The organism is Halorubellus sp. JP-L1, assembly GCF_011440375.1.
Taxonomy (GTDB): Archaea; Halobacteriota; Halobacteria; order Halobacteriales; family Natrialbaceae; genus Halorubellus.
Genome location: NZ_JAAOIR010000003.1, coordinates 170,074 through 226,257 on the forward strand (window position 1 = coordinate 170,074; position 56,184 = coordinate 226,257).

General features: G+C 67.1%; 56 protein-coding genes (1 of these 56 only partly in view). 26 read left to right on the top strand and 30 right to left on the bottom strand.

The window, feature by feature from the left end; translation table 11 throughout:
- The first annotated feature begins 186 nt into the window (after positions 1-186).
- The 3 genes from G9C85_RS14590 to G9C85_RS14600 all read left to right on the top strand — a co-directional run bounded on the left by G9C85_RS14590 (position 187) and on the right by G9C85_RS14600 (position 3,713).
- Positions 187-1,521 (top strand): ABC transporter substrate-binding protein, encoded by a 1,335-nt coding sequence (locus G9C85_RS14590; protein ID WP_166041288.1) that lies wholly within the window; start codon positions 187-189, stop codon positions 1,519-1,521.
- Positions 1,522-1,698: 177 nt separating this feature from the next.
- The gene (locus G9C85_RS14595; protein ID WP_166041290.1) at positions 1,699-2,646 is read left to right on the top strand and encodes a branched-chain amino acid ABC transporter permease; all 948 of its coding nucleotides are present in this window, start codon (positions 1,699-1,701) and stop codon (positions 2,644-2,646) included.
- Positions 2,643-3,713 (top strand): branched-chain amino acid ABC transporter permease, encoded by a 1,071-nt coding sequence (locus G9C85_RS14600; protein ID WP_166041292.1) that lies wholly within the window; start codon positions 2,643-2,645, stop codon positions 3,711-3,713. The genes G9C85_RS14595 and G9C85_RS14600 overlap by 4 nt, the downstream gene beginning before the upstream one ends.
- A 42-nt stretch (positions 3,714-3,755) precedes the next feature.
- Here the strand turns inward: G9C85_RS14600 and G9C85_RS14605 are convergent, their stop codons facing one another.
- Complete coding sequence (locus G9C85_RS14605) at positions 3,756-5,114, bottom strand: MmgE/PrpD family protein (protein WP_166041294.1); 1,359 nt, start codon at positions 5,112-5,114, stop codon at positions 3,756-3,758.
- 102 nt (positions 5,115-5,216) lie between these two features.
- Here G9C85_RS14605 and G9C85_RS14610 point away from each other — a divergent pair, with 102 nt between their 5' ends.
- Both G9C85_RS14610 and G9C85_RS14615 read left to right on the top strand, forming a co-directional pair.
- Positions 5,217-6,380: an acyl-CoA dehydrogenase family protein gene (locus G9C85_RS14610; protein WP_166041296.1), complete on the top strand. Its 1,164-nt coding sequence runs from the start codon at positions 5,217-5,219 to the stop codon at positions 6,378-6,380.
- A 2-nt stretch (positions 6,381-6,382) separates the two neighbouring features.
- Positions 6,383-7,618 (top strand): CaiB/BaiF CoA-transferase family protein, encoded by a 1,236-nt coding sequence (locus tag G9C85_RS14615; protein ID WP_166041298.1) that lies wholly within the window; start codon positions 6,383-6,385, stop codon positions 7,616-7,618.
- A 774-nt stretch (positions 7,619-8,392) separates the two neighbouring features.
- Here G9C85_RS14615 and G9C85_RS14620 read toward each other — a convergent pair.
- On the bottom strand, positions 8,393-8,710 hold the full coding sequence (locus tag G9C85_RS14620) for a CGCGG family rSAM-modified RiPP protein (RefSeq protein ID WP_166041300.1): 318 nt from the start codon (positions 8,708-8,710) through the stop codon (positions 8,393-8,395).
- A gap of 187 nt (positions 8,711-8,897) precedes the next feature.
- On the opposite strand from G9C85_RS14620, the gene G9C85_RS14625 reads away from it, so the two are divergent.
- Together G9C85_RS14625 and G9C85_RS14630 are read left to right on the top strand one after the other, a co-directional pair.
- Positions 8,898-10,478 (top strand): acetolactate synthase large subunit, encoded by a 1,581-nt coding sequence (locus tag G9C85_RS14625; protein ID WP_166041302.1) that lies wholly within the window; start codon positions 8,898-8,900, stop codon positions 10,476-10,478.
- Between the two features lie 93 nt (positions 10,479-10,571).
- Positions 10,572-13,238 (top strand): acetate--CoA ligase family protein, encoded by a 2,667-nt coding sequence (locus G9C85_RS14630; protein ID WP_166041304.1) that lies wholly within the window; start codon positions 10,572-10,574, stop codon positions 13,236-13,238.
- A 53-nt stretch (positions 13,239-13,291) separates the two neighbouring features.
- Here G9C85_RS14630 and G9C85_RS14635 read toward each other — a convergent pair whose 3' ends face one another.
- Complete coding sequence (locus G9C85_RS14635; protein WP_166041306.1) at positions 13,292-13,732, bottom strand: CopD family protein; 441 nt, start codon at positions 13,730-13,732, stop codon at positions 13,292-13,294.
- A gap of 369 nt (positions 13,733-14,101) precedes the next feature.
- Here G9C85_RS14635 and G9C85_RS14640 point away from each other — a divergent pair, with 369 nt between their 5' ends.
- Positions 14,102-14,554, top strand: coding sequence for a helix-turn-helix domain-containing protein (locus G9C85_RS14640; RefSeq protein ID WP_166041308.1), 453 nt, complete (start codon positions 14,102-14,104; stop codon positions 14,552-14,554).
- Positions 14,551-14,829: a hypothetical protein gene (locus G9C85_RS14645; protein ID WP_166041310.1), complete on the top strand. Its 279-nt coding sequence runs from the start codon at positions 14,551-14,553 to the stop codon at positions 14,827-14,829. Before G9C85_RS14640 ends, G9C85_RS14645 begins: the two co-directional genes overlap by 4 nt.
- Before the next feature lie 43 nt (positions 14,830-14,872).
- Here G9C85_RS14645 and G9C85_RS14650 read toward each other — a convergent pair whose 3' ends face one another.
- The 12 genes from G9C85_RS14650 to G9C85_RS14705 all read right to left on the bottom strand — a co-directional run bounded on the left by G9C85_RS14650 (position 14,873) and on the right by G9C85_RS14705 (position 24,595).
- A complete protein-coding gene (locus G9C85_RS14650) occupies positions 14,873-15,358 on the bottom strand; it encodes a hypothetical protein (protein WP_166041312.1) in 486 nt (161 codons plus the stop codon).
- A complete protein-coding gene (locus G9C85_RS14655) occupies positions 15,351-16,028 on the bottom strand; it encodes a nucleotidyltransferase domain-containing protein (RefSeq protein ID WP_166041640.1) in 678 nt (225 codons plus the stop codon). The genes G9C85_RS14650 and G9C85_RS14655 overlap by 8 nt, the downstream gene beginning before the upstream one ends.
- Before the next feature lie 164 nt (positions 16,029-16,192).
- Positions 16,193-17,218 (bottom strand): NAD(P)/FAD-dependent oxidoreductase, encoded by a 1,026-nt coding sequence (locus G9C85_RS14660; protein ID WP_166041314.1) that lies wholly within the window; start codon positions 17,216-17,218, stop codon positions 16,193-16,195.
- Positions 17,219-17,578, bottom strand: coding sequence for a thioredoxin (trxA, locus tag G9C85_RS14665; RefSeq protein ID WP_166041642.1), 360 nt, complete (start codon positions 17,576-17,578; stop codon positions 17,219-17,221).
- A gap of 177 nt (positions 17,579-17,755) precedes the next feature.
- Entirely contained in the window at positions 17,756-18,160 is a 405-nt protein-coding gene (locus G9C85_RS14670; protein WP_166041316.1) for a helix-turn-helix domain-containing protein, read from the bottom strand.
- Positions 18,161-18,272: 112 nt separating this feature from the next.
- Positions 18,273-19,343, bottom strand: coding sequence for a sulfite exporter TauE/SafE family protein (locus tag G9C85_RS14675; RefSeq protein WP_166041318.1), 1,071 nt, complete (start codon positions 19,341-19,343; stop codon positions 18,273-18,275).
- Positions 19,333-19,497, bottom strand: coding sequence for a hypothetical protein (locus G9C85_RS14680; RefSeq protein WP_166041320.1), 165 nt, complete (start codon positions 19,495-19,497; stop codon positions 19,333-19,335). Before G9C85_RS14680 ends, G9C85_RS14675 begins: the two co-directional genes overlap by 11 nt.
- Before the next feature lie 371 nt (positions 19,498-19,868).
- Positions 19,869-21,158, bottom strand: coding sequence for an MFS transporter (locus G9C85_RS14685; RefSeq protein WP_166041322.1), 1,290 nt, complete (start codon positions 21,156-21,158; stop codon positions 19,869-19,871).
- Between the two features lie 31 nt (positions 21,159-21,189).
- A complete protein-coding gene (locus G9C85_RS14690; protein ID WP_166041324.1) occupies positions 21,190-22,365 on the bottom strand; it encodes an inorganic phosphate transporter in 1,176 nt (391 codons plus the stop codon).
- 11 nt (positions 22,366-22,376) lie between these two features.
- Entirely contained in the window at positions 22,377-22,835 is a 459-nt protein-coding gene (locus G9C85_RS14695; protein ID WP_166041326.1) for a YeeE/YedE family protein, read from the bottom strand.
- Positions 22,836-23,393, bottom strand: a complete 558-nt coding sequence (locus G9C85_RS14700; protein WP_166041328.1) for a YeeE/YedE family protein — start codon at positions 23,391-23,393, stop codon at positions 22,836-22,838.
- A gap of 8 nt (positions 23,394-23,401) precedes the next feature.
- The gene (locus tag G9C85_RS14705) at positions 23,402-24,595 is read right to left on the bottom strand and encodes an MBL fold metallo-hydrolase (protein ID WP_166041330.1); all 1,194 of its coding nucleotides are present in this window, start codon (positions 24,593-24,595) and stop codon (positions 23,402-23,404) included.
- A gap of 247 nt (positions 24,596-24,842) precedes the next feature.
- Here G9C85_RS14705 and G9C85_RS14710 point away from each other — a divergent pair, with 247 nt between their 5' ends.
- Genes G9C85_RS14710 through G9C85_RS14720 form a run of 3 tightly spaced genes read left to right on the top strand, consistent with a single transcriptional unit; the run spans position 24,843 to position 25,907 of the window.
- The gene (locus G9C85_RS14710; protein WP_166041332.1) at positions 24,843-25,088 is read left to right on the top strand and encodes a sulfurtransferase TusA family protein; all 246 of its coding nucleotides are present in this window, start codon (positions 24,843-24,845) and stop codon (positions 25,086-25,088) included.
- Positions 25,089-25,090: 2 nt separating this feature from the next.
- Positions 25,091-25,678: a DsrE/DsrF/DrsH-like family protein gene (locus G9C85_RS14715; protein ID WP_166041334.1), complete on the top strand. Its 588-nt coding sequence runs from the start codon at positions 25,091-25,093 to the stop codon at positions 25,676-25,678.
- Between the two features lie 7 nt (positions 25,679-25,685).
- Positions 25,686-25,907, top strand: a complete 222-nt coding sequence (locus G9C85_RS14720) for a HalOD1 output domain-containing protein (protein ID WP_166041336.1) — start codon at positions 25,686-25,688, stop codon at positions 25,905-25,907.
- 104 nt (positions 25,908-26,011) lie between these two features.
- Here G9C85_RS14720 and G9C85_RS14725 read toward each other — a convergent pair whose 3' ends face one another.
- The 9 genes from G9C85_RS14725 to G9C85_RS14765 form a co-directional block, all read right to left on the bottom strand.
- Positions 26,012-26,332 carry a monooxygenase family protein gene (locus tag G9C85_RS14725; RefSeq protein ID WP_166041338.1) on the bottom strand — a complete coding sequence of 107 codons (321 nt, stop codon included), beginning with the start codon at positions 26,330-26,332 and terminating at the stop codon, positions 26,012-26,014.
- Positions 26,333-26,496: 164 nt separating this feature from the next.
- Positions 26,497-27,768, bottom strand: coding sequence for a M20 family metallopeptidase (locus G9C85_RS14730; RefSeq protein WP_166041340.1), 1,272 nt, complete (start codon positions 27,766-27,768; stop codon positions 26,497-26,499).
- Positions 27,765-29,111, bottom strand: coding sequence for an FAD-dependent oxidoreductase (locus G9C85_RS14735; protein ID WP_166041342.1), 1,347 nt, complete (start codon positions 29,109-29,111; stop codon positions 27,765-27,767). The genes G9C85_RS14730 and G9C85_RS14735 overlap by 4 nt, the downstream gene beginning before the upstream one ends.
- Before the next feature lie 110 nt (positions 29,112-29,221).
- Positions 29,222-29,635, bottom strand: a complete 414-nt coding sequence (locus G9C85_RS14740) for a hypothetical protein (RefSeq protein ID WP_166041344.1) — start codon at positions 29,633-29,635, stop codon at positions 29,222-29,224.
- Entirely contained in the window at positions 29,632-30,183 is a 552-nt protein-coding gene (locus tag G9C85_RS14745; protein ID WP_166041346.1) for a hypothetical protein, read from the bottom strand. Before G9C85_RS14745 ends, G9C85_RS14740 begins: the two co-directional genes overlap by 4 nt.
- A complete protein-coding gene (locus G9C85_RS14750) occupies positions 30,180-30,917 on the bottom strand; it encodes a thioredoxin domain-containing protein (RefSeq protein ID WP_166041348.1) in 738 nt (245 codons plus the stop codon). Before G9C85_RS14750 ends, G9C85_RS14745 begins: the two co-directional genes overlap by 4 nt.
- Before the next feature lie 68 nt (positions 30,918-30,985).
- The gene (gene trxA, locus G9C85_RS14755; protein WP_166041350.1) at positions 30,986-31,399 is read right to left on the bottom strand and encodes a thioredoxin; all 414 of its coding nucleotides are present in this window, start codon (positions 31,397-31,399) and stop codon (positions 30,986-30,988) included.
- Between the two features lie 200 nt (positions 31,400-31,599).
- Positions 31,600-32,466 (bottom strand): bile acid:sodium symporter family protein, encoded by an 867-nt coding sequence (locus G9C85_RS14760; protein WP_166041352.1) that lies wholly within the window; start codon positions 32,464-32,466, stop codon positions 31,600-31,602.
- Positions 32,467-33,443: 977 nt separating this feature from the next.
- A complete protein-coding gene (locus G9C85_RS14765; protein WP_166041355.1) occupies positions 33,444-34,217 on the bottom strand; it encodes an enoyl-CoA hydratase/isomerase family protein in 774 nt (257 codons plus the stop codon).
- Between the two features lie 309 nt (positions 34,218-34,526).
- Here G9C85_RS14765 and G9C85_RS14770 point away from each other — a divergent pair, with 309 nt between their 5' ends.
- The 5 genes from G9C85_RS14770 (at position 34,527) to G9C85_RS14790 (ending at position 39,860) form a co-directional block, all read left to right on the top strand.
- On the top strand, positions 34,527-35,282 hold the full coding sequence (locus G9C85_RS14770) for an IclR family transcriptional regulator (RefSeq protein ID WP_166041358.1): 756 nt from the start codon (positions 34,527-34,529) through the stop codon (positions 35,280-35,282).
- Between the two features lie 102 nt (positions 35,283-35,384).
- The gene (locus tag G9C85_RS14775) at positions 35,385-36,152 is read left to right on the top strand and encodes an SDR family NAD(P)-dependent oxidoreductase (protein ID WP_166041360.1); all 768 of its coding nucleotides are present in this window, start codon (positions 35,385-35,387) and stop codon (positions 36,150-36,152) included.
- A gap of 78 nt (positions 36,153-36,230) precedes the next feature.
- Positions 36,231-36,638: a RidA family protein gene (locus tag G9C85_RS14780; RefSeq protein ID WP_166041362.1), complete on the top strand. Its 408-nt coding sequence runs from the start codon at positions 36,231-36,233 to the stop codon at positions 36,636-36,638.
- Positions 36,639-36,838: 200 nt separating this feature from the next.
- Complete coding sequence (locus G9C85_RS14785) at positions 36,839-37,672, top strand: LLM class flavin-dependent oxidoreductase (RefSeq protein ID WP_205254377.1); 834 nt, start codon at positions 36,839-36,841, stop codon at positions 37,670-37,672.
- A gap of 22 nt (positions 37,673-37,694) precedes the next feature.
- Positions 37,695-39,860: an FAD-dependent monooxygenase gene (locus G9C85_RS14790; protein ID WP_166041367.1), complete on the top strand. Its 2,166-nt coding sequence runs from the start codon at positions 37,695-37,697 to the stop codon at positions 39,858-39,860.
- A gap of 91 nt (positions 39,861-39,951) precedes the next feature.
- On the opposite strand, the gene G9C85_RS14795 is transcribed toward G9C85_RS14790, so the two are convergent.
- Positions 39,952-41,079, bottom strand: a complete 1,128-nt coding sequence (locus tag G9C85_RS14795) for a thiolase family protein (protein ID WP_166041369.1) — start codon at positions 41,077-41,079, stop codon at positions 39,952-39,954.
- A 150-nt stretch (positions 41,080-41,229) separates the two neighbouring features.
- Here G9C85_RS14795 and G9C85_RS14800 point away from each other — a divergent pair, with 150 nt between their 5' ends.
- The gene (locus G9C85_RS14800; RefSeq protein WP_166041371.1) at positions 41,230-42,366 is read left to right on the top strand and encodes an acyl-CoA dehydrogenase family protein; all 1,137 of its coding nucleotides are present in this window, start codon (positions 41,230-41,232) and stop codon (positions 42,364-42,366) included.
- Positions 42,367-42,561: 195 nt separating this feature from the next.
- The gene (locus G9C85_RS14805; protein ID WP_166041644.1) at positions 42,562-43,794 is read left to right on the top strand and encodes an MFS transporter; all 1,233 of its coding nucleotides are present in this window, start codon (positions 42,562-42,564) and stop codon (positions 43,792-43,794) included.
- A 116-nt stretch (positions 43,795-43,910) separates the two neighbouring features.
- On the opposite strand, the gene G9C85_RS14810 is transcribed toward G9C85_RS14805, so the two are convergent.
- Entirely contained in the window at positions 43,911-44,900 is a 990-nt protein-coding gene (locus tag G9C85_RS14810) for an alpha-ketoacid dehydrogenase subunit beta (RefSeq protein WP_166041373.1), read from the bottom strand.
- Between the two features lie 7 nt (positions 44,901-44,907).
- A complete protein-coding gene (locus G9C85_RS14815; RefSeq protein ID WP_205254378.1) occupies positions 44,908-46,074 on the bottom strand; it encodes a thiamine pyrophosphate-dependent enzyme in 1,167 nt (388 codons plus the stop codon).
- A gap of 176 nt (positions 46,075-46,250) precedes the next feature.
- On the opposite strand from G9C85_RS14815, the gene G9C85_RS14820 reads away from it, so the two are divergent.
- From G9C85_RS14820 to G9C85_RS14830, 3 genes are all read left to right on the top strand, one after another.
- Positions 46,251-46,691: a MaoC family dehydratase gene (locus tag G9C85_RS14820; RefSeq protein ID WP_166041375.1), complete on the top strand. Its 441-nt coding sequence runs from the start codon at positions 46,251-46,253 to the stop codon at positions 46,689-46,691.
- A 152-nt stretch (positions 46,692-46,843) separates the two neighbouring features.
- A complete protein-coding gene (locus G9C85_RS14825; RefSeq protein WP_166041377.1) occupies positions 46,844-48,322 on the top strand; it encodes an APC family permease in 1,479 nt (492 codons plus the stop codon).
- A 33-nt stretch (positions 48,323-48,355) separates the two neighbouring features.
- Entirely contained in the window at positions 48,356-49,567 is a 1,212-nt protein-coding gene (locus tag G9C85_RS14830; RefSeq protein ID WP_166041379.1) for a pyridoxal-phosphate dependent enzyme, read from the top strand.
- Between the two features lie 79 nt (positions 49,568-49,646).
- On the opposite strand, the gene G9C85_RS14835 is transcribed toward G9C85_RS14830, so the two are convergent.
- Entirely contained in the window at positions 49,647-50,810 is a 1,164-nt protein-coding gene (locus G9C85_RS14835) for a pyridoxal phosphate-dependent aminotransferase (RefSeq protein ID WP_166041381.1), read from the bottom strand.
- Between the two features lie 87 nt (positions 50,811-50,897).
- Here G9C85_RS14835 and G9C85_RS14840 point away from each other — a divergent pair, with 87 nt between their 5' ends.
- Positions 50,898-51,893: a dihydrodipicolinate synthase family protein gene (locus G9C85_RS14840; RefSeq protein WP_166041383.1), complete on the top strand. Its 996-nt coding sequence runs from the start codon at positions 50,898-50,900 to the stop codon at positions 51,891-51,893.
- 29 nt (positions 51,894-51,922) lie between these two features.
- On the opposite strand, the gene G9C85_RS14845 is transcribed toward G9C85_RS14840, so the two are convergent.
- Positions 51,923-53,410 carry an aldehyde dehydrogenase gene (locus G9C85_RS14845; protein WP_166041384.1) on the bottom strand — a complete coding sequence of 496 codons (1,488 nt, stop codon included), beginning with the start codon at positions 53,408-53,410 and terminating at the stop codon, positions 51,923-51,925.
- A gap of 112 nt (positions 53,411-53,522) precedes the next feature.
- Here G9C85_RS14845 and G9C85_RS14850 point away from each other — a divergent pair, with 112 nt between their 5' ends.
- From G9C85_RS14850 to G9C85_RS14860, 3 genes are all read left to right on the top strand, one after another.
- Positions 53,523-54,671, top strand: coding sequence for an aminotransferase class V-fold PLP-dependent enzyme (locus tag G9C85_RS14850; RefSeq protein ID WP_166041386.1), 1,149 nt, complete (start codon positions 53,523-53,525; stop codon positions 54,669-54,671).
- Between the two features lie 208 nt (positions 54,672-54,879).
- Positions 54,880-55,350 (top strand): peroxiredoxin, encoded by a 471-nt coding sequence (locus G9C85_RS14855; protein ID WP_166041388.1) that lies wholly within the window; start codon positions 54,880-54,882, stop codon positions 55,348-55,350.
- 73 nt (positions 55,351-55,423) lie between these two features.
- Complete coding sequence (locus G9C85_RS14860; RefSeq protein WP_166041390.1) at positions 55,424-55,987, top strand: cupin domain-containing protein; 564 nt, start codon at positions 55,424-55,426, stop codon at positions 55,985-55,987.
- A gap of 86 nt (positions 55,988-56,073) precedes the next feature.
- Here G9C85_RS14860 and G9C85_RS14865 read toward each other — a convergent pair whose 3' ends face one another.
- Positions 56,074-56,184: the 3' end of an ABC transporter permease gene (locus G9C85_RS14865; RefSeq protein ID WP_166041392.1), read on the bottom strand. Its footprint extends 690 nt past the window's final position; the window shows 111 of its 801 coding nt (coding positions 691-801); the start codon falls outside the window, past its right edge; it ends in the stop codon at positions 56,074-56,076.

A 56,184-nucleotide genomic window follows, 5' to 3' on the forward strand; every position in this document is an offset into this window, starting at 1 on the left:
CATAACACTAGTGGGAAGGTCGGGTCCGTTACCCGGGTTCATGGGCTGGTGGCGATACCCGAGTGGGTGCCAGGAGGCACGTACTGGCGGTCGTATCCGTTGACCGTCTGCCAACGTTCCCTCGACGGTGTTCCTCTAGCAACAACTTTATACTCACTCGACCGAAACCACACGGTATCGCCTAGCATGAGTGACGATAACAACACTAGCAGACGAAACTACATCAAGACCGCCGGGGCGGGCGTCGCCGCGGTAGGAATCGCTGGCTGTACCGGGAACGATGGCGGCGGTGACGGCGACGGCGGCGACGGCGGCGACGGCGGCGACGGCGGTGACACCGACACCACGTCCGGATCGAACGGCGGATCGGCGCCCGACGAAATCCTCATCGGCGGGAATCATCCGCTGTCCGGCTCCCTCTCACGTGCAGGGGTCGCGATGGCGAACGGTGGCCGTCTCGCCGTCAAGCACATCAACGACGGCGGCGTCGTCCCCGGATTCGAGGACGGCGGCATCCCGGCACTCGACGGCGCCGAACTCGCATTCGAGGCGAGGGACAACAAGGGCGAACAGGAACTCGGCGGCGAAGTCGAACAGGAGCTCATCGACGCCGGCGCGAAAGTCCTCACCGGCTGTTACAGTTCGCCCGTGACCCTGGCCGCGACGCAGGTCGCGGAGCGCTCGCAGATTCCCCACGTCGTCGACGTCTCCGTCGCCGACGGCATCCTCCAGGGCCGAGACGCCGAGTACACGTGGCGGGTCTCACCGAACGCGAACCGGTTCGCGGAGAACTACGCCGAGTTCATGCCGAACCTCGCCCGCGCGAACGACAAGACCTACGACACCGCGTCTATCGTCTACCTCAACACCGCCTTCGGGCAGGCGATCCGCCAGCACCTGAACACCTACCTCCCGGAGAACGACGTCGAGGTCGTGATGGAGGACGCCTACGAGTTCGGCCAGTCCAGCATGGACACCGAGGCGACGAAGGTCAAGCAGACCGACGCCGACGCGTTCGTCTTCGTCGGCTACGCCGGCGGCGGTATCCGGATGATGAACTCGTTCCAGAACGTGAACTACCGGCCGTCCCTCATGACCGGCTGTTCGACGCCGACGTACACGTCGGTCGACGCCGTCACGGAGATCGGGAGGTACGCGAACGGCGGCTTCGGGAACAACTACGACTTCAACTACAACCTCGACTGGACCGACAAGATCTTCGCAGACTACCGGACCGAGTTCGGTGAGCCCCTCGAAGTCATCCACGCGGCGATGACCTACACCACGGTCGTCACCGTCGCGAACGCCATCGAGGAAGCCGGGTCCGCGAACGTCGACGACATCAACAGCGCACTCGGGAACGTGTCCGTGTCCGACCATCCCGCGGCGATGGGGCCGGTCACCTTCCGCGACGACCACGAGAACGAGAACGGGATGGCGCCGATGCTCAACGTCAAGAACATCGACCCCCAGGTCGTCTGGCCCGAGGAGTACGCCGAGACCGAGCCGGTGTTCGAGTAACGCCAGAATCCCCAACCACCTCACGTTCGCGCGGTCCGCACACGCAATCCCCAGCGTCTCCGATGGCGCAGGCCCACGTTTGGCCATCCGATCAGCAAGTGCCATCCGAATCGACGGCCGGAACCGTGCTACGGACAGGGGCAACCATTAAATAGAGAATCTCCGAAACACCATATCATGCTACCGCTGGTCACTGGCAGCCAGATACTCGAGCCGTTCCGCAACTTCTGGACGGACCTATCGGCGCTCGACCCTGTTCTCTTGCAGCTGGCGGCGTTCGCCGTCCTCCTCGGGGGCGTGTACGCGCTCGCCGCGCTCGGGTTGACGATGATCTTCGGCGTCATGGACGTCATCAACTTCGCGCACGGGATGTTCCTCGTCGTCGGCATGTACACGGCGTGGCTCGTCTCCTCGAACCTCGGCTTCCCGGACTACGTCGGGCTCCCGATAGCGATCATCGCCGCGACGGCGTTGATGTTCGCCGTCGGTTGGATACTGAGCGTCCTCACCATCGAACCGATCATCGAAGCACCCGAGGAGAACCAGTTCATCGTCACCCTCGGGATCTCGTTCATCCTCCTCGCGGCGCTCCGCCTCCGCTTCTCGACCCAGTCCCGCCAGATCAACCTCCAGTTCGGCGAGCTACAGATCGGGGGCACGTTCATCCCGTGGGCCCAGCTGGCCGCCGTCGGCATCGCCGTCGCCGCGATCGTCGCCGTCTACCTGTTCCTCCAGTACACCAAGCGGGGGCGAGCCATCCGCGCCACCGCCGACAACCGCGACGGCGCCTGGTACATGGGTATCGACGTCCCGCGCGTCGACCACCTGACCTTCGGGCTGGGAGCCGCACTCGCCGGGCTGGCGGGCGCTTCCATCGCGCTGTTCTCGCCGTTCAGCCCCTCCGCTGGCGACGTCTACCTCGTCCGGGCGTTCATCATCGTCGTCCTCGGCGGACTGGGGTCGTTCCCGGGCGCCCTCGTCGGCGGGCTCGTCATCGGGTTCATCGAGGTGTTCGGCGGCTACTACCTCCCCGGCACGTTCGGTGACGTCGTCGTGTTCGCGCTGTTCGTCGGTCTCCTCTACGTCAAACCCACCGGGCTGTTCGGCACGGAGGCAGAGCGATGAGTGCGGAGTCCACGCCCCTCGAGGGCGTCAGCGACGCGTACTCGCGATTCGACGAGCACCGGTACAGTTCACTCGCGAAGGGCGTGCTGGGGTTCGCGTTGCTCGCCGCGCTCCCGTTCCTCTCGAAGAACACGCCTCTCGGTGGGTTCCTCTCCGTCAACGTCCTCGTCGTCACCCTCGTGTTCGCGTACACCAGTCAGGCGTGGAACATCGTCAGCGGGTTCACCGGGTACTTCTCGTTCGGGCACGCGGCGTTCTTCGGCCTCGGCGCGTACATCGCGACGAAGCTCGTCGTCGCGTATAGCGTCAACCCCTGGATCGGGCTGCTCGTCGCGGCCGTCGTTGCGGCCGTCGTCGGACTGGTCGTCGGTTACCTGAACTTCCGGTACCGACTGAGTGGGCACTACTTCGCGCTCGCCACGTTCGCGTTCGCGATGCTCCTCCAGGTGACGTTCCGGAATCTGGGGGAGTTCGGCGGTGCCGTCGGCATCTACCGGCCGTTCCCGCGGGACTACATGACCAACCCCGAGTACGGTCTCGTCGCCATGCAGTTCCGTAGCCCCGAACCCTACTACTACGTCATCCTCGCGTTCCTCGTCATCGTCACGGTGGCGGCGTGGCTCATCAAGAACAGCCAGATGGGGCTGTACCTGTTCGCCATCCGCGAGAACGAGGACGCCGCGGCCAGTATCGGCATCTCGACGTACCGCTACAAGATGGCCGCTACCGGCATCAGCGCGTTCTTCACGGCGTGGGCGGGGACGTTCTGGGCGTTCTACCTGGAGCTCATCCGGCCGGAGACCGTGTTCGGCCTTTTCAAGAACGTCCAGATCCTCCTGCCCGCAGTCGTCGGAGGGCTCGGTACCATCGCCGGGTCGATCGTCGGGGCGTTCGTCATCTTCCCCCTCAGCGAGTTCCTCCGCCTCAACTTCGGGGACCTCGCGGGCGCCGACGACATCGTCTACGGGCTCTCGCTCGTCCTCATCGCGCTCCTCCTGCCGAACGGCGTCCTCTCGCTCCCTGCTCGAATACGGTCGCTGCTCGGTGGAGACGACGACGAAGACTGAACGACGGCCATTCACGCCGGGTTTCCCGGTGCTCTCGCCCGGTCAGGGCCGGAGTGCTGTTCCGACGTCGCGCACCGACCTGTTCCTGATATCCAGCACTGCCTCCAGTGCCACGTCCGGGTCGTCGACGCCGTGTTCGAACAGATCGCCGAAAAGCGCGTGCAGGTCGGCCTCGTCCGGTGCGCGTCGGAAGTCGCCGGGCGGGTCGACGCACTCAGCGTCGACGGTCCGGCCGTCATCGTGGGTGACCTCGACGCGGGCGCTCCAGTGCTCGGGGAACGTCTGCTCGTAGGTCGGGTCGTGGTGGAGGTGGACGCGTTCGGCGAGCGCGAGCGTGTCTGGGTCCGAGAGGGCGTCGCCGTGGAAGTCCTCCAGCCAGAGGTCGCCCGACGCGAGGTATCGCGCGAGGACGAACGGGATGGAGAACTTCGCGCTCGTGTACGTCGAGACGTCGTGGTAGTCGAGGTCGCACGCGTTCCGGTACGTGTAGACGTCGATGGACTCGACCGCGTCGACGTCGACGTCATCGACGATCTCCTGGAGCGCGCCCAGCGGCGGGTGCGTGTATCGGCACGAGGGCGTGAACTTGAAGTATGACTCCCGGACGTTCCAGTGGTCGCCGAGCGTCCGGAACCAGCGGTCGAAGCCGCCGTCGGTCAGGTCGTCGAGGGGCCCGTAGACCTCCCCCATCGCTGCCTTCGAGCCTTGGAGGCCCGCGGCGGCGGTAAGTGCGGCGTCGACGCCCGCCTGCGCGGAGAACCCGGCGGTGAAACTCCGCGACGTCGGCCCTTCTTCGTAGGCGTCGTGCATGGAGACGACGGCGAGGTTCGCCGCGATGCGGAACGCGTTCCGCAACTGGTCGTCGTCGAGGTCCATGCAGAGCGCGCCGGTGAGCGCGGGGCCGACGGTCGTCCACGTCGAGTGCGGGTTGCGGACCAGCCACGGGAGTGCGTCGTTCATCCGGTCCTTCATCGCGAAGATCCCACGTTCGAGTCGCGTGCATATCTCGTAGGCCTTCACCGCCGCCTCGACGAACGCCTCGCCGTCGGCGTCGGCGTGCTCGGCGAGCGCGAACCCGCCACCGACGATGCTCGCGCCTACGTGCCCGCCCGTGTTGTGCCCCTCCTCTATCTCCTGGACGATGGCGGCGGACGTGTTCGCGAGGGCCGCTTGCCCGGGTGCAGCACTGCGGTCGGTGCCGAGGACGGTCGCCGTGCCGTCCGCGAAGTCCGCGCCGTTCGCGACCTCGTTGACGTCCGCCAGGTTCGCGCCGGCCGTCGCCGCCGCGAGGACGTCCGCCACGACGAGGGCGCCCCGGTCGAGGACGTCGTCGGGGACTGGCTCCTCGAGGAACTCGTACGTTTGCTGCTCCCATACCGGCAGGTCTGCGGTCGCTGTCATGTGTGAGACAGGGACACGCCCCGGCATAACTCTTGGCGTCCTCCGGGGACAGTCGGCACCATCACCCGCACAACTATTACCCTGAGAGCCCCACGCAAGGGTATGCTGGATTACGTCTCGCTGGAGAGCGATCTTGGCGACGAAGAGCGCATGATACGCGACACCGCCCGCGAGTTCGTCGACGAGAAGGTCCGCCCCGACATCGGCCAGCACTTCGAGGACGGCACCTTCCCCACGGAACTCATCCCAGAGATGGGCGAACTCGGCTTCTACGCCCCCAACCTCGAAGGGTATGGGTCGCCGAACGTCTCCGAGAAGGCCTACGGCCTCCTCATGCAGGAACTCGAAGCGTGTGACTCCGGACTGCGTTCGATGGCGAGCGTGCAGGGCGCGCTCGTCATGTACCCCATCCACGCGTTCGGTAGCGAGGAACAGAAGGAACGATGGTTGCCCGACATGGGCATGGGCGAGAAGGTGGGCTGCTTCGGGCTGACCGAGCCCGAACACGGCTCGAACCCCACGGCGATGGAGACCAGCGCCGAACGCGACGGCGACGAGTACGTCCTGAACGGCTCGAAGACGTGGATCACGAACTCGCCGATCGCGGACGTCGCCGTCGTGTGGGCGAGGGACCGCTCCGAGGACGACGACCCCGTCCGTGGGTTCCTCGTCGAAACTGACCGAGACGGTGTCACTACCAACAAGATCACGGAGAAGCTCTCGCTCCGGGCCTCCATCACCGGCGAGATCAGTCTCCAGAACGCACGCATCCCCAGAGAGAACCGTCTCCCGCACGTCGAGGGGATGAAGGGCCCGCTGTCGTGTCTCACGCAGGCGCGCTACGGCATCGCGTGGGGCGCCGTCGGCGCCGCCCGCGACGCCTTCGAGACCGCTCGCCAGTACGCGCTCGACCGCGACCAGTTCGGCGGCCCCATTGCCAGGTTCCAGCTCCAGCAGCAGAAGCTCGCGGAGATGGCTACGCAGATCACGCTGGGCCAACTGCTCGCGCACCGGCTCGCGGACCTCAAGGAACGAGGCGACCTCCGCCCGCAGCACGTCTCCATGGCGAAGCGCAACAACGTCGCCATGGCGCGCGAACAGTCGAAGGTTGCCCGCGAGATGCTCGGTGGGAACGGCATCACGACCGACTACTCGCCGATGCGGCACATGGCGAACCTCGAGACCGTCTACACGTACGAGGGCACGCACGACATCCACACGCTCATCCTCGGCGAGGACCTCACCGGCATCGCCGCCTTCGAGTGACGATGGTCGGCGAAGCGAAGGAGCCAGACGAGGACGAAGGGCCGCTTTCCGGCGTGACGGTACTGGACGCGTCGCGGGTGCTCGCGGCACCGTTCTGCGGGATGCAGCTTGGGGACCTCGGTGCGGACGTCATCAAGGTCGAACGCCCCGGCGTGGGCGACCAGACCCGCGGCTGGTACCCGCCCACGTACGGGGACGACGCGGACGGCGAGAGCGCGTACTACCTCAGTATCAACCGCAACAAGCGCTCCATCACGCTGAATCTCGCGAGCGAGGACGGCCGCGAGGTGTTCCGCGACCTGGCGAGCGAGGCGGACGTCCTCCTGGAGAACTTCCGCGTCGGCAAGATGGACGAGTGGGGTCTCGGTTACGAGGATCTCAAGGCCGAGAACCCTGGTCTGGTGTACGCCCACATCACGGGCTACGGCGAGTGGGGGCCGGACGCCGAACGTGCTGCCTACGATATCATGATGCAGGCCCGGGGCGGGATGATGAGTATCACCGGCGAGGAGGGCGGCGCCCCGGTCCGGGTAGGTGTCGCGATCGCCGACCTTGGCGCGGGCATGTACGCCACGCAGGCCATCCTCGCTGCGCTCTTCCGGCGGGAGTTCGCGGGCGACGGCGAAGGACAGAAGGTGGACGTCAGCCTCTACGACGGCCAGGTGGCGTGGATGACTTACATGGCGTCGTACTACTTCGCGTCCGGCGACCCGCCGGGGCGGATGGGGAGCAAGCACCCGACCATCGCGCCCTACCAGGCGTTCGAGACCCGTGACGACTACATCGTGGTCGCCGTCTCCAGTGAGAACATGTGGCCGCGGTTCTGTCGCGCCATCGACCGCGAGGACCTGATCGACGACCCCCGGTTCGCGGAGAACGCCGACCGCGTACGGAACCGGGACGAACTGGACGCCATCCTCGACGCTGAACTCGCCGACTACCGAACGGTCGAGATCGCCGATCAGCTGGACGAACACGGCGTCCCCGCGAGTTCCGTCAAGGACATGGCCGATGTCTTCGACGACCCCCAAGTGGACGCACGACGCATGCACCAGCACGTCGAGCACCCCACAATCGGCGACGTCGAGATGCCTGGGAGTCCGATGCATCTCTCGAAGACCTCCACCAGCATCCGCCGTCACCCGCCGCTTCTCGGTGAACACACTGACGAGGTCCTCCAGGAGTTCGGGTACACTGACGAAGACCTCGAACGGCTGAAACGAAACGACGCCATCTAGGATCGGCTGGTCCGGCCGTCCCCCGGTGGCGATCCACGACCGCAATATCTCGGTGAAGGTGACGCAGCGTCGAACGTGCCACGCTCCCGAATTATGACAGATATGAATTTATATAAAAATACTGGTGGTAACGGAGTCTCGGATGGTCATTCTGACCGCGAAGCAACACTAGCTTCCACCGGTTTCCCGAGCCGTCGGGCGAAGACGGATTACGTTCGTCGAATTCGGAACTCGGGACACGTTCGATGGGCCGCCCGCGGATCGAGGTCGGGCGACTCGTCGACGAACGAGGCTTCGAGGGTTTCGTTCTCAACTGATGCGGCTCTATACGACCTACAACGGCCGCTAGAAGAAGCTGAGCGATCTCCTCTCGTTCGACCGTCGCGTACGGGCGGAGGAGACCGACCATGTTGGGATGCAGTAGCTCGACGACGACTACGAGACCGTCTCCGGGATGGCGGGGACCGATGTCGGATCCGTGTGGTCGATTATACTCGCACGGCCCTGGATAGAAACGGAACCGACCCTCTCACGAAACACATAACGACGAACTTACAAGTTTCGATATACATAACTTTCTATATGTATGTGGTGGGCGGGTGGAACGACGGGGCGTGACGAGGAGCTCCGGGGAGCACACGAGCCGGTCCACGAACTGCACACCGAAGCGTCCGAACTATGTCCGGAAGGACAGCGGAAGGTGTGGGGGAGCGAACGCAGCTGTCGGGGGTTCGTCGCCGTCGACTACCCCGGCCTACAGTGGATTGCGGCGGTTCACGTGTGGACGCGGACGACGTGGCCGCCGCACCCGCACTGCTCGACGTACTCCCAGTCGACGTCGTCGTCGAACGCGTCCTCGAGCGCCGAGAAGAGGTACTCGGATGGATGGCCGTGGTTCGCGTGCGTCACGAGGTTCACGTGGTTGCCGTCGGCGGTGTGTTCGACGGCCTCGATCGCCTGCCGGACGACGATTTCGCGGTCGTCGCCGTGCTCGGGCTTCTCGAGGTTCGCCGACCAGGAGTTGTCGTGCACGCGGTCGGTGACCGGTTCGGCGTCGTGGTCGTGCTCGTGGTCGTGGGGCGTACTGGACATCGTCGATAGGTACGGGCCGTGAGATGGAGATGGTTTCGGTCGCGGAAGCCGTGCGACGAGCGACTGGGACACCGTGCCGGTTACCGCGGCGTCGACCGGTCGGGAGTATTCGCCTGAACGTTCTTCCGTTCGTATCGCGACGTACTAGACGTATGTGCCTCAACCGCATCGCGGACCGGGTCGAGTCATGAAGGCGTCGGACCTGCTGGTCGCGTGCCTGGAACGCGAGGGCGTCGATCACGTGTTCGGTGTCCCCGGCGAGGAACTCGAGGACCTGCTGTTCTCGATCCGGGACTCGACGGTGACGTTCGTCCCGGTGCGTCACGAGCAGGGCGCGGCGTTCATGGCGGACGTCCACGGCCGACTGACCGGCGACGCGGGCGTCTGCCTCGGCACGCTCGGGCCCGGGGCGACGAACCTCCTCACGGGCGTCGCCGACGCCCATCTGGACAAGAGCCCGCTGGTCGCGATCACGGGCCAGGGCGGGCTCGAGCGCCTCCACCAGGAGAGCCATCAGGCGATCGACGTGCTGCGGATGTTCGGGCCCGTGACGAAGTGGAACACGCAACTCGACAGTCCGGACATCGTCCACGAGGCCGTCCGGAAGGCGTTCAAGGTCGCGGAGTACGAGAAACCCGGCGCGACGCACCTGGAGCTCCCCGAGGACGTCGCCGCCGAGGCGACCGACGCGCGGCCGCTCGAACGCCGGGAGCGAGTTCCGTTCGCCGCACCCAATCCGGAGACGCTCGCTCGCGTCGAGGAGCGCTTGCGGGCGGCGGACCGACCGATCGTGATCGCGGGGAACGGTGCCGTCCGCACGCACGCCGCGACGCAACTCCGCGAGTTCGTCGAGGAGACCGGCATCCCGGTCGTGTCGACGTACATGGGGAAGGGAGCGGTGTCCGACGCCGACGAGCGCTCGCTGATGACGCTCGGGTCGGGGAGCGACGGCGAGGCGACGGCCGCTATCTCGCGATCGGACCTCGTCCTCACCGTCGGCTACGACATCGCCGAGCACGACCCGGCGGACTGGAACGACGGCACCGCGGTCCTCGTCCACGTCGACAGCGAACCCGCGGAGGTGTACGAGGCCTACGACCCCGAGGTCGAGGTGATCGCGGACAGCGGTCGAACCCTCCAGGCGCTCACTGACTGGGCGCGGTCGGCCGAGCCGTCCTTCGAGACGGAGTGGTTCCAGGACTACCGGGCGCGGATCGTCGCGGACGTCGAGCGGACGCCGAGCGAGACGGCGCCGTTCACGGTCGCAGGCGTCCTCCCGATGTTGCGCGACGTGATGGCGCCCGAAGACGTGCTCGTCTCGGACGTCGGCAACCACAAGATGGAGATCGCGCAGCGCTTCCCGACGTACGAGCCGAACACGTGCATCATCTCGAACGGGCTCGCCTCGATGGGGATCGCGGTCCCCGGCGGGCTGGCGGGCGACCTGGCGGTCGACGCGAACGTCGTCGCGGCGACCGGCGACGGCGGCTTCCTGATGAACGCCGCGGAGATCGAGACGGCGACCCGGACCGGCTGTGGCTACACGATCGTCGTGTTCAACGACGACGACTACGGCCTCATCTCGAAGAAACAGCGCGACCACACGGGCGAGTCGTTCGGCACCGGACTGACGAACCCGGACCTCGTCGCGTTCGCGGAGAGCTTCGGCATCGACGGGTACCGGCCGGAATCGAGCGCGGAGCTGCGGGACGCTCTCGAGTCCGCCGTCGGCGGCGACATGGCGCTCGTCGAGGTCCCCGTCGAGTGACGACCCGTGGCCGCAGACTGCCGGTGGCCACTCGAGACGCGAACGTGTTCGAACGCAGTTCCTTGGCGGCGGCGACCGTAGCATTCCATACTAATGGCGGACGGCACCGAGTGTCCAGTCTGGAATCCGGAGTCGTGCGAGGGAACGTCGTCGTGTCCGCCCCGGTGTCCGCGGTACGTCGCGCCCGACGGCACCGCGTACACGATCTATCGACTCGCTGACTGTCCGGTCCGTCGCACGGACGAGGTGGCGGCTGTCACCGGACTCGACCCGGCCGTCGACGACGGGCTGGTCGCGTTCCGTGCGGACGCCGTCGACGCTTGGGTGGAGCGACTCGACGGAGCGACGGGACGGAGTTCGAGCGAGGAGGGGCGACGCTGGGAGGCGACCGTGCACGTGGACGACGGAGCCTCCCCCGTCGTCGGCGTGGAGCTCGTCAGGCAGCTCGTCGCCGAGGCCGTCGACCGAGAGGCGGACTCGCTCTGCGTCCACGCACCGGCAGCCGTCGCCGACGCGGCCGTGCGGGACCTCGACGGTGCGAACCACGCGACTGACGACCAGAGAAGCGACCTGACGCACTCCGAGGGCGCTGACTCCATCGTCGTCGACCTGGATTCGGACGGGGCGCGGCGGACGACCCGGACGCCGGCGAACCGCGGCGACGTTCGCGTCTCCCGGGACCTGGACGCGCTGTTCGCGCCGGAGACGGTCGCCGTCGTCGGTGCGACCGACCGTGAGGGCGCCATCGGCCGCGCGGTCGTCGAGAACCTGGCGTCGTCGTTCGCGGGCGAGGTCGTCCCCGTGAGTCGGTCGACCCAGAGCGTCCTCGGACGGGAGGCGGTGAAAGACGTGAGCGAAGCCGACGCGGACCTGGCCGTCGTCGTGCTGCCGGCGGACGCGACCGTCGACGCCGTCCGCGACGCCGGGCAGGCCGGCGTCGACGCCGTCGCCGTGCTCTCCGCGGGCTTCGGCGAGAGCGACGACGAGGACGGCGCCAGCCGCGAGCGAGCGCTCCGCGAGATCGCCGCGGAGCACGACCTCGTGCTCGTCGGCCCGAACGCGCTCGGCGTCCTGAGCACGCGCCGGTCGATGAACGCGAGCTTCGGGCCGTCGCTCCCCGACCCCGGCGGCGTCTCCGTCTTGAGTCACTCCGGCGCGGTGGTGACGGCGACGCTCGACTGGGCGGCCTCGAACGACGTCGGCGTGCGCGACGTCGTCTCCCTCGGGAACGGCACGGGAATCGACGAGGCGGACGTCCTCCGGTACTGGGGCGCGGACCCGGACACCGACGTCGTGTTCGCGTACCTGGAGGACGTCCAAGACGGCGACCGGTTCGTCGAGGCGGCCCGCGAGGTGTCGCGCACGACGCCCGTCGTCGGGCTGAAGTCCGGTCGGTCCGAGGCGGGTGCGTCGGCCGCGGCGTCCCACACGGGCGCGCTCGTCGGCGACGACGCCGGGTTCGACGCCGCGTTCGACGCGGCTGGCGTGGTGCGTGCGGCGAGCCAACAGGCCGCGTACGACCTCGTCGGCGCGTTCGCACGCCAGCCCCTGCAGCGCGGCGACCGCGTCGCCGTGGTGACGAACGCCGGCGGCCCGGGCGTCCTCGCGACCGATGCGGTCTCGGACGCCGACCTGTCGCTCGCCTCCCTCTCGGCGGAGACGCGAACCCGCCTCGCCGAGTCGCTGCCAGACGCCGCGAGCGTCACCAACCCGCTGGACGTCCTCGGCGACGCGACCGTCGACCGGTTCGTGAACGCGCTCGAGGTCGTGCTCGCCGACGACGGCGTGGACGCGGCGATCGTCGCCTCGACGCCGCACCCGCTCGTCGACGGTCCGGAACTCGTCGCCGGGATCGGCGACGCGAGCAGGCGGTACGGGAAGCCGGTCGCGACCTGCTTCTCGGGCGGTCCACCGACCGCGGAGACGACCGCCGCGCTCGCGGACGCCAGCATCGTGAACTATCCCGACGCGGACCGGGCGGCGAACGCGCTCGCAGCGCTAGCGACCCAGGCCGAACGTCGGCGACACCCCAGGCACGCCCCCCAGCCAGTCGACGCCGACCGAACGCGAGTCGCCGACGTGCTGGACCGCGCCGCGTCCGAAGGCCGCGACACGCTCGGCGTCAACGCGATGGCGGTCCTCGACGCCTACGGCGTGTCGACGCCGGCGGGCGAACTCGTGACGTCCCCGGCGGACGCGGCGCGGTTCGCGACCGCCGCGGACGGCCCGTTCGCGATCAAGGTGGCGAGCCCGGATCTGGTCCACAAGTCCGACGTCGGTGGCGTCCGCGTCGGCGTCCCCGCCAGCGACGTCGAGGACGCGGTCGCCGAAGTGCTCGAGACGGTCCACGAGCACGCTCCGACCGCGGACGTGACGGGCGTGCTCGTCCAGGAGCTCGCCCCCGACGGCGTCGAGTGCGTCGCCGGCGTCACCCGCCACGCCCGCTTCGGGCCGATGGTGACGTTCGGCCTCGGCGGCGTCCTCGTCGAACACCTCGACGACGTCGTGCACGGCCTCGCACCGCTCTCGCAAGACGACGCCCGCCAACTCGTCGAGTCCGTCGACGCCGCCGAAATCCTCGACGGCGCACGCGGCTCGGACCCGGTCGACCTCGACGCCCTCGCGGCCGCCCTCGTCCGACTCTCCTGGCTCGCAGTCGACCACCCCGAACTGGTCGAACTCGAGGTCAACCCGTTCGTCGCGACGCCGGACGGGGCGGTCGCCGTCGACTTCCACGCCGAACTCCAGAACGACAAGTAGGACTGCAGGGCTGGGAGCGTTCGCCGACTATTCGAAGTCGCCGCTTGCGTCTCTCACAGTAAGCCTGCCACGACGAGGAGGGCGATCGCGACCACGCTCGCAGCGAGGAACCAGGGTCGCGCTGCCGTCGCTGCAGTCGCCATCGATTGGTTCGGCGAGATATCGCGTAGCTTTCGGAAGCCGCCGTAGAGCGCTATCGGGAGGACGAGCCACAGGCCGACCATCGTCAGGACGAGGTGCCCACGCCCCGTCGACTGGAGGCTCTCGAACGTGTAGAGCGTCCCTGCGAGGTGGCCGCCGGTGAACAGCAGTCCCAGTACCGACGCGATCGTGAGGTACGAGAACCGACGCCCGATGAGCGCCAGCGCCTCCTCGCCGAGCAGTTCTCTACGGGCCGCAGGGAGCACGCCGCCTGCGACCACGAGCGTTCCGCCGGTCCACAGCGCCGCGAAGACGGTGTGAATCGTCATCACGACGTCGAGCATCGACACCATCACTGCCCCTCCACGGTCGAACGGGCTGCTCGCCCCGAATTCGGGGTCTCGTCAGTCGATTCGCGAACCTCTAGCGAGGTGCGTACGTTCCGTTCGCTCCGACGGTGAAGACCGGCGTGCATCGTTCGCCCGAATCTGGGACGGCAATAGGTAAACAACGATGGAAGCATCCCAGAGTGTGGGAGTGGGGCGTGGCCGGCGGCGTCCAGCGACGGCATCGTCGACTGCCGACCATCGGCGTCTCGGAACACCTGCAACTCCCACGTCCTGGGACGACCCGATAGCTCTAAACGACCATCGTCACAAGATGGATGTAACTGGCGGCGCACTCGGCTCCGAGTCGAGGCGCCTCGAGAACACTATATTCGAATGACCGAGGAATACGTCGACCGTACGCGGCTTTCGCTCGTCCCCTCGCGGTCGAACGAGACGCGGACAGCGACCGACGTGGACCGAGAATCCTCGACGGACGACGACGACCCGCCCGTGTCGGCAGTCCTCCGATCGCTCGACGACGACAAGTGCAGGGCGATACTCGCGACGCTGGACGAACCGAAGTCCGCGACCGAACTCTGCGACGAGTGCGACCTCTCGAGTTCGACGGTGTACCGGAAACTCGAGCGACTCCGGGACGCGGCACTCGTCAAGGAGTACACCGAGGTCCGCAGCGACGGACCGAACGCCACCCTCTACGAGCGGCACTTCACGGACGTCTCGATCAGTATCGACGGCGACGAGTTCGCGGTCTCCATCGACCGACCAGCGGAGGACCCGGAGGAACGGTTGGCGACCTTCTGGTCGGAGATGCGGCGAGAGTCATGACGGACGCCATCGTCGTCGTCCTCGGCCTCGTCAAGGTCGCCGCGCTCATACTCGGGGGCGTCGTCTCCCTGTTGGCGTATCGCGCGTATCAGCGAACGCGGATCGAGGGCCTCCAGTACTTCGCAGTGGGTCTCGTGGTCATCACGATCGGGACGTTCCTGGTCGGTGTCCTCCACCACGTCTTCGCCATCCCGAGCGTTCAGGGGATGCTCTTCGAGAGTCTCGTCGCCTGCGCCGGCTTTCTCGTCATGATCTACGGCCTCTACGGCCACTGAACGGTTCGGGGGCGACGACGCGTCCTCGACCTCGATGTCCTCACTAGCAAATGCATTCGTGGCCCTGGCCAGACTGCCCGACGATGTAGGCGTGCAGTTCCTCGGCGAGCGCGTACATTTTCTCGGCACGGTCGGCAGCGGCGAGCCCATCCCGATAGTACGTCTTCGCCCGATGGTCCCGCCAGAGTTCCGCGAGCTCGTTCGCAGTCGTCTCGGAAAATGTGCCAATCCGAGCGGCTTCCCCGTAGACGCCGGGATGAGTGCCGGGGAGTTCGTCGGGGTCAGTAGTACCTCGCTCGAGGAGTCGAAATTCGACTGTTCGTTCGATAGCGACGAACGACGCTTCGATCACGAGCGTGTAGAATTCCTCGTCGCGGAGTGCGTCTGCGCCTGCCAGGAGGCGGCATGCTTTCCGGAGTTGCAAGAGCGCTGGGCTACTGACGTCGAGACCGGGTTCCACGTGGGTCGGTCGTCGGTCGAACGCAGCTTGCGCATCGGCGATGAGTTGTTCGATGCGAGTGCTACTCATCGGCAAACACCTCGGTTCGGAGTGCGGTCAGCTCTCCGCTCCCGTGGACTGCGATGCCTTCCTCGAAGATTTCCCGGAGTTTCGATCTTGCTCGAGTTGCGCTCTCAGTGGTCTCGACGTAGGGCTCGAACTCGAAGCGCTCGCCATCGAACCGTTCTGCTTCCAGATCGGTCACGACCTCGGTGACGGTTCGTCTGGCGGTTGTCCGGTCGCCACGAACGACGACGAACAGATCGATGTCGCTGCGCCGGTCAGCCTCACCGCGAGCGACGCTCCCGAAGACGAGGACTCCCACGAGATCTTCGACCTCGTCGGTCGTTTCGAGGGCGTTTGTTACGCGGTCGACGAATTCTCGTGTCGGCGGGCGGAACTCCGGTTGCTCGATGGCGAAGACGGGGTCGTCCTTCTGGAGGCGTTCCGGGTGTATCGAGACGTAGTTCCGCTGTGGCGTCTCGCGAACTCGGACTGCGCTGATGCTCTCGAGTAACTCGACGGCTCGCCACACGGTCGATCTGGACACGTCGGTCGCGTCGACAAGTTCGGGAATGGTGAACTCCGACTCGTGCGCATCGGCAAGAACTCGAAGAATCTCATCGGCCGCTTCTATCCGGAAGACTGTGCCATCGCTCGGCGAGGGCACGTCCACGCAGATACTTATACCTCGTCCCATGAAATCGGACACTATCCGATACTGTGCAACGACATATAAATATGGTGCCAAGGGGAAACTCGCTGTTCACCCTCTCCTCGTGAAGGGTGAGCGATACCGCCACGGCGCATCGTCCTCCAGAGCAGTTCTGAAGGGGGACGTGACCTCTGAGGAGATCGTGACCGTCAGGCGGTCGGCGTCGCCGTCGCTTCGGCAGCGTCGCGGTGCGTTTCGAGGTATTCCTCGGCGTCGAGTGCGGCCATGCTGCCGGTTCCGGCGGACGTGATCGCCTGTCGGTACCGGGGGTCGGCGACGTCGCCGGCGGCGAACACGCCGTCGGCGTCCGTCCGCGCTGTCGGCCGACCAGTGTCCTCGGTCTGCGTGAAGACGTAGCCGCTCTCGTCCCGTTCGACGGCAGTCCCTTCGAGGAATCCCGTGTTCGGCGTGTGGCCGACGGCGTAGAACACGCCGCCGACGTCGACCGTCTCTCGTGCGACGTCGACGCCGGACGCGGCCCTCTCCCTGGGGTAGCCCTCGGGATGGGAGACGAGCGTGACGCCGGTGACGCCATCGTCCCGCGAGCCGTGGATGGCGTCGAGTTCCGTGTTCCAGCGGAACTGGACCGACTCGTGCTCGCGAGCGCGGTCGGCCATGATCTCGGATGCGCGAAGTTCCTCGCGACGGTGGACGACCGTCACGGTGTCGGCGAACTTCGCGAGGAAGAGCGCTTCCTCCATCGCGCTGTCGCCGCCGCCGACGACGAGGACGTCGTCGCCGCGGTGGAACGCGCCGTCGCACGTCGCGCACGTCGAGAGTCCGTGCCCCATCAATTCGTCCTCGTTCTCGGCGCCGACCCAGCGTGCGCTCGCGCCGGTCGCGACGATCAGCGCTCGCGTGCGGATCGAGTCGCCGTTCGACAGCGAGAGCGCTATCGGGTCGTCGTCGAGGACGGCATCGTCGATGCGGCCGTGCTGGAACTCGGCGCCGAACTTCTCGGCTTGCTCTTTTCCCCGTTGGACGAGGTCCATGCCGCCGACGCCGTCGGGGAACCCGAGGTAGTTCTCGACGTCGGTCGTCAGCGTGAGCTGGCCGCCGGGCTCGTCGCCCTCGAGCACGAGCGGGTCGAGGTCGGCGCGCGCGGCGTACACAGCGGCCGAGAGGCCAGCGATCCCCGACCCGGCGACGACGAGGTCGCGAACGTCCCCGGTCATCTACTGGCTGTAGGATTCGACGAGCGTTCGAAGTTCCTCCTCGCTCTGGAGGCCGACGAGTTCCTCGACCTGGTCGCCGTCGGCGAACAGGACGAGCGTCGGGACGCCACGGACGCCGTAGGCCTGCGCGAGTGGCTGGTTGGCGTCGACGTCGACCTTGGCGACGGTCGCGTCGGTGTCCGCGGCGAGCGTCTCGACGACGGGTTCGAGCATCTGGCAGGGGCCACACCAGTCGGCGTAGAAGTCCACGAGGACGACGTCGTTCTCGGCGACGAGGACGTCGAGTTGTGACTCGCCGTCGACGTGGCGGGGTTCGTTCGCGGTGGCGGTGCCGGCGTCGGCTGCAGTATCAGTCGTCATCATCAGTTCCTACGAACCGGCACCAATTAAGAGTTTTGGAGAATATTCACAATACCGCACAACCGAGTTCTGTGACCAGGAACGCGGTCTTCCCACTCGGCCCCCAGGGTCGTGTCTCACCGACCGGAAGTCTTGTAGGGTGCGCACAGATGAGTAGAGAAGAGAGAGAAGACGGCGTTAGCCTTCGACGGGAGGAGCCGAGGCCTCGGACTGCTCGTACTTGTCCTCGAACTCCTGGATGAGCTGGCCCATCTTCGCGTACCAGTCGTTGAGCAGTCGCTGCATCTCGTCCGCGATCTGGGACGGGTCCGTCGGCGAGTAGACGTGGTAGTAACCGCCCTGGTCGTAGTTGATCTGGTCCTTCTCGATGAAGCCGGTCTGGAGCAGGCGCTGGACGGCTCGGTACGCGGTGGAGCGTTCGCGGTCGACTGCCTCGGCGATCTCGTCGACGGTCAGCCGTTCGTCCGCCTCGACGAGTGCCTGGAAGCACTCCTTGTCGAGCTCCTTGAGGCCGTGGAAACACTCGAGCAGACCCTCGCAGGCCATGTCTCGACGGAGCTGTTCGGACATCGAATCGGGCATGGTTATCGTCGGTATATTGGCTCCGGGCCATTAAAAGACTTTTGCACAGTCTGCACAATTTCGCGGTTGGCGGTAACGGTTTGACTGACAGGCGGTTTGGAGCGACGACGGCCTAGTCCGCAGCGGACGCCTGCCGGCGACGCGTCACGCGGAGCGAGGCGATCGTCGTGTAGAGGATCGCGACGGCGACGACGACTGCCGCGCCGACGACGAGGACCAGACCGAGCGTCTCCAGGGTGGGGCTGCCGACGAAGCTGCCGACCTCGCCGATGCCGACCGCGATGGCGCCGACCAGTAGCATGCCGCCGAAGTAGCCCTTGATGCCGTCGGAGTCGACGACAGCGGTCGCCGCGGAGCCGACCCGGGCGCCGAGTGCGCTCCCGAACAGCAGCGGCGCGACGATGCCGAGGTCGACGCCGCCGCCCTGGCCGTAGAGGTAGCTCCCGAGGCCGCCGGAGAAGACGATCTCGAAGAGGTCCGTCCCGACGGCGACGGGGACCGGGACGCCGATCGCGTACAGCATTGCGGGCATCCGGATGAAGCCGCCACCGACGCCGAGGAAGCCCGAAAGCAGGCCGGTTGCGAAGGCGACGCTAGTGATGACCCACACGGAGACGCGGACGTCGCCGCGGAGCGTCACCATCGGCGGAATCCGAACCGTCCGCTGGATCTTCTTCGCGATCTCGGGGATCTCGTACTCGCTGAGGTCCCTGTCGGCTGCCTCGTGGTCCATCCCACCGCCGCCGCCGTCACCGTCGCCGCCTTTCAGGGCGTCGCGGGTGACCATCGCGCCGACGCCGCCCAGGAGGACGACGTAGGCGACGCTGATGATCCCGCCCGCGAGTCCCAGCGACTGGAGGTAGTAGACGCTGGCGCGCCCGGCCTCGATGCCGATGGTGGTCCCGGTGATCATGATCACGCCGAGCTTGTAGTCGACCTGCCCGAGGTCGTGGTGTTTGAGGGTCGCGATGACGGCCGTCCCGAAGACGAACGCCATCCCGCTCCCGACCGCGACGGGTGCCGGATAGTCGAGCATCAACAGGGCGGGCGTCACGAGGAACGAGCCGCCCATGCCGAAGAACCCGAAGAGGATGCCGACGACGAGGCCGAATCCGACGAACAGCGCCAGCATCTCGGGGCTCGTCCCAAGGACGTCGAGCACGTTGGGGAGGTTATCGAGCATCCGATTCACCTCCGATCAGGAACTTCATGAGGTGGGGTCCGAAGAGTCGTTCGAGACCGCCGTAGCCCACGTACAGCACGATGGCCTCCAGGAGGATCGTGCCGATGAGCAAGGCCGTCTCCGGGTCCCACGTCGGTACCGCTAGTCCTGCCATCGATTCTCACTCCGATCTTCGAACGCGGAAATTCGCTGTTGGCACATTTCTGCTCGGTTCCTCCTATCCCTCTCATGCCTATAACGGTTTTGGGATTACTACACAATACTATATTCGGGTAACCCCCGCGGGACCACCGATAACCCACTGATAACGTATGGAGCCTGCTCGGCCTCCGACCACCTGTAGTGCGAGTCGAATCCGCCGAGCGCACGCGTCGGGGGACGACTCCCGAACGAGAGCACGCTCGCGCGCCCAGATCACCACCGAAATCGATCCAGACGTACCAACCGTTCCGGCGAAGTCCACTCATCACCGCGGGGAGTGACCTGTCGGGAGAAGAAGTCCGCGACGAACGCCGCGGGGGCTCGTCAGTCGTCCGGTGCGACCGTTCCAGGCCCGGACGTCGCGGGCGCAGGCGGCTCGTGCGTCCCGAACTCGGGATGGGTCTCCTCCATCCAGCCGTACACCACGAGCCCGGAGACGAACATCAGGCCAGCGGTCACGTAGAATGCGGCTTCGGCGTTCACGAACTCCATCGAGAGGCCGATCACGACCGCTCCGACCGCGTATCCGGAGTCGCGCCACATCCGATAGACGCCCATGCCGGCCGAGCGCCACGTCGGGTGCGCCGCGTCGCTGGGGACCGTCATCAGGTTCGGGTACAGGAGCGCCATCCCGAGCCCGGACGTGCCAGCGAGGACGACCCACGGGAGGTAGCTATCGACGAGCACCATCCCGAGGACGCCGGCTCCCGCCAGGAACATCCCGAGGACGACCGGCGGACGGCGACCGATCCGGTCCGCGAGACCGCCAGTCGCGATCTGGAGGAAATACATCGCACTGTGGACGCCGACGACGACGCCGACCGCCGCGATGTCCAGGTCCTGGCTGAGTAGATACAGGGGGACGGCGATCCAGAACAGCGTGTCGACGAAGTTCTCGACGTGCCCCGCTTGCGCAGCGGCGAACAGCGTCCGGTCCCCGTACGTCGCGCGCTTCAGCACTTCGACGAACGGGAGGTTCGCGTCGTGGTGGTCGTCGTCGCCCTCTGCCTGCGCGTACTGGACGGTCTCCTTGATCAGGAAGACCGAGACGAGCAAGGCCAGCACGACGACGACGGCGAGGAAGTAGAACGGCTCCGGCCGGAGGCTCCACCGGCTCGCGATGACGCCCGTGATCCAGGCGCCGACGGCGACGCCGGTGTAGCCGAAGGACTCGTCGATGCCGACCGCGAGCCCGCGCTGATCGGGACCTGCGAGGTCGATTTTCGCGTTGATTGCCATACTCCAGGTCAGCGCCTGGTTGATCCCCAATAGAACGTTCCCGACCGTGATCCAGCCCCAGCTCGGCGCGAAGACGAGGATGATCGGGAGGGGGAGCGCCGTCGCCCACCCGGCGACGAGCACGGGTTTGCGGCCGTACGTCTCGCCCCACTTGCCGGCGTAGAGGTTGAGGACCGACTTCACGACCCCGAACGAAACGACGAACGACCCGATGACGAGGAACGACTCCACGCCGAGGACGTCCTCCCCCAGCGCGGGGACGACGGTGCGTTCGGACCCGATGGTCAGCCCGGTCGCGAACACGAGCAGGACGTGCAGCGAGAACTGCCCGACGTGTTCGCGAATTCCCTGTTCGAGTTCAGTTGTCGTACTCATTGGTATCGTAGTTCAGTGGTTCATTTGTCGGTTACAGGAGGACGAACGCGGCGGCGTACGCGAGCGCGAACGACAGGAGGAACGACCCCGCCCACGCCCCCACTGTCACGAGAATCTTTCTGGCATCTATCGCCGCCCGGCCGCCGACCGCGGCGCCGCTCCCGATGATGGCGCTGACGACGATCTCGTTGAACGACACGGGGACCCCTAGCAGGACGGCCAGTTGCGCGATCAGGAACGACGGGACGAGCGCCGAGATGGAGCGCCGCGGGCCGAGCGACGAGTAGTCCTGCGCGAGCGACTTGATCATCCGGGGCGCGCCCGTCCACGAGCCCGCGAGCATCCCGAAGCCACCCCCGACGAGCACGGCGAACGCCGAAACCATCCCCACCTCGTCGAGCAGGGGGAGCAGCGGCCCGACGGCGAGGCCGACCTGGCTGCCGCCCGCGGAGAACGCCACGAGCGAGCCGAGCGCGAGCAGTACGCGCCGCAGGCCGCCGCGTTCGTCACGGCTCACGTCCCACCAGACGACCGCCGCGACGGCCAGCGCCGCGAGGCCAGTGACGACGACCGCCGACGCGAGTCCGTCGACCGCCAGCGTCCGCTGCGCGAGACCGCGGACGGTTCCCGCCGCGCGCCCCGCGCCGAGAAAGCCGAACTCGACGTTCACGAGGACGGCACCGACGAGACCGGCGAGTCCCGGGATACTGTAGCGTTCGGGGACGTCGGACCGCGGAAGGACGCTGGCGATGGCGAACGCGATGCCGCCGCCGACGAACGGCGTCAGCACCCAGACGGCGGCGATCTGCTGGTACTTCGCCCAGACCGGCGTCCCGCCGAGGGCGAGGCCGACCCCGACGACCGCGCCCGTGACGGTGAACGCGGTCGCGATCGGATAGCCGGTCGTGATGCCGACTGCCATCAGTCCCGCGCCCAACACGAGCACGAGGATGACGCCGGCGACGGGCAGGCTGATGCCGCCGACGAGGCCGCTCCCGACGGCTTCCGAGACGTTGCTGCCCTGCGTGACGGCGCCAGCGAACCCGAAGATACCGACGAGGAAGGCGGCCCGCATCGTTCCGATGGCGTTCGCGCCGACGGCGGGAGCGAACGGCGTCGCGCCGCTCGACCCGGCGCCGATCACCCACGCCATGAACAGGCTGGCGAGCGCTGCACCGACGAAGAGGGCGAGGAGGGCGGGGTCCATGGGAACTGAGGTCAGTCTGCGCCCGTCGGGGTAGCGTCAGTCGTCTGTGTGCGGCTCCGCCAGTAGCCCTGGGCGTACGCGCCGAGGAACATCCCGGCGAGCGCCCAGAGGATGGTGACGTTACCGACGCCGAGGCTCGCGTACGCGGCACCGGGGCAGATCCCGGAGAGCCCCCAGCCGACGCCGAAGACGGCGCCGCCGACGAGGACGTTCCGGTCGAACGGCTTCAGGCGCCGCTCGTAGGGGTCGCCCGTGAGGGGTGCGGCATCACGGATCCGGGGCAACAGTGCGAACGCGATCCCGGAGACGATCGCGGCGCCGAACATGACGAACGGAAGTCCGAGGTCGTCGAACTGGAGGAAGTTCAGCACGACCTCCGGCCGCGCCATGTGGCTGAACCCGAGCCCGAACCCGAACACTAGGCCGCCGACGAAGATCAGCGGCTTGAACAGCGGGTGGCGGTCAGCCATCTAGGGGCTCACCCCGAGTGCGGCGACGACCTGCGCGGTCCCGATGGCTACGGTCAGGAACGTCACGACGCCGACGAGCGACGTCTTCGACGCCGAGCCGACGCCGCAGACGCCGTGCCCGGACGTACAACCCTTCCCGATGCGGGTCCCGATGCCGACCAGGATGCCGCCGAGGAACAGCCGCCAGGGCTGGACGTCGGTCGTCCACAGCGTCACGCCGGCGACGTCGTACAGCTGCCCGGTCGTCCCGGGTTCGTACAGCGAACTCGTGACTAGGCCGGACTGGAACGTGGCCGCGAACGCGAGCCCGCCCAGGACGATGCCGGCCGTGAACACGAGTCGCCAGTCGCGCGAGGCGACGTACTTCTGGAACCGCGACTGGTCGGAGACGTACGACAGCGTCGACTCCAGGAACGTGCTCGCGCCGGCTGGAATCCCCGTCCCGACGTAGATGATGACGGTGCCGAGCCCGACGAGCAAGCCACCGATGGCGTAGCGACTGATCCCGTTCGGGAACAGCTCGGCGGCCATCTGGATCGGTGCTGGATCGAGTACCATCGGCGGTCTCAGTCACCCGCGAGCGAGTCCTGGCTGGCTGCGCAGTTGTTCGGCCCGAGTTCGAGCGTGAACGCCTCGTCGTCGTCGACGGCGCTCTGGCCGAGGTTCGTCGCGATGATCTCCTCGTAGTTCGCCGGTCGCGGCGGCATGTCCGAGAGGATCAGTTCGACGAAGTCCTCCTCGTCCATCGTGAGCGCGTCCATCTCGTCGACGAGCTGGCCGATGGGCGCCGTGAAGGTGCCGTCGTCGGCGGGCTCGGCGGCGTCGCTGAAGTGCGCGCCACCGATCAGGGTGTCGTCGGGGAGCGCGAGCACGCGTTCCTGGAGGGATTCGTAGAGCATGCTGGCGGCGTCGGGTGCGCCGTCGTCGCCCTCTTCGAGGTCGGGGCGGGCGACGCTCTCGACGAACAGTCCGTCGCCCGTCGCGAGCAGGCTGTCGTCGACGAGGTACGAGGTCATCCCGGTCGTGTGCCCGGGCGTGTAGACGGCCTCGATGGTCGCATCGCCGACTTCGAAGGTGTCGCCGTCCGCAGCCGTGGTCAGTTCGTCGGCGTACGTGACGCCGCGGTCGACGGCCGCCTCGGGAATCACGCCCTCGACGCCTTCCGCGTCGAGGCCGCGCACGCCCGAGATGTGGTCCGCGTGAACGTGCGTGTCGAGCGCGTACTCGATGTCGACGCCGAGGTCGTCGGCGTCCTCGAGGTAGCGGTCGGTGAACGCACGCAGCGGGTCGACGATCGCGGCTTCCCCGTCGTCGTAGAGGAGGTAGCCGAGGCAGCCCGAGGACGGGCGCTGGTACTGGAGGAGCGTGCCGGCGCCGTCGTAGCGCTCGACTTCGACGGCCTCGTAGATGCTCGCCCAGCCGTTCATGCCGTCCTCGAGGTGGTTCACGTCGTATCCGCGTTCCGCGAGCGTGCCCGCGACGTACTCGCTGGCGCCGCCCTTCGCACACAGGACGGTCACTTTGCGGTCGTCGGGGATCTGTTCGAGGACGTCGTCGTCGATCTCGTCCTCGAGGAACTCGAAGTACGGGACGTTGGTGGACGTGACGTTCTCGCCGTCGATGCGCCATTCATCGTAGTCTGACTGCATGCGTGCGTCGAGGAGCGTGACGTCCTCGCCGGCGTCGATGCTGTCTTTGAGCGATTCCGGGTCGACGGTTTCCACGTCGACGTCCGGGGTCGGGAAGTCGTCGGCGTTCATGTTGTGCAGTCGCTTCTATCGGTCGGACGTACAAAAGGGTTTGCATAGAAGTTCCAATCATAAACAATACTGTAGTCCGTTTCTCGCTCGCATCCTCGAATACCGGACGCCAAGTTACTGCGGCCTATCTCTGTAAGAACGCTCTGTAGGGCAGTTGTTTGTAGTATCTACAAGAACCGACAATCTTTTAATCGGGGAGGGGGTATTGTGCGATAGCTCCAATACAGACTCACGGAGCAGCCAACCAATGAGTTCGAAATACGACATCGCGGAGACGCTCGACGTGAAGGGTGCATCGTGTCCCATGCCAGTGGTGAAGACGAAGACCGCCATCGACGACCTCGGCGCCGGCGAGGTCCTCGAAGTGCTCGCCACCGACTCGGGGAGCATGAGCGACATCGACGGCTGGGCGTCGGGGACCGACGGCGTCGAACTCCTCGACCAGGAGGAAGGGGACGACGTCTACAAGCACTACGTCCGGAAGACGGAGTAACGATGAGTACGGATACATCCGACGCCCCGTCCGACGAGGCACCGTCCGACGACGCGCCCTCGCGTGCGGAGCTGGCCGCGCGCGTCGACGAACTCGAGGACGCGCTCGCCGACGCTACCAACGAGGACGGCACGAAGAAGATGAGCATCATCGCGACCAAGGGCACCCTCGACATGGCGTACCCGCCGCTCATCCTCGCCAGCACCGCGGCCGCGTTCGGCTACGACGTCACCGTCTTCCACACGTTCTGGGGGCTGGAAATCCTCCACGAGGAACGCTCGAAGAACCTCAAACTGAGCTCCGTCGGCAACCCCAACATGCCCGTGCCGAACGCCGTCGCGGCGCTCCCAGGCATGGACCGCGTGACGACGAAGATGATGGAGAAGAAGATCGAGGACAACGACACCGCCTCCATCGAGGAACTGCTCGAGACGAGCCTCGACATGGGCGTCGAGTTCCAGGCCTGCCAGATGACCATCGACCTCATGGACTACGACGAGAGCGACTTCTACGACGGCGTCACCACCGGCGTCGGCGCGGCGACCGCCCTCGAGGACATGGCGGACGCCGACATCCAACTCCTCGTCTAACCTATCGATGAGCGAACTCGAGAATCCGGTCCCTCGGATCGTCGACGCCGTCGCCGAGGCCGAAGACGTCGATGCGCTCGCACTCGAGCCGCCGCTGGCGGACGTCGTCGATCCGGACGCGCTCGAATCGCTGCTCGAGGAGACGAGCACGTCGACCCTCGAGATCCAGTTCAGGTACCAGGGCCACGACGTCCTCGTCGACGCGAACGGTCTCGTGCAGGTCGACTGAGCGAGACTGCTCGGACCGCCTGGAACTCCGAAGGCGGTGAGTCGCTCCACCGATACTGCCGAACACGGCACGTCTTCTTCCGACCCGGACGCGGCCGTGGGTTCCTACGCGGGTGGGTCTGCGTCGTCGCCGAACCCGCTCCCGTACGACTCGCGGACTTCCGTGACGGTGACCTCGTAGGCGTCGTACCACTCCGTCCACCGTCGCTTCGCTCGCTCGTGGGTCGCATCCGCGCCGAACGACTCGAGACCGTCCAGTGACTCCCAGTAGTACACGACGAGCACCTCCTCGCTCTCAGCGGCGTGCCACGTCCGCTTGCCCAGGTAACCGTCCGTGTCCTCGGCAACGACCTGGATCGCGTCGTTTAACTCGTGGAACTCCTCGTCGTACTCGCCCGGATCGAGACGGAACGTGACCAGATACATCGATACCGATGCCTGTGCTCTCGCGGTCAAAAAGACTCCCATCAGAGAACGCGAGATGCATCGCGGACACCTGCCTCAGACAGATCCGTGCGCCTACTGAACGGCAGTTTGCTCCGTCTCGGGCCGGACCACACGCATCCGCTACGCTGCGGCGATCGTCGACCTCAGCGAGCGCTGTCGCCACGGGCTTCCGTGAACGCACTGGGCAGACCGACGTACACCAGCGCGTTGTCGACGAGAGCGTCGACGGGAACGTACTCGTCGACGGCGTGGACGGTGTCGGTCCCGAACGCGAACTCGACCGTCGGAATCCCGGCGTTCCTGAGCCGCTTCGCGTCGCCGCCGCCGGTCGCACTGCGCCGATATATTCGCCCGCCGGCGACGGACTCCGCGCTGGAGGCAACGGCCTCGACGAACGGGTCGTCGATCGCCTCCGCGGTGCCGACGCTCCACGACGCGTCAGCGATCGCGATGCCCTCGCAGTCCGCGACGCAGCGGCGGATGTCCGAGAGGACGTCGGACGTCTGGACGCCTGCGGTCGCCCTGATGTCTATCTCCGCCCGGGCCGACTGCGGGACGCTGTTGATGGCGTCACCGCCCGCGATCGTCCCGAGGTTGATCGACGGGGACGCGAACAGTTCGCGGGCCGCCTCGGCACCCATCGTCGGGGCGTAGTACTCGACGGAATCCTCGATGATCGGCTCCAGCTCGCGGGGGACCTCGAGGGCGCGCGTCCCGAATCGCTCGCGGAGCGTCCGGACGGCCTCGTAGAGTCGGTCGATGGCGTTCTCACCGAGCATCGGTCGGGAGCCGTGGGCGGACGCGCCGCTGGCCGCGAGCGTGAGCCAGATGCTCCCGCGGTCGGCGACCGTCACCGAGTGCCGGCCTGCCTCACAGGTCGGCTCCCCGATGACGCAGGCGTCAGCTTCGAGCAGGTCGTCGTCGACGAGCGCTGGTAGCCCGGCGTCGCCGCCCACCTCCTCGTCGCTGACGAACGCGAACAGCAGGTCGGTCGCCGGGGTCGTCTCGGTTTCGACGAACGCCGTAATCGCGAACAGCATCGCCGCGAGCGGGCCCTTCATGTCCGTCGCGCCGCGGCCGTACAATCGGTCGTCGACGCGCTCCCCGAGCGGATCGTGCGACCAGGCCGCCGCGTCGTACGGCACCGTGTCGGTGTGGCCGTTGTACAGGATCGTCTCGTTGCGCTCGCCAGGGAGTCGCACCAGGAGGTTGGGTTTGGCCGGATCGACCGCGACCCGTTCGATTGCGGCGGGGTACGGGTCGAGGTACTGCTCGATCAGGTCGACGATCTCGCGCGTGTCCCCCGGCGGGTTCGCGGTATCGACTGCCAACAGCGACAGCGTGAGGTCGGCGAGTTCGTCCCGGTGGGTCTCGACGTAAGCCGCCGGCGTCTCGCTTTCGGTTGGCGTCGTCATTCGAGGCGCCCTTCGAGGACCTTCGCCGCGGTGAGAACCGGGTCCCACACGGGACTGAACGGCGGCGCGTAGGCCAGATCGGCGTTCCGTAGTTCGGGCACCGTCATCCCCGCCGTGAGCGCCGTCGCGACCGTATCGATCCGCTTTGCGCCCTCGCGACCGACGACAGTCCCGCCCAGCAACCGCCCGGTATCGTGGTCGGCCATCAGCGTGACGGTGAGTTCGTCGCCACCGGGGTAGTAGTGGGCCCGCGAGGGGGCCGAAATCGTGACCGAGACGGGGTCGAAGTCGGCCTCCCGTGCCTGCTCCTCGTCGACGAGTCCGGTTCGGGCGGCGCCGAGGCCGAACGCCTTGACGATCGCGGTCCCGGCGATGCCGCCGACCGGTTCCGGGTCGCCGGCGACGGTCTGGCCGATCGCACGGCCGGCGCGGTTGGCCGTCAGCGCCAGTGGTACGTGGTCGGGCTCGCCGGTCACGACGTGTCGCGCCTCTGCGCAGTCGCCCGCGGCGTAGACGTTCCCGTGGTTCGTCCGGCCGTACTCGTCGGTCGCGATGGCGCCGGTCTCGCCGAGTTCGATGCCGGCGTCCGCTGCGAGGTCGGCGTTCGGTTCGACGCCGACGCCGACGATCGCGACGTCGGCGGGCCTGGACTGGTCGTCGAAGGCGACGCGCTCGACGCGCTCCGCACCGTCGAAGCCCGAGACGGCGGTGTCGAGGTGCAACTGGACGCCCTGCTCGCGGAGGTGGTCCTCGACGACTTCCGCTACCGCGTCGCCGAACGGCTGGAGGACGTGCGGGAGCATCTCGTAGAGGTGGACGTCGACGCCGCGAGCAGACAGCGCCTCGGCCAGCTCGATCCCGACGTATCCGCCGCCGACGATCGCCGCGGAGTCGGGCGAGCGCTCGGTGACGTAGTTTTCGATGGCGTCGGCTTCGTCCATGTCGTGGATGGTGAACACGCCGTCGAGGTCGAGGCCGTCGAACGGTGGTTCGATCGCGGTCGCCCCGGTCGCGACGAGGAGGTGGTCGTAGGACTGTTCGAACGTCTCGCCGTCGCCCTCGACGGTGACGGTTCCGGTCTCGGGGTCGATCCCGACGACCTCGTGGCCGGTTCGCAGGTCGACGTCGCGCTCCTCGCGGAACTCCTCGGGCGTTACGGCGACCAGGTCGTCCAGGTCCTCGACCTCGCCCTTGACGTAGTAGGGCATCCCACAGGCGGCGTAGGACACCCACTCGCCCTTCTCGAAGACGATCACGTCCATCTCCGGGTTCGCACGCTTGGCCTTGCTCGCGGCGCTCATCCCCGCCGCGTCCCCGCCGACGACCACGAACGTCTCATTCATATCTCGAAATTAGCGGAGTGGCGCAAAAAGTATTTCGCGGATTCCACAATACTGGGTGGCTTCTGTCAGTGGGTCGTGCGGAGCTCACTCCCCGGCCGATGGTCGCACTGTCAACACGCCTCGCACCGCCGACGCTGGTAGATCAGGACCCCGGCGAAGAAGACGACGCTCACCGCACCGAGCACCGGCCGTAACGGCTCGACGTACGTCATGAGCGCCGACGAACTGAACAGCGCCAGCAGCACGGCGTTGCAGATCGGACAGCCGAACGCCAGGACCCCGCCGACGATGCCACCGGCGGCGAACCGGTCGCCGATCGATTCGCTGGCCAGCGAGCGCTGGTAGACGAACGCGCCGGCGAAGGCGGCGGTCGCGACGAGGAACAGGTAGTCCGCCGGCGTCCGGGCGACCATCCGGACGTAGACCGGGTTCGGGAGCAGGCCGGTCACTGCACCGAACAGGACGAAGACCGCGGCGCTCACGCCGAGACTCCGAAGCAGCCGAGTGAACGGGAGCGACGTCACGTCGCGCCTCCGTCGATCGTACACGTTCGCGGGTCGCCCGCTCGGCCGAGGAACAACAGGAGCAGGGCGATGCCACCGACTCTGAGGAGGTTGCCGTCGAACGGGAGTGCCGCCATCGCGCCGACGAACCCGAGTGCTCCGAGCACGCCCGCGCCACAGCTCGCGCAGCCGGCGGCGAACACGCCGGGGAGGACGCCGACGATCGTCGACGCACCGCGACGCCACGCGCGACGGACGAGCGCGATCGCGTTGGTCACCGCGACACCCGTCAGGACGGCGTACGCGGCGACGAGGACGAGACCGAGTCGACCGGTGCTTAGAGCCACCTCGCGCGTGAGTGCTGTCACCGCGTAGCCGACGTCGGTCGGGTCGTTCGCGAGCACCTGGATCGAGAACTGCGGGAACGAACTCAACACCAGGACGACGTACGTGAGGACCGTCCCGACGGCGGCCGAAAGCAACCGGGCGTCGGACGTGAGCGGGTACGCGAGCGCGCCGCGGAGGTCGCGCGCCCAGTCTCGACCGGCGACGACGCGGCTCCCGGTCACGACTGTGACACCTGGTCGATCGCGTCGGCGAAGTTCTCGTAGGGATGGGCACCGACGAGTTTTCCAGCTGCGCCGGACTCGCGGTTGTAGACGACGAACCCGGGGGTCCCCCGAATCCCTGCCTCCTGGGCCACGCCGAGATTCGGGTCCATGCTCTCCCGGATCGAGTCGGCGCGATCCTCGCGACAACTTTCGACCGCAGCGACGTCCACGCCGTCGGTCCGTTCGGTGACCGCCGCGAACGTCTCGTCGTCGGCCCAGTCCTTGCCGGACTCGGGCTGTTCGTCGTAGACAGCCGAGTGCCAGTTCCAGAACGCAGCGGGATCGCTCTCGGCCACCTGCGACCACACGCACCGCCCCCAGACCGCCGCCGGCATCGAGTACTGGCCGATGTTCGGATATGAAAGCGCGACCAGGCGAACGTCGCCGGTGTCGATGTACTCCCGACCGATCTCGGGGAGCGTCTCCGTCTCGAACTCCTTGCAGAACGGGCACAGGTAGTCGGTCCAGTAGTAGAGGTCCACCTTCGCGTCGCGTTCGCCCGCGATCGGGCGTCCGGCGAGCTCGATACCGAACCCACCCGTCTCGTCGCTGCTGTGGGAGGTCTCCGGAACGTAGTGCTGCTCGTTCGAGCCAGACTGCGACGCGACGTACGCGACGCCACCACCGAACGCGAGCAGACCGCCGCCGGCGAGCAGTGCTCTCCGACGGGTGATATTGTCCCTAGCGTCCATCGTTATACAATATCGGGGGGTGTCGTCTGTTAGGCGTTGCGGTCTGGAGGAGGGGCGGTCCGGTCGACTCAGCCGTGTCGTTCGATTAGCGACCGAAGGCGCGCCTCCTCCTGCATGCCGACGAGTCGCTCGACCGGCTGTCCGTCGGCGAACAGGAGTAGCGTCGGGACGCCCCGGACGCTGTACTCGGCGGCGAGTGACTGGTTCGCGTCGATGTCGACCTTCGCCACGGCCGCGTCGGTCTCGGCGGCGACCGTCTCGACGACGGGTTCGAGCATCTGGCACGGGCCGCACCAGTCGGCGTAGAAGTCCACGAGGACGACGTCGTGTTCGGCGACGGTCTCGCTCAACTCGGCGTCTCCGTCGACCGGGACCGGTTCGGTCGGACTCCGCGGTTCTGACGCGTTGGCACTCCCCCGTTCGTCTCGGCTCCGGAGTTCTTCGAGCTTTTGCCGACGGATCTCCTCGATCTCTTCGGTCATCGATCGTCCGTACGAACCAGCGGAACTTATGTATTTTGCATAAACTACACAATACTATCCGGCACGCAGGGGGCGGCTCAGTTCAGTAGTAGTCCCTGGTCTCGGAGGCCAAGTCATCGACGATCCAGCCCGAGCCAACTCGACTCGCGACCCTCGAGTCGTCCGCGAGAGAGACGACGTTCACGGCGCCGGAGTGGCCGCTAGCCGTTGGCCGAGACCGACTCGACTGGTCGACGTCGCCAGACGCTCGCGAGCAGTCCGGACCCGACGACGCCGATGAACGAGAACGCGAGGACGGTCGTGAGGACGTTCGGGTCCGAGAACGCGGTCGTCGCGATGAACAGCGCGATCGCCGCGTTCCGGGCGGCGGTCGTCGTCGCCAGCACTTCCCGGGTCGCTCGGGCTGGCCCGCCAAGGCCGTACCCGAGGACCAACGACGCGACCACGGCGACCGTCGACAGCCCGAGCGTTCCCGTACCGACGAGCGCCAGCATGCTGTCGCTGTAGACGACGACCAACAGCACGATCAGTCCGACGAACGTGTAGTCCGAGAGTCGCTGAACTGGCGGGTGGAGGCGAGCTGCGAGCGAGGGGCGGGCGAACGACGTTCCGAGCCCGACGAGGAGCGGGACGAGCTGGATGCCCAGGACCATCCGGCCGATGGCGAGGGGGTCGACGGCGACGTCGCCGGGGAGCAACCACAGCAGGGAGACGGGGATGGTTACGACGGAGAGCAGACAGAGGATCGCCATCAGGCCGCTCGCGAACGCGACGTCGCTCTCCGAGATCTCCGCGAGCTTCGGGCCGAACGGGGCGCCGGGCGAGACCGCGAGCAGCACGATCCCGGCCGCGAACCCGGTCTCCACCGACACCGTCCGAACGAGGAGGGACGCGATCAGCGGTACCGCGACGAGATTCACCGCCAGTGACCTCGACAGCAACCGCCACTCCCGGAGTGCGTCGACGAGCTGGCTCGCTGACAGCTGCACGCCCATCGAGAACATCGTCGAGAGCACGAACACCGTCGTCACCAACTCCACGACCGCCGCACCGAACGTCGTTCCCATCACTTGTGGTCCTTGTACGTGATACGATTTCGGCCCATTTTCCTGCTTGGATTCAGGTAATCGTCTCGAACGAGGACCGCTGCAGCGATTGCATCGTCGCCGGACTGCACGCTATCGGATTCGGCGAGTGAATTCCAGACTGTCACGAATCCAGTCGTCGACGAGTTCGACGACGGACAGGGACCTCGTCTTCGAAGCGTAATCCTCGACGATCGGACTGCTTCGACTCACGGAACTCTCCTCTGTGACTGTCCGCGAGTCGCCCACTCTGCCGGATTCTATCAGTTTAAGTTATAAACATTATTCTTGATATTTTGGTCTGGTGCTGTCTTCACAGTCGGCGACTACCGGATCGTTCGACGGCTGAACTTGGACGGCTGAAACGACCGCGCCCGGTGTCGGTGTCGACGAGTTTTACATCTGACCGACGATTGCGTTGCGTGCCCACCACGCCCATCCGTGTCAGTCGAATACGCCGGATGGCGTCGCGTACGGCGGTGGATTCCGTATTCCCGACGAGATCTTCCACGGCCCTGGTCTTTGGCGGGCCCTTCGAAGGGTCTGCGCTACTCGAGCCGTTCTCTCTTGCGATGGAGCGTCCTACCTGGATTGCTCACTCGTCGACGGGACCGCGTTCGCAGTGCGTGGTGCTTGCACGACGATACCACGCATATAAATATTAAGCAACATAATTGGAGTAAGGACAAATATATTATTTATTGTTCTGCGAGTTAGTTCGATCGTCTTCCTCGACGTCGCCAACCGACGAGCCACGATAACGCTCGTCGATGATTGGGCGGTACCGTTACACTTCTACTTCTGTAACATGCCCTCCGTGGTGGCTACCGACGAGACGGCCTGCCAAACTTTCGTTCAGCATGGGTGAACACACGTACACGTTGGCAATATCACAGTTCAGGGAAGGCGCAGGCGGTGTCGAGGTACCCGACGAGTCGAACGTATCGTCGGCGACGCCGTCAGTCGACGTACCACTCGGGGTCGCGGTCTTCGAGGTGTGCGTCGACGCCCTCTCGATAGTCGGGGTCGTTCCGGGCGGCTTCCAGCGAGACCGTCTCCAGGTGGACCTTCGCGGCGTCCGGGGACATGTTCGTGCTCGCGTAGATGCCCTCCTTGAGCTTCTTCAGGACGCGCGGGCTCTTGTTCACGAGCGTCTCCACCAGCTCGTCGACCTCGTCGTCGAGGCGGTCGGCGGGAACGCTACGCGTGACGAGCCCGATCTCCGCCGCCTCGCTCCCTGAGATCGTCTCGCCCGTCATCATCAACTCCAACGTCTTCCGGACGCCGACCTGCTGGAGCAGCATCGGCGGCGAGAAGTGGTTCACGATCCCGAGGTCGACCTCCGGCTGGCCGATGCGGGCGTCGTCGGCGGCGACGACGAAGTCCGTGTGGAGCATGAGGTCGAACCCGCCGCCGAGCGTGATGCCGTCGACCTTCGCGATCGTGGGCATCCCGAGGTCGCGCATCTTCGAGAACAGCGCCTCCCAGGTCTCCGTGAAGTACGAGAGCGAGTAGTCGACGTCCGGGATCTCCTGGACGTCGCCGCCGGCCGAGAAGGCGCGGTCGCCGGCGCTCTGGAGGACGACCGCCCGGACGTCGTCGTCCTCCCGGTACTCGTCGAGCTTCTCGATGATCGCCTGCTTGGTCTCCGAGTCGACCGCGTTGAGCTTCTCCTCGCGCTCGATCGTGACGTACGCGGCGTGGTTCTCGCGTTCGAACGAGGCGTTTACCATACTGGCGCGTTCGAGCGTATCTCTATAAATGTGGCCCTCTGAGGGTCGAGAACGAGGCGCAGCGAGCACCCTGGGGTCCTCCAGCGGACGATGCCCCGACTGATGGCGGGCATCGTCTCGGCGGACGGGGGGCCTTCGACGGCGACTCGTCGTCCCCTTCTGTCCGCCCGTAGCGTCTCCAGACCCCCCGAACGACTGTTCAGTGATGGTGAACGATATTACAACGTCTCGATAGGAGGTATCATTACACAATGACTAAATGGACGCGGATGGTCGTCTGCAATAACACGCCATGGAGGTCGAAAACGGATGAATTACGAGGTCAAGGCCGGAACGAAGCTGTTCAGCATCGTCGAAACGGTACAGAAGCTGGACGAGCCGACACTCACCGACATCGCGAGCCACCTGGACTACCCGAAGAGCACCACCCACAATCACCTGGAGACGCTCAAGGAGAACGGGTACCTCAAAGTCGAGGACGACGTGTACGAACTGACGCTGAAGTTCCTGGATCACGGGATCTACGCGAAACAGCAGCTCCGGATCGCGCGACTCTCGAAGGGCATCCTCGACCAGCTCGCCGCGGACACGAACGAGGCCGCCTGGCTCATGGTCGAAGAGCAAGGGTACGTCGTCGGCGTGGAGAAGGCACTCGGCGAGCGGGCCGTCCAGACGTCCGGCCGAATCGGTCGTCACACCCGGTTCCACTACCACGCACCGGGGAAGGCGATCCTCGCGAACGTCGACGACGACCGCGTGGACGAGATCCTCGAACAGCAGGGCCTCCCGCGGAAGACCGAGCACACGATCACGGACCGCGACGCCCTCGCCGAGGAACTCGATGAGGTCCGCGAGCGCGGCGTCGCGTTCGACGTCGGCGAGGCAATCGACGGGATCAGGAGCGTCGCCGCGCCCGTCGTCCGCGACGACGTCGTCGAAGGCGCCGTCGGCGTGGTCGGGCCGGCGAACCGACTGCGCGGCGACCGCTTCCGCGAGGAGATCCCGGACCTGGTCTCCGGCGCGGCGAACGAACTGGAGCTCCGCCTCCGCTACGACACGACCTGACAGCTGCGGGTGTCACTTCGGACCGGACCGGAGCGGCGTCGTATCCGTCAGTCGATAGAAATTCATTAGGCGGCACGCGACGGTTGCTCTGGTAGCACGCCAATGAGCACGGAAATCGACCTCTCTGATACGACCGCGGTAGTTACCGGCGGGACGCGAGGTATCGGGCGAGCGATCGCCGAGACGCTCGCGGACGCGGGCGCGGACGTCGTTCCGACGTCGCGAACCCAGAGCGACGTCGAGGCGGCCGCGGACGCGATCCGGGAGCACGGCGTCGAGTCGCTCGCGATCGCGACGGACGTGACCGACGGCGCGGAAGTAGCGGCGCTGTTCGAGCGGACCGCGGACGAACTCGGCGGCGTGGACGTCGTCGTGAACAACGCGGGGATCAATCCCGTCTCGGGGATGGGGACGCCGGAGCACGTCGACCCCGACGAGTTCGCGGCGACGGTCGACGTGAACCTCCAGGGCGCGTTCACGTGCACGCACGAGGCCGGCGAGTACCTCCAATCGAGCGGCGGCGGAAGCGTCGTCAACGTCGCCTCGATCTCCGGGCTGGTCGGGACGAAGCGACAGCACGGCTACGTCGCCTCGAAGCACGGCCTCGTCGGACTGACGAAGAGCGTCGCGCTCGACTGGGCGCCGGACGTGCGCGTGAACGCCATCGCGCCCGGGTACGTGTCGACGGACCTGACGGCGCCCATCGAGGACGACGACGACCTCCACCAGTCGCTGCTCGACGACATCCCGGTCGACCGGTTCGCGGACCCGCAGGAGGTCGCGAACGCGGCGCTGTTCCTCGCGAGCGACATGGCCTCCTACGTCACCGGCGAGTGCCTCGTCGTCGACGGCGGCTGGACCGCGAAGTGACCGATTGCGACCCCGACCGTCGGTAGGCTTAATAGCGTCTCCTCGGTACGTTCTCGCCACCCGACGTCGGTGACTGCAATGGAGAAGGAAATCCTCAACCCTGACGGTCTCGCACCGCCTCGCGGCTTCAACCACGGCATCAAGGTCTCCGGCGGCGACCTCCTGTTCCTCGCCGGCCAGGACGGCGCCGACGAGACGGAGACGATCGTCGACCCGGACGACGTGGTCGCGCAGTTCGAGCAGGTGCTCGAGAACCTCCAGACGGTCGTCCAGGAGGCCGGCGGGACGATGAACGACATCGTGAAGCTCAACGTGTTCGTCGCGGACCGCGACGAGTACGTCGACGCGCTCGACGACCTCGGCGAGGTGTTCTCGGGGTACTTCGACGACTACCCGACGATGGCGCTCTTCGAGGTCTCGGGGTTCTTCAAGGAGGACGCTCGGATCGAACTGGAGGGCATGGCGGTCGTCGACGACTCGAGCTAGGGCGACCCTCCGCCGAGACAGCGGGATGGCGGTCGCTGCCGTTCTCTCTCCGACTGGCCCGTGGGCTTCCAGCGGTGGTGTTCCGTCGTCCAGAGTTCGGTGCCGTCGGTCCGTTCCTCCGTTTGAGGCGTCGAAACTACTAAATGCGGACGCTCGTATTGGCTACTATAATGCAGGTAGGCGTAGGTCTCCCAAACACCTTGGAAGGTGCCGATGCGGAACTAACTCGAGAGTGGGCTCGGCGCGCCGAGGCTGGCCCGTTCACGAGCCTCGGCGTGTTCGACCGGCTCGTGTACGACAGCCTCGACCCGATGTCCACGCTCGCCGTCTGTGCCGGCGAGACCGAGGACATCAGGCTCGCGACGTCGATCGTCGCGGGGCCGCTCCGGAGCACGGGCCTGCTGGCGAAGAAGGCCGCGACGCTCGACGTCCTGTCGGACGGCCGGTTGACGCTCGGCCTGGCGCTCGGGGCGCGCAAGGACGACTACGAGGCGGCCGACTCGGACTTCGGGAGCCGCGGCGCGCGATTCACGAAGCAGCTGGACGAACTCCGCGAGATCTGGCAAGGCGACGAGATCGGCCCCGACCCCGTCCAGGAGGGCGGGCCGGAGCTCCTCATCGGCGGGTCCAGCGACCCGAGCTACAAGCGCGTCGCGCACTACGGCGACGGCTACATCCACGGCGGCGGTCCACCGAAGATCTTCGCGCGCGAGGCCGAGAAGGCCGAGGCGGCGTGGGCAGAGGAGGGTCGGCCGGGCGACCCCGCGATCTGGGGGCACGGGTACTTCGCGCTCGGCGACGAGGACGCGGCCGAGGCCGGCCGCGAGTACCTGCTCGACTACTACGAGTTCACCGGGCCGTTCGCGGAGACGATCGCCGAGGGCCTGCTGACGACGCCCCAGGAGGTCGTCCAGTTCATCCGCGGGTACGAGGAACGCGGCTGCGACGAACTCCTGCTGTTCCCGACGGTCGCGGACGAGGAGCAGTACGAGCGCCTCGAGGAAGTCGTGGAGAACGAATGGTCGGACGCGTGAACCCCCGTAGCGAGGACAACTCATGGATATAAACGTCATCGGCGGCGGACCCGGCGGACTGTACGCGAGCCTCCTGTTGAAGAAGGAGCACCCGGACTGGGACATCACGGTCTACGAGCGCGACCCCGCGGACAACACGTACGGATGGGGGATCGTGTTCTCGGACAGCACGCTCGGGTCGCTCCGCGAGGCGGACTACAAGACCCACGAACAGATCACGGACAAGTTCGCGATCTGGAACCCGATCGACGTCCACTACGGCGGGAAGCGCATCCGCTGTGGCGGACACACGTTCTCCGGACTGATGCGTTCGGACCTGAAGGACATCCTCCGGGAGCGCTGCGCGGAACTCGGCGTCGAGATGCACTGGGAGCATAACGTCGAGAACCCCGAGGAGTACGCCGAGGACGCGGACCTCCTCATCGGCGCTGACGGCCTCAACAGCACCGTCCGCGAGACCTACGAAGACCAGTTCAAGCCCCGCGTCAGGATGGGCGACGCGAAGTTCGCGTGGTTCGGGACGGACAAGCCGTTCGACGTGTTCACGTTCATCTTCCGGGAGAACGAACACGGCCTCTGGCGCATCCACGCGTATCCGGGTCGGAAGAGCACGTTCATCGTCGAGGCGACGGAGGAGACCTGGCAGAACGCGGGCCTGGACGAGAAGGGCAAGGAGGAGGGGCTGGCGTACTTCGAGGACCTGTTCTCGGATCACCTCGACGGGTACGAGCTCGAGTCGAAGCTCTACAGCTGGCGGAACTTCCCGATCGTGCAGAACAGGACGTGGTCGCACGACAACGTGGTGCTGATCGGGGACGCCGCGCACACCGCGCACTTCTCGGTCGGTGCGGGGACGAAGATGGCGATGGAGGACGCGATCGCGCTCTACGAGGGCTTCGAGGAGTACGGTCCGGACGACGTCGGGGCGTCGGTGCGCTGGTTCGAGAAGGAGCGACGGCCGCGCGTCGAGGGCATCCAAGACGCGGCGACGCAGAGTCGGCGGTACTTCGAGAACACGGAGCGGTACATGGACTTGGAGCCCGAGCAGTTCGCGTTCAACCTCCTCACCCGGAGCGGGAAGATATCCTACGACGAGCTGAAGATCCGCGATTCTGCGTACACTGACGACTACGACCGCTGGTACGCCCAGTACGCGCAGGGCGGGAACGAGAAGCGGGCGGTGGCGACGCCACCGATGTTCCAGCCGTTCACGATCGGTGACGTGACGGTCCCGAACCGTGCGGTGCTGTCGTCGAGTCCGAGTTCGGTCGGGTCGAGCGGACGGCCCGCGAGCGGCCAGACGGCGCGGTTCGCCGAACTCGGGAAGCAGGGACCGGGGCTCGTGCTGACCGAGCCCGTTGCGGTGTCGGCGCGCGGCCGCCTGCATCCGGGCTCGCCCGGTCTCTACGAGGACGGGCACGCCGACGCGTGGGCGGAGGCCGTCGCCGAAGTGAACGAGGCGAGCGACGCGAAGACCGGCATCGAGCTGTTCCACGCCGGGCAGCGCGCGGCGACCAGGCCCCGCGAGTACGGCCTCGACCGGCCGCTCGCCGACGAGGACTCCTGGGACATCGTTTCGGCGTCGGCGACGCAGTACACGCGCCGGAGCCAGACGCCATCGGCGATGGACGCCGACGACCTGGACGCGGTCCGCGAGCGGTTCGTCGCCGCGGCCGAGCGCGCCGACGAAGCTGGCTTCGACGTCCTGCAACTGAACCTCGCGCACGGCTACCTGCTGTCGAGCTTCCTCTCGCCGCTCACGAACGAGCGCGACGACGAGTACGGCGGCGAGGACATCGAGTCCCGGCTCGCGTACCCGCTCGAGGTACTCGACGCCGTCCAGTCAGTGTGGCCGGACGAGAAGGCGATCACGACGAAGATGCCCGCCACCGACTGGCGTCCCGGCGGGAACAACCTCGGCGACGGGTTCGCCATCGGCAGTCACCTCTCACGGAACGGGAGCGACCTGCTGACGGTCGTCGCCGGCCAGACGACGTCGAACGACCGCCCGAAGTTCGACACGGACGTCCTCGCGCGCTACAGCGAGCAGATCCGGAACGAGCTGGACGTGCCGACGATGACGACGAACTACGTCACGTCCACGGACGACGTCAACACGCAGGTCGGTGCGGGCACTGGCGACCTCTGCCAGTGGTACCCGCCGAACGTCGACGGCGACCTCCTGTAGTCGCTCTTCGACGCGCAGCCCGCGGCCGCGGTTCGGTTTCTTCGATCGGTCGCCGTCGAAGCGCGTGCTTCGCGGCGTGTCGAGGCAGTGGTCAGTCGGCGAGGAACTCGATGGCGGCGCCCTGGCCGTAGCCGACGCACTCGGTCGCGAGCCCGCGGTCGACGCCGCGGCGGTTCATCTCGTGCAGTAGCGTCACCGGGAGTCGTGCGCCCGACGCGCCTAGCGGGTGGCCGATGGCGATGGCGCCGCCGTTGACGTTGAAGCGGTCGTCGTCGACGCCGAGTTCGCGCTGGCAGTACAGCGTCTGGCTCGCGAACGCCTCGTTCAACTCGACGAGCCCGTAGTCGTCGACGCTGGTGCCAGCCCGGTCCACGAGGCCACGGACGGCCGGGACGGGCCCGATGCCCATGATCTCGGGGTCGACGCCGACGACCTCGTGCGCGCCGACAGCGCCGAGGACGTCGAGACCGTGGTCGTCGGCGAACGCGCGGCTCGTCACCATCACGGCGGCCGCACCGTCGCTGATCTGCGAGGCGTTCCCCGGCGTCACCGTCCCGTCCTCGGCGAACACGGTCGGGAGCTCCGCGAGTTTCTCGGCGGTCGTCCCCGGACGCAGTCCCTCGTCTTCCGTGACGGTCTCCTCGCCCGTATCGATGGGAACGATCTCGTCCTCGAACCGGCCCTCCCTGGTCGCGTCGACGGCTCGCTGCTGGCTGCGCGCCGCGTACTCGTCCTGGGCCTCGCGCGAGACGTCGAAGCGTTCGGCGACGGCCTCGGCGGTGTTCCCCATGCGGAACGACTCGACGTCGTACCGCTCGACGAGCGCGGGGATCTCGCTCACGTCGTTCGCGCGCTCGACGCGCGTCATGCTCTCCACGCCACCGGCGATCACGCACTCGCGCTGGCCGGCGCGAACGGCGTCGGCGGCACTCATGATCGCTTGCGCCGAGGACGCGCACTGCCGGTCGATGGTCGACGCCGGAACCGTCTCGCCGAGGTCGCTCGTCAGCGCGACGATGCGCGCGAGGTTGTTCCCCTGCTCGCCTTCCTGCTTCACGCACCCCCAGAGGAGGTCGTCGACGTGCTCGCCCGTGAGGCCCGTCTCGGCGAGCATCGCGTCGACGAGCTGCCTCGAGAGCTCCTCGCTCCGGACGTCCGCGTACACGCCGCCCTCTTTGCCCTGCGGGGTCCGAACCGCTTGCACGACTACTGGTTCCATAACTCACGTCAGGTGCGTCATGGACGTAAACGCCGGGGGTCGCGGCGGGGGATGCGGTCGATGGCTCGACACCGTCGCGGTCGACGCCGCTACCCGCTCGGGCGCAGTCGCGGGAGCAATCGTTAAGTCCGCAGTATCCGACGTTCGACTGTGATAACCGAATTCGAGCTGACGGCCGAACACCAGGCCCAGCGCGAGGCCGTGCGCGAGTTCGTCGAGTCGACGGTCGAACCGGTCGTCGACGAGCACGAGACGGCGGGCGAGTTCCCGGAAGCGCTCGTCCGGCAACTCGGCGACGAGGGGTATAGCGGCGTGCCGTACCCCGAGGAGTACGGCGGCGCCGGCCTCGACTACCGTTCGTTCGCGATCACGAACGAGGAGCTCTCGCGGGGCTGGAAGCTGCTGGCGGGCGCGGTGAACGTCATCGCGTCGCTCGTCGGTTACCCGATCTACACGGAGGGCGACGAGTGGCAGCGCGAGCAGTGGCTCCAGAAGGCCTGCACGGGCGAGTGGATCGTCTCGCTCGGGATGACCGAACCGGACGCGGGGAGCGACGCCGCCTCCATCTCGACGACCGCCGAACGCGACGGCGACGACCTCCTCATCAATGGGCACAAGGTCTGGATGACGAACGGGCACGTCGCGGACTTCATGCTCCTCGTCACGAAGACCGAGGACGGCCTGACGCTCGTCGGCGTTCCCGAGCCCCGCGAGCGCGACGGCGTCGAGTACGTCAGGAACATCCCGTGCATGGAGGGCGACGCCGCCATCGAGAGCGAGGTGAAGTTCCACGACGTCAGGGTCCCCGCGGAGAACGTCGTCGGAACTTCGGGCAAGGGACTACGGTACGTCCTCGAGGGCCTGGACATCGGCCGCATCGGGACGGCGGCGCAGGGCGTCGGCGTCGCGCAGGCGTCGCTCGACGCGAGCAAGGAGTTCGCGGACGAACGCGAGCAGTTCGGGCAACCCATCCGCGAGTTCCAGGGCGTCGGGTTCAAGCTCGCGGACATGGCGATGGACGTCGAGGCGTCCCGGCTCCTCACGCTGTCGGCGGCCGACCAACGCGACCGCGGCGAACGCGTCACGCAGGAGGCGGCGATGGCGAAGGCGTACGCGACCGACGCCGCGATGGAGATCGCGACCGAGGCCGTCCAGATCCACGGCTCCCGTGGGTACTCGACGGACTACCCCGTCGAGCGACACATGCGGGTCGCGAAGGGGATGCAGATCTACGAGGGCACGAACGAGATCAACCGCCTCGTCGTCAGCCAGCGCCTTTACGAGTGACGGACTCGTGGGTTCCTCGCAGGAGGACTGGGACGCCGAGGTCGAACGCCGCGCTCGTCAGAGCCGACGCGGTGCACGAGGCGTGCCCGTGACCGGCCAGGACAGCCGGTGACTTGAATACGTCCACCGCGAAACTCGCCTCTCGTGAACGCGAACGATCGCTCGATCGTCTCGCTCGTGACGATCGCTCACGCCATGGTCCACACGTACGAACTGTCGATCCCGATCCTGGTGCCGATCTGGCTCGCGGAGTTCTCCGTCATCGACGTCGGGGTCGCTCAGTTCCCCGTCAATCCGGCGACCGTCGGGACGCTGGTCGCGGTCGGGTACGGACTGTTCGGACTCGGTGCGCTGCCCAGCGGCGTCCTGGTCGACAGGGTCTCCGCTCGCTTCCTCATCACGGTCGGTCTCCTCGGCATGGGCGCGTCGTTCCTGCTCCTGTCGGTGTCGCCGTCGCCGGTCGTCATCGGCCTCGCCCTCGCCGTGTGGGGCGTCTCCGCGAGCGTCTATCACCCCTCGGGCCTGTCGCTGATCAGTCGCGGCGTCGAGAAGCGCGGCAGCGCCTTCGCCTACCACGGGATGGCGGGGAACATCGGCATCTCCCTGGGTCCGCTGGTCACGATCGTCCTCCTCCTCTTCCTCGACTGGCGCGTCGTCGTCGGCCTGTTGACGATTCCCGCGGTCGTGGCCGCCGTCTACGCGCTCCGGGTCGACATCGACGAGCGCGCCGCGGTGGTCGACGGCGGTGGCGACGCCGACGCGCACGCCGGGAGCGCCGTCTCGTCGCTCGGCGACTTCCTCTCCAGCTCGCGCGTGCTCTTCGCGAGCCTCTTCGCCGTCGTGTTCGCCGTCACGTTCTTCTCGGGGCTCTACTACCGCGGGGTCCTGACGTTCCTCCCGGAGTTGCTCCGCGACGTCCCGGCACTCGCGCCGGTCGAGTTCGGCGGTCGAACGTTCGAACCCGGCGACTACCTCTACGTCGGACTGCTGATGGTCGGCGTCCTCGGGCAGTACGTCGCCGGGAAGCTGACGGACAGCTACCGCCCCGAGTACGGCATCACGTTCGGGTTCGGTGCGCTGGCGGTCGTCGCCCTCCTCTTCGTCCCCGCGTCGGCGATCGGGCTGCCCGCGCTCCTCGTCGTGTCCGCACTCCTGGGCTTCTTCCTGTTCGCCGTGCAGCCGTTCTACCAGGCCACCGTCGCCGAGTTCACGCCCCCCGGCAAGCGCGGGCTGTCCTACGGGTTCACCTACCTCGGCGTGTTCGGCGTCGGCGCGCTCGGCGCCGTCATCGCGGGGACGCTCCTGACGTACTTCTCCGTCGAGCAATTGTTCCTCGTCCTCGCCGCGCTCGGCGTCGGGGCGTCAGCCCTCGGTTCCTACCTGGTGTCGGCGGGCACGGGGCGAGGCGACCCCGACGGTGCGACGTGACTGCGAACCCCCGACAGACGTGACTGTGAAATCCCGGCAGACGTGACTGTGGACTCTCGTCAGGCTCGAAAAACCGGGACGCCAACGGTGTCACGAACCGAGACCGCGAAACGCGCTTAGACGCCGCCTTCGCCGTCGAGCACGTCCTTGATGCCTTCCTCGATGCGGGGCGGATTCGGGAGGTAGAAGTCCTCCATCGCGAGCATCGGCATCGGGACGTCGAACCCCGTGATGCGGCCGACGGGCGCCTCGAGGTGCATGAGCGCGCCCTCGTTGATCGTCGCGACGAGCTCCGCCGCGAACCCGCCCGTCTTCGCGGCCTCGTGGACGATCGCGGCGCGCCCGGTCTTGCGGACGGACTCGAGGACGGTCTCCCTGTCGAGCGGCGAGATCGAGCGGAGGTCGATCACCTCGATGGAGACGTCGCGCTCCTCCTCGAGGGTCTCGGCGGCCGCGAGCGTGTCCGGCATCGTCGCGCCCCACGAGATCACCGTAATGTCCTCGCCCTCGGTGCGGACCGCGGCCTCGCCGATCGGGACGGTGTGTTCGCCCTCCGGCACCTCGTCGCGGAACGACCGATAGAGGCGCTTCGGTTCGAGGACGAGTACCGGATCGGGGTCCCTGATCGCGCTCAGGAGGAGTCCCTTCGTGTCCGCGGGCGTACTGGGGACGACGACCTGGAGCCCGGGAATGTGTGCGTACGCGGCCTCCAGGCTCTCGGAGTGGTGTTCGAGCGCGCGAACGCCGCCGCCGTAGGGCGCTCGGATCACCATCGGCGCGGTCAGCTCGCCGCGCGTCCGCCAGCGGATCCGGCTCGCCATCGACACGAGCTGGTTGAACGCCGGCGGGATGAACCCCGAGAACTGGATCTCGGCGACCGGCCGGTACCCACGCATCGCCAGCCCGACCGCGGACCCGGCGATCGCGATCTCCGTGATCGGCGTGTCCAGCACGCGCTCGCCGCCGTACTCGTCCTTGAGGCCCTCGGTCGCGCGGAAGACGCCGCCCTGCTGGGCGACGTCCTCGCCGTACACCACGACGTGGTCGTCGTCGGCCATCGCGACGCGCAGCGCGTCGTTGACGGCCTCGACGAGAGTTGCGTTCATGACGCGATCACCCCTTGGGCCGGTGCTCGATGTAGTCGTAGGCGTCCGGTCGCGCCTCCAGGAACGACTCGAAGTCCTTGAGCTGGCGCTCGAGCTCCGGCGGCAGGTCGTCGTAGAGGTACTCGAACATCTCCGAGACGTCCCGCTTCTCGAAGGCGTCCGCCGCCGCCTTCGCCTCGTCGAACTGCTCGTTCGCTTCCTCGCGGATCGCGGCCGGGTCGATGTCGTCCCAGACGCCGCGCTGCTGGAGGAACGACTCGAACCGACCAACGGGCTCTCGGTCCTCCCACCAGTCGACTTCCGCCTGGTCCCGGTAGCGCGACGGGTCGTCGTTCGTCGTGTGCGCGTCCAGGCGGTACGTGACGGCCTCTACGATGGTCGGGTTCCCGTCGGCGACGTGCTCGCGCGCCGTCTTCACGGCGTCGTAGACCGCGAGGACGTCGTTCCCGTCGACGCGGATGCCGTCGATCCCCCACGCGATCCCCTTCTGGGCGACCGACTTCGCGCGCGTCTGTTGCTCGAACGACGCCGAGATCGAGTAGCCGTTGTTCGGACAGAACAGGAGCGCGGGCGCGTCGACGACGCTCCCGAAGTTCACGCCAGCCTGGTACTCACCCGTGCTCGGGTGGCCGTCGCCGTGGTAGAGCGCGGCGATCGCGTCGTCGTCGTCGAGCCGCATCCCCCACGCGAACCCGACGCCGACCGGGATGTGCGTCCCGATCGCGATCGCGGGCGGGAACGTGTTGTTCGCCGCCTGCTTGTTGGCGTCCTCGACGCCGCGCCAGTAGAGCAGGAGGTCCCGCAGCGGCATCCCCTGGATGAGTTCCGCTGCGCCCTCGCGGCCGTACGGGAACAGCCAGTCGTCGTCCTCGAGCGCGAACGCGCATCCGACGACGCTCGCCTCCTGGCCGCGCACGGACGCGTACGTCCCCATCTCGCCGCGACGCTGGAGCTTCACCATCCGGTCGTCGACGACTTGCTGGAGCACCATCCAGCGATAGAGGTCGATCAGCTCCTCGTCGCCGATGGCGGGTACCTGGCTCTCGTCGTAGCTCCCGTCCGCGTCGACGATCTGGTACCGTGGCGGCGTCCGCTCGGGTTCGCTGATCGTGCACTCGGCGAGCGACTCGCTCGCTGCGCCGAGGTACGCCGGCCCTTCATCGAGTTGACTCACGTTCGTCACCCATTATCACATGGTACCAGTCTCAGTACCCTATTGAGACTTGGGGTCCCGACGTGGACGGGTCGTTCGTTCGACGGGGCGTCGTCTCGGCGGGACTCGTCCGTCGGGTCCCGGCCGAACGCGTGCGTGGATACGCTTTACTACCCGCCTGCTCTATGGACGGTCGCATGACAGGGCAGTACTACGAGGACCTGACGGTCGGCGAGACGCACGACGCCGGACCGCGGACCGTGACCGACGAGGAGATCATCGAGTTCGCCGAGAAGTACGACCCGCAATCGTTCCACGTCGACCGCGAGGCGGCGGACGCCAGCATGTTCGGCGGGCTCGCCGCGAGCGGCTGGCACACCGCATCGGTGGCGATGCGTTTGCTCGTGGACGGCTACTTCGAGGACGTCGAGATCGGTGGCGCGCTCGGCGTCGACGACCTCCGGTGGCGCAAGCCCGTGTACGCGGGCGACGAACTCAGCATCACCGTCACCGTCGCGGACAAGGAGATCTGGGACGACGACCGCGGCCGCGTCGAGTTCGACCTCGAAGCCTACAACCAGGACGACGTCCTCGTCCACTCCCGCACCGAACTCGTGCTCGTCTTCCGCGAGGACTGAGGAGCCAGACGTTCCCGGCCGCTATTTCGTCGGACTCCGATGGGCACCGAGACCTAATTCTCCGACGAGCGGGCTCGATGCGGCGTCATCACCACGATGGGGCGTTCGAAACCGCCGCAATTGATAAGTAATATCCGTTTGAATCGAGTTCCATGTCATCAAGTACCGATGGCAGTGAGTTAGTCCGCGAACTGAACTGGGTGCACAGTGCCGCCGTCATCGTCGGCACGATGCTGGGGGCGGGCATCTTCGTCGTGACCGCCCAGGCGGCAGGCATCATGGGGCCTGCCGTCCCGATCGGGTTCCTCCTGGGAATCCCCATCATCGTCACCACGGCGCTGGTATACTCCGTGTACATGTCGAGTCCGCTCGGCGAACACCCGGGCGGGGCCTACGTCCACATCTCGCGGACGTGGGATTCGCTGTACGCAGGATACATCTTCATGTGGCTGAAGTGGGTGTCGTTCATCGGCGCGCTCGCCGTCCTCTCCATCGGATTCGGCGAAGCGATGCACTACTTCGACGCCTTCACGTTCCTGTCGGTCACGAACTGGGCGATATTCTGGGTGACCGTCTTCTTCCTACTGAACCTGTCCGGCGTCGACCTGTTCGGCAACGTCCAGGCGATACTCACCGTGATACTGGTGGTCATCCTCCTCGCGCTCGCGCTTCCCGGGCTACTGTTCGTCGACCCGGCGAACTTCAGTCCGCTATTCCCGCAGGAACTGTACGGCGACGGATTCGTCCAGCCCGTCCTCCAGGGGACGGCCGCGTTGATGTTCTCCTACATCGGCTTCGAGGCGCTCGCCCAGACCGCCGGCGAGACGGAGAACCCCCGGGAGACGCTCCCGAAGGTGTTCGGGTACTCCACCGTGTTCGTCGGCGTCCTGTACATGCTCGTCGCGATCGTCGTCCTCGGGGCCATGCCGTGGTCCGAAGTCGCCGAATCGAGCACGCCCCTGACGGCCGCGGCGTCGACGTACTTCCCGCTCGGGACCGCGGCCATCGTCTCCTTCGGGAGCATGCTCGCGTACGCGACGAGCCTCAACTCGACGTTCATGGTGCCGAGCCGCATCCTGTACAGCTTCGGCGAGGACCGCATCGTCCCGGAGTTCCTCACGCACGTCAACGACCGATTCCACACGCCCGACGTCGGACTCGCCATCACGTGGCTGCTCGCCGTGTTCGTGCTCCTCACGTCGACGTTCAACTTCGCGCTCCTCATCGCGCTCGCCGCGCTCTTCATGATGTACACCGCGCACTCGCTGTCCGCGCTCGCGATGCCGTTCGTCAACCCCGACCTCTACGAGCAGTGCGACCTCCAGTTCAAGCCGGCGATCCTCAGCGCGATCGCCATCGTGAGCGCGGTCACGATGGGCATCTTCGCCTGGCAGACGCTCTCGCTGAACTCGCTGGGACCCGCCGTCTCGACGGTGCTGAACGGTGACGTCGTCGGCGGTCTCACCTCCAGTCCCGCGCTCCTCATCATCGTCTGGGGGGTCGTCGGGTCGATCATCTTCTTCGGGTACCGGGCGTACCTCCGCTCGGAGGGCGTCGACACCAGCGAGATGAAGGAGCTCCACGAGCACGACCACGAGGAGATCGAGTCGAAGCTCGGGACCGAGGACTGACCGACTCCGTCCGTCGTCTTTCGCGTTCACCACATGCGCCTCCGCTGTTCGGACTGCGCCGCCGAGTACGCGCCCACGACGTCGTTCCAGTGCCGAGAGTGCGGCGGAATTCTGGCGGCGACGTACGACGGACCGCTCGACGCCGACCGCATCGCCGACGGCGAGACGCTGTTCGAGAAGTACGGGAATCGCTTGCCCTCCCGCGGGACCGCCGCTGGCGACGAGGGAGCGACGCCGCTCCTCCGGGCCGACGCGCTCGCCGACGTACTCGGCGTCGAGGCGACGGTATACCTCAAGGACGAGCGCCGGAACCCGACGGGGAGCTTCAAGGACCGCGCGCTCGCACCGGCGATATCGCTCGCGAGCGAGTCCGGGGCGGAGGGCGTCGTCACGGCGTCGACGGGAAACGCCGCCGCGGCGTGCGCCCGGTACGCCGCTCGCGCGGGCCTCGACTGCTACGTGCTCGTCGAGGAAACGGCGCCGGCGAAGAAGCTGCTCGAACCCCGCGCCTACGGGGCGAACGTGGTGCGCGTCGAGGACCTGTTCGCCGGTGGCGAAGCCGCGCTCGCCGACCTGCTCCGCGACGTCGCCGACGGGCTTGACGCGTACCTCGCGTTCGCGTACCAGCCGTTCAACGCCGTGCTCGCCGAGGGCGTCAAGACCGTCTCGTACGAGGTCGCCGAGAACCTCGCGTTCGACGTCCCGGACGTCGTCGTCACCGCCACGGGCGGCGGCGACAACCTCGCCGCGCAGTACCGCGGTTACCGCGAACTACGGGCGGCCGGATTGACGTCCCGCGTCCCCCGGATGGTGGGCGCGCAGGCGGCGGGTGCGGCACCGCTGGCGACGGCCGTCGACGCGGACGCGGACTCGCCCGTCGACGTCGAGGAACCCGCCACGGTCGCCTCGGGCATCGCCGCGCCGTTCGCCGGACAGCACGGGCTGGACGCGATCCGCGACAGCGACGGCACGGCAATCGGGGTCGGCGACGACGCGCTCGTGGACGCCGTCACAACGACGTCCGAGACGACGGGCGTCTGGCCGGAGCCGGCGAGCGCGACGGTCGTCCCCGCGCTCGAACGGCTCGCCGACCGCGGCGCTGTGTCGGCGGACGACGTCGTCGTCCTCACGATCACGGGGAGCGGACACAAGCACACAGAGCCGGTGGAAGCGCGGCTGGAGGACGTCCCAACGGCCGCTCGCGACGCCGCGGCAGTCGCCGGCGCGTTCGCGGCAGAGCGCTGACGCTCGCGGCTTTCTCGATGCGGCCGACGTGGCCCGCGACGTTCCTTCGAATCGCTCCCCTGGAGGGCGCTGCTCGCGCTCAGCGCTGCGCGAGGAACGACTCGATGCGGTCGAACCCCGCCGCGAGCGTCTCCTGGTCCGTCGCGTAACTGAGCCGCAGGTAGCCCTCGCCGGCGTCGCCGAAGGCGGTGCCCGGCGTGACCGAGACGCCCTCCTCCTCTAACAGCCGGAGGGCGACGTCCATCGAACTCCCCTCCAGCGACGAGACGTTGCAGAACAGGTAGAACGCGCCCTCCGGCGCGACCGGGTCGATCGCGGGCAACTCGGCCGTCCGGTCGAGCGCGTACGCGCGGCGGTCCCGGTACGCGTCCACCATCTCCTCGAAGGGTTCCTGCGGTCCGGTGAGCGCGGCCAGTCCGGCGTGCTGGGCGACGCTCGACGAGCACAGCGAGAGCCGCTGCCTGATCACGTGCGCCGCGTCGACGACGTCCTCCGGGCCGGCGAGCCACCCGAGGCGCCAACCGGTCATCGCGTATCCCTTCGAGAACGAGTTCACGGAGAGCACCCACTCGGGGTCGCCGAGCGCGGCCGCGCTCGTGCGCGTCCCCTCGTAGGTCAGTCGCTCGTACACCTCGTCGGCGACGAGGTACGCCTCGTGGTCCGCGGCGGCCTCGGCGACCGCGCGGACGCTCTCCTCGTCGTAGACGCGTCCGGTGGGGTTCGTCGGGCGACAGAGAACGACCGCGGCGGTGTCGTCCGAGATGCGTTCGATCACGGCGTCCGCGTCGAGGTCGAACCCGTCCTCGGGCGAGAGCGGGACGCGAACGGGTTCGCCGCCGGCCAGCTCGACCTGGGCGGCGTAGTTCGTCCACTCGGGAGTTGGAAGAACGACCTCCGATCCCGGGTCGACGACCGAGAGCAGGGCGAGCGCGAGCGCCTCGATGCCGCCGTTCGTCACGATGACGCCGTCGGCGTCGACGGGGACGCCGTTGTCGGTGCGGGCCTTCTCGGCGATGGCGGCGCGCAGCTCCGTCATCCCGTACGTCGACGTGTAGTGGGTCGCACCGCCCTTCGCGGCCTCCGCGGCCGCCTCGACGACGTGGACGGGCGTGTCGAAGTGCGGTTCGCCGATTTCGAGGCGCACGACGTCGTCGATCGCCTGCGCGCGTTCGAACATCACTCGTATCTCGGACCCGGTCTCCTGCGAGGCCCGAGAAGAGAGCCGCGACTCGGTGTCGGTCATACGCTAACGTGTACGAAAGGTACCGTAAACGTATCGCCCGGGCCTCCCGGCGTAAGACTTACCGTTCGTCCCTCAGTCCGTTTTTCCATGAGTCTCCGTCTCACGGTAGAAGACGTATCCGGCGTGTTCGCAATCGTGCCGACTCCAGCGACGCCCGACGCGAACGACCCCGACGCGACGGACACCGTCGACGTCGACGAGACCCGCCGGGCGATCCGAGCGCTCGAGGACGCGGGCGTCGACGCGGTGATGCTGAACGGAACGTCCGGCGAGGCGTTCGCGCTCACGCCCGACGAGTGGCGGACGTTCACCGAGACGGCGGCCGACGCCGCCGACGAAATGCACGTCCTCGCCGGCCCGACGACGCTCAACACGCGAACGACGATCGAGCGCGCCGAGTTCGCCCGCGACGTCGGCTGTTCGGGCCTCCTCCTGGGCCGTCCGATGTGGAACGAACTGTCGCCCGACGCGACCGTCAACTTCTACGAGGAGGTCGCCGACGCCGTCCCCGAACTCGGCATAGTCGCCTACGACAACCCGGGCGCGTTCAAGCGCAAGATCACCTCCTGGGACCGCCTCGCGGAGATCGAGAACTTCGTCGGCACGAAGGCCGTCGGCCTCGGCCCGGCGTACTGGGAGACCATCCGCCAGATTCGCGCGGCCGACGGCGACATGCGCGTCCTCCAGATGGACGCGTACCTCCCCGCGGCGCGCTCCTGGCACAGCGACCTCCCCCTCGTCTGCTGGTCCTCGAGCGCGTCCTGCGGGCCCTCGCCCGTGCTGGCGATGATGGACGCACTCGAGGCCGGGGCGTACGAGCGAGCGTTCGACCTCTCCGAGCGGATGGCGTGGTCGTTCGAGACGTTCTTCCCGAACGGCGACATGGCCGCGTTCGGCCGCCACACGCCCGCCATCGTGAAGGCACGGATGCGCGAAGCCGGGTTCCTGGACCCCGGTCCGGTCCGGCCGCCGAACCCGATGACGCCCGAGTCGTACCTGGACGGCGGTCGGGAGTCGGGGCGTCGCTGGAAGGAGGTCGTCGCAGCGGTTGAAGAGACGGACGACGCTGCCGCGACTCGATAGCGCCGGTCCGCTACTGCCCGTCGAACGCGTCAGTAGTCGCCCGCGAACGGGTCCCTGACGTCGCCGGCGAGGTCGAACCAGACGCTCTTCGTCTGATAGTACTCCTCGAGTCCTTCGGGGCCGGCCTCCCGGCCGATGCCGCTGTCCTTGAATCCGCCGAAGGGGACGTTCGGGGCGACGAGACGGTACTGGTTTACCCATACCGTCCCGGCGTCGATGGCGTCGACCATCCGGTGGGCTTGCCGCATGTCCTCGGTCCAGACGCCCGCCGCGAGCCCGAAGTCCACGTCGTTGGCGAGCCGCGTCGCGTCCGCCTCGTCCTCGAAGGGGATGACGGCGGCGACGGGGCCGAAGATCTCCTCCTGTGCGACCCGCATGTCGCTCTCCACGTCGGTCAGTATCGTCGGTTCGATGAAGCACTCGCCCGGTGCGCCCTCGGGCATCCCGCCGCCGTAGGCGAGCGTCGCGCCCGATTCGACGCCGAGGTCGACGTACTCCTCCACCGTCTCCCACTGCTCCCGGAACGCCATCGGCCCGACGTCCGTCTCCGGGTCCATCGGGTCGCCCACCTCGACGCCCTGGAGGCGCTCGACGAGCTCCGCGACGAACTCGTCGTGGACGCGCTCGTGGACGAGCACGCGGGACCCCGCCATACACACCTGTCCCGTCGACGCGAAGATGCCCTTCATCACGCCGTTGATGGCGTTCTCGAGGTCGGCGCTCGGGAAGACGACGTTCGGGCTCTTCCCGCCGAGTTCGACGGAGACCGCGGAGAGATTCCGCCCGGCCTCGGCCGCGATCTCGCGGCCGGTGGCGGTGCTGCCGGTGAACGCCACCTTGTCGACGTCGTCGTGCCCGACGAGCGCGCTCCCCGCCTCGGTCCCGTAACCCGGAACGACATCGTAGATTCCGTCCGGGAGCGAGGTCTCCTCGGCGACCAATTCCGCGAAGCGCAGCGCGCTCACCGGCGTCTGCTCGCTGGGTTTGTGGACGAACGCGTTCCCGGCCGCGAGCGCGGGCGCCAGCTTCCAGACGGAGAGCAAGAGCGGTGCGTTCCAGGGCGTAACTGCGCCGACGACGCCGTACGGCTCCCGCTTGGTGTAGCAGAACATCTCCTCCTTCGTGCCGTCGACGGGATTGATGCGGCCGCTCCCGGCCTGCTCGCAGAGCCGCCCGAAATACCGGAGGTACTCGACGACGTGGCCGAGTTGCCCCTTCGTCTCTGCGAAGATGCGCCCGTTCTGCCTGGTCTCGAGCTCGGCGAGCTCCTCGACGTTGTCCGCGACCGCGTCGGCTATCTCGTTCAGGAGAGTGCGGCGTCGACTCTGCGTGAACTCGCCCCACGCCTCGCTCTCGAAGGCGTTCCTGGCCGCTCGGACCGCACGGTCGACGTCCGTCGCCGTGCCTCGGGGGACGTGCGCCCAGACCTCGCCGTCGTACGGGTCGGTGACCGAGATGGTGTCGTCGCCGTCGGACGCCTGGAACTCGCCGTCGATGTGGAGATCGTACTCCCTCATGTCGTGCGCTCACCGTCGCAAGCCAGCCGATTAAACCTTCTTCCGGAGCGGCCGCCCCGGCGTCGGCGGCGCGGGGAGTAACTTGATATCACCTCCGCGAGACGGACTCTCCATGGCCGTGTCAGTAAGCGACTGGCGAGACGAGATTCCGGCGATCAGCGAGTACGACCGCATCCACCTCAACAACTGTTCGGCGTCCCCGCTCCCGGAACGCGGCCGCGAGGCCCGCCGGGAGTGCGAGCGCGTCTGGATGGAGGAACCGAACCCGTGGGAGACCTGGCTCGCGAAGGTGAACGAGTCGAAGGAGCGCTTCGCGTCGCTCATCAACGCCGACCCCTCCCAGATCGCGGTCCTCTCCTGCGCGACGCAGGCGCTCGCACAGGTCGCGAGCGCCCTCGACTACGACGACCGCGACGAGGTGGTCGTCAGCGACCTGGAGTTCCCGACCGTCCCGCAGTTCTGGTACGCGCAGGAGCGAAAGCGTGGAGCTCGCCTCCGCGTCGCCGAGTCCGAGGACGGCCTCCGAGTCTCAGCCGACGCGTACGCGGACGCCATGTCAGACCGGACGAGCCTCGTCTGCACCGCGCACGCCTACTCGTTCACGGGCGGACTAATGGACCCGAAGGCGGTCGCCGACGAGGTCCACGACCGCGGCGGGTACCTCTTCCTCGACGCGTACCAGTCGATCGGCGTCGTTCCCATCGACGTCGAGGAACAGGACATCGACATGCTGACCGCGGGAACCCTGAAGTTCCTCATGGGCGGCCCGGGAATCGCGTTCCTCTACGTCGACGACGACGTCGCGGCCGAACTCGAACCCGCGAACATGGGCTGGTTCAGCGTCGACGACATCTTCGGGTTCGAGACCGAAGAGCCCGAGTACGCGCCCGGCGCCCGGCGCTTCGAGATGGGGACGCCGCCGGCCCCGAACGCCTACCAGGCCAGCGCAGGCATGAGCATCATCCAGGAGGTCGGCACGGAGACGATCCGCGAGCGCGTCCTCGAACGCACCGCCCAGCTCATCGAGGGCGCCATCGACCGGGGCTTCTCGGTCCGCACCCCGCTCAAGGACGCCCACCGCGGCGGCGTCGTCAACGTCCAGGTCCAGTCGCCCGAGACCGCCGCGCAGCGGCTGATGGACGACGGCATCTGCATCAGCACGCGCGCCGGCGGCGTCCGCTTCTCCCCGCACTTCTACACGACCGAGGCCGACGTCGACACCGCCCTCGACGCGCTCGCCGAGCACGCGACGCCACCCTGACTACCCACGCATCAGGTCGACAGACCCGGTGAATCCACCGGCGACGTCTAAGTCGTAGTCGACCATAGCGTACTGAACGCGTCGGAGGCCAACTGATCGAGATTCACCACCAGCGAAACGTCGGATATGAGACCGGCATCGGCTTCGTAGGAGGAACTGGTGTCGACAGTCGAAAATGGTTTGCCCCCTCGTCGTGCAGACGTACTGGATGCTAGAGACGAACCAACCGGCCCCGGAGTTCGCACTCCCGAACCACGACGGCGAGACGGTACGGCTATCGGACTTCGACGGCGAACGCGTCGTCCTATACTTCTACCCGAAGGCGGGAACGAGCGGCTGTACCATCGAGGCGAACGACTTCAGTGACTCCTGGGAAGCGTTTCGGGAGCGCGACGTTCAGGTCCTCGGCGTCTCGACCGACTCCGTCGACGACATCGCAGCGTTCAGAGACGACCAAGAGATACCGTTCCCCTTGCTGAGCGACGAAGACGGATCGGTGGCACGACGCTACGAGACGTTCGGAACACCGGACGTCGACGGTGAAACAGTCGAAATAGCGTTCCGGAATACTTACGTAATCGATCCCGACGGCGAGATCGAAGCCGTCTACGAAGGCGTCTCTCCAGAAGGCCACGCAAAGGAGCTCCTGGACGACATAGACGAACTTCGAGACGAGTGAGACGCGCGCTGCCCGCGGTACCAGCGTCTCGTTCCCTAATTATATTATTCGCGTCCTCGATAGTTCACGACATATGACTGGACCAGACGAACTCGACGTCCCGGACTTTGAAGCGTTCCTCCCGCAGGAAGCGTACAAGATCCGGGCCAGAGACGTAGACGGTATCGACCTCTACGAGGACGCGGAGGACGTCGACGACGTCGGAGAGGCCGACGAGTCGCCACCGGACTTCACGTCGCACGTCTTCCGGTCGAACGACTTCAACATCTCCTACATGGAGAGCGAACCGGGTGGCACGATAGACTGGCACACTCACACCCCCCACATGTACCAGATCAACGTGCCGATCGCCGGTCGCGTCGAGATATCGTACGAAGACGAAGACGGCGAGATTCACACCGTCGAAGCAGGACCCGAGGAGATGGTCTATCTGCCGCCGGGCGCGAAGAACAAGGTGACGGCCATCGGTGACGAGCAACTCAGACTGTACGTCGTCTACCGACAGATCGTCGTCCCCCAGATCGAGGAGATGGTCGGAATCGCGGACCAGCACGCGCGCACCAACCCCGGACTCGAGATAGATACCCTCAGAGGCATCATTCATTCAATCCAGGACCACGCCGTCGACGAGTTCTAGGACCGACCGTCCACGTTCCAGGTCGGCGAGCCTCCACCGTTCTGCCGGACTCGGATGTGCATGGAGACGATGCCGCGCGAACCCGCTCAGGCGTCGTCGGTCCACCGGAGCAGTCGGCCGCGGAGCAGCCGGAACAGGCGGTCGGAGACGAGTCCGATGACGGCGACGGTGATGACGGCGGCGATGGTGGTCGCGGT

Coding starts and splice junctions, on each gene's coding strand:
- G9C85_RS14590 (WP_166041288.1), top strand. CDS start 187: ATGAGTGACGATAACAACACTAGCAGACGAAACTACATCAAGACCGCC.
- G9C85_RS14595 (WP_166041290.1), top strand. CDS start 1,699: ATGCTACCGCTGGTCACTGGCAGCCAGATACTCGAGCCGTTCCGCAAC.
- G9C85_RS14600 (WP_166041292.1), top strand. CDS start 2,643: ATGAGTGCGGAGTCCACGCCCCTCGAGGGCGTCAGCGACGCGTACTCG.
- G9C85_RS14605 (WP_166041294.1), bottom strand. CDS start 5,114: ATGACAGCGACCGCAGACCTGCCGGTATGGGAGCAGCAAACGTACGAG.
- G9C85_RS14610 (WP_166041296.1), top strand. CDS start 5,217: ATGCTGGATTACGTCTCGCTGGAGAGCGATCTTGGCGACGAAGAGCGC.
- G9C85_RS14615 (WP_166041298.1), top strand. CDS start 6,383: ATGGTCGGCGAAGCGAAGGAGCCAGACGAGGACGAAGGGCCGCTTTCC.
- G9C85_RS14620 (WP_166041300.1), bottom strand. CDS start 8,710: ATGTCCAGTACGCCCCACGACCACGAGCACGACCACGACGCCGAACCG.
- G9C85_RS14625 (WP_166041302.1), top strand. CDS start 8,898: ATGAAGGCGTCGGACCTGCTGGTCGCGTGCCTGGAACGCGAGGGCGTC.
- G9C85_RS14630 (WP_166041304.1), top strand. CDS start 10,572: ATGGCGGACGGCACCGAGTGTCCAGTCTGGAATCCGGAGTCGTGCGAG.
- G9C85_RS14635 (WP_166041306.1), bottom strand. CDS start 13,732: ATGGTGTCGATGCTCGACGTCGTGATGACGATTCACACCGTCTTCGCG.
- G9C85_RS14640 (WP_166041308.1), top strand. CDS start 14,102: ATGACCGAGGAATACGTCGACCGTACGCGGCTTTCGCTCGTCCCCTCG.
- G9C85_RS14645 (WP_166041310.1), top strand. CDS start 14,551: ATGACGGACGCCATCGTCGTCGTCCTCGGCCTCGTCAAGGTCGCCGCG.
- G9C85_RS14650 (WP_166041312.1), bottom strand. CDS start 15,358: ATGAGTAGCACTCGCATCGAACAACTCATCGCCGATGCGCAAGCTGCG.
- G9C85_RS14655 (WP_166041640.1), bottom strand. CDS start 16,028: ATGGGACGAGGTATAAGTATCTGCGTGGACGTGCCCTCGCCGAGCGAT.
- G9C85_RS14660 (WP_166041314.1), bottom strand. CDS start 17,218: ATGACCGGGGACGTTCGCGACCTCGTCGTCGCCGGGTCGGGGATCGCT.
- trxA (WP_166041642.1), bottom strand. CDS start 17,578: ATGACGACTGATACTGCAGCCGACGCCGGCACCGCCACCGCGAACGAA.
- G9C85_RS14670 (WP_166041316.1), bottom strand. CDS start 18,160: ATGCCCGATTCGATGTCCGAACAGCTCCGTCGAGACATGGCCTGCGAG.
- G9C85_RS14675 (WP_166041318.1), bottom strand. CDS start 19,343: ATGCTCGATAACCTCCCCAACGTGCTCGACGTCCTTGGGACGAGCCCC.
- G9C85_RS14680 (WP_166041320.1), bottom strand. CDS start 19,497: ATGGCAGGACTAGCGGTACCGACGTGGGACCCGGAGACGGCCTTGCTC.
- G9C85_RS14685 (WP_166041322.1), bottom strand. CDS start 21,158: ATGAGTACGACAACTGAACTCGAACAGGGAATTCGCGAACACGTCGGG.
- G9C85_RS14690 (WP_166041324.1), bottom strand. CDS start 22,365: ATGGACCCCGCCCTCCTCGCCCTCTTCGTCGGTGCAGCGCTCGCCAGC.
- G9C85_RS14695 (WP_166041326.1), bottom strand. CDS start 22,835: ATGGCTGACCGCCACCCGCTGTTCAAGCCGCTGATCTTCGTCGGCGGC.
- G9C85_RS14700 (WP_166041328.1), bottom strand. CDS start 23,393: ATGGTACTCGATCCAGCACCGATCCAGATGGCCGCCGAGCTGTTCCCG.
- G9C85_RS14705 (WP_166041330.1), bottom strand. CDS start 24,595: ATGAACGCCGACGACTTCCCGACCCCGGACGTCGACGTGGAAACCGTC.
- G9C85_RS14710 (WP_166041332.1), top strand. CDS start 24,843: ATGAGTTCGAAATACGACATCGCGGAGACGCTCGACGTGAAGGGTGCA.
- G9C85_RS14715 (WP_166041334.1), top strand. CDS start 25,091: ATGAGTACGGATACATCCGACGCCCCGTCCGACGAGGCACCGTCCGAC.
- G9C85_RS14720 (WP_166041336.1), top strand. CDS start 25,686: ATGAGCGAACTCGAGAATCCGGTCCCTCGGATCGTCGACGCCGTCGCC.
- G9C85_RS14725 (WP_166041338.1), bottom strand. CDS start 26,332: ATGTATCTGGTCACGTTCCGTCTCGATCCGGGCGAGTACGACGAGGAG.
- G9C85_RS14730 (WP_166041340.1), bottom strand. CDS start 27,768: ATGACGACGCCAACCGAAAGCGAGACGCCGGCGGCTTACGTCGAGACC.
- G9C85_RS14735 (WP_166041342.1), bottom strand. CDS start 29,111: ATGAATGAGACGTTCGTGGTCGTCGGCGGGGACGCGGCGGGGATGAGC.
- G9C85_RS14750 (WP_166041348.1), bottom strand. CDS start 30,917: ATGGACGCTAGGGACAATATCACCCGTCGGAGAGCACTGCTCGCCGGC.
- trxA (WP_166041350.1), bottom strand. CDS start 31,399: ATGACCGAAGAGATCGAGGAGATCCGTCGGCAAAAGCTCGAAGAACTC.
- G9C85_RS14760 (WP_166041352.1), bottom strand. CDS start 32,466: ATGGGAACGACGTTCGGTGCGGCGGTCGTGGAGTTGGTGACGACGGTG.
- G9C85_RS14765 (WP_166041355.1), bottom strand. CDS start 34,217: ATGGTAAACGCCTCGTTCGAACGCGAGAACCACGCCGCGTACGTCACG.
- G9C85_RS14770 (WP_166041358.1), top strand. CDS start 34,527: ATGAATTACGAGGTCAAGGCCGGAACGAAGCTGTTCAGCATCGTCGAA.
- G9C85_RS14775 (WP_166041360.1), top strand. CDS start 35,385: ATGAGCACGGAAATCGACCTCTCTGATACGACCGCGGTAGTTACCGGC.
- G9C85_RS14780 (WP_166041362.1), top strand. CDS start 36,231: ATGGAGAAGGAAATCCTCAACCCTGACGGTCTCGCACCGCCTCGCGGC.
- G9C85_RS14790 (WP_166041367.1), top strand. CDS start 37,695: ATGGATATAAACGTCATCGGCGGCGGACCCGGCGGACTGTACGCGAGC.
- G9C85_RS14795 (WP_166041369.1), bottom strand. CDS start 41,079: ATGGAACCAGTAGTCGTGCAAGCGGTTCGGACCCCGCAGGGCAAAGAG.
- G9C85_RS14805 (WP_166041644.1), top strand. CDS start 42,562: ATGGTCCACACGTACGAACTGTCGATCCCGATCCTGGTGCCGATCTGG.
- G9C85_RS14810 (WP_166041373.1), bottom strand. CDS start 44,900: ATGAACGCAACTCTCGTCGAGGCCGTCAACGACGCGCTGCGCGTCGCG.
- G9C85_RS14820 (WP_166041375.1), top strand. CDS start 46,251: ATGACAGGGCAGTACTACGAGGACCTGACGGTCGGCGAGACGCACGAC.
- G9C85_RS14825 (WP_166041377.1), top strand. CDS start 46,844: ATGTCATCAAGTACCGATGGCAGTGAGTTAGTCCGCGAACTGAACTGG.
- G9C85_RS14830 (WP_166041379.1), top strand. CDS start 48,356: ATGCGCCTCCGCTGTTCGGACTGCGCCGCCGAGTACGCGCCCACGACG.
- G9C85_RS14835 (WP_166041381.1), bottom strand. CDS start 50,810: ATGACCGACACCGAGTCGCGGCTCTCTTCTCGGGCCTCGCAGGAGACC.
- G9C85_RS14840 (WP_166041383.1), top strand. CDS start 50,898: ATGAGTCTCCGTCTCACGGTAGAAGACGTATCCGGCGTGTTCGCAATC.
- G9C85_RS14845 (WP_166041384.1), bottom strand. CDS start 53,410: ATGAGGGAGTACGATCTCCACATCGACGGCGAGTTCCAGGCGTCCGAC.
- G9C85_RS14850 (WP_166041386.1), top strand. CDS start 53,523: ATGGCCGTGTCAGTAAGCGACTGGCGAGACGAGATTCCGGCGATCAGC.
- G9C85_RS14855 (WP_166041388.1), top strand. CDS start 54,880: ATGCTAGAGACGAACCAACCGGCCCCGGAGTTCGCACTCCCGAACCAC.
- G9C85_RS14860 (WP_166041390.1), top strand. CDS start 55,424: ATGACTGGACCAGACGAACTCGACGTCCCGGACTTTGAAGCGTTCCTC.